At 40.7% G+C, this 57,227-nt stretch carries 67 protein-coding genes and 1 pseudogene (1 of these 68 only partly in view); 15 read left to right on the top strand and 53 right to left on the bottom strand.

Features of this window, described 5'->3' with window-relative positions; genetic code table 11:
• The 7 genes from M3204_RS17545 to M3204_RS17575 form a co-directional block, all read right to left on the bottom strand.
• A protein-coding gene (locus tag M3204_RS17545) for an ABC transporter ATP-binding protein (RefSeq protein ID WP_251484910.1) crosses the window boundary here: on the bottom strand, positions 1–741 show its 5' portion. The gene continues 255 nt to the left of window position 1, outside the view; the window shows 741 of its 996 coding nt (coding positions 1–741); its start codon is at positions 739–741; the stop codon falls past the left edge of the window.
• Positions 695–1,711: an ABC transporter ATP-binding protein gene (locus M3204_RS17550; protein WP_251484913.1), complete on the bottom strand. Its 1,017-nt coding sequence runs from the start codon at positions 1,709–1,711 to the stop codon at positions 695–697. The genes M3204_RS17545 and M3204_RS17550 overlap by 47 nt, the downstream gene beginning before the upstream one ends.
• Before the next feature lie 13 nt (positions 1,712–1,724).
• Complete coding sequence (locus M3204_RS17555) at positions 1,725–2,384, bottom strand: GntR family transcriptional regulator (RefSeq protein ID WP_251484916.1); 660 nt, start codon at positions 2,382–2,384, stop codon at positions 1,725–1,727.
• On the bottom strand, positions 2,368–3,420 hold the full coding sequence (locus tag M3204_RS17560) for a ketopantoate reductase family protein (RefSeq protein ID WP_251484932.1): 1,053 nt from the start codon (positions 3,418–3,420) through the stop codon (positions 2,368–2,370). Before M3204_RS17560 ends, M3204_RS17555 begins: the two co-directional genes overlap by 17 nt.
• A gap of 10 nt (positions 3,421–3,430) precedes the next feature.
• Complete coding sequence (locus M3204_RS17565; RefSeq protein WP_251484935.1) at positions 3,431–4,249, bottom strand: SDR family NAD(P)-dependent oxidoreductase; 819 nt, start codon at positions 4,247–4,249, stop codon at positions 3,431–3,433.
• Positions 4,250–4,704: 455 nt separating this feature from the next.
• Positions 4,705–5,364 carry a hypothetical protein gene (locus M3204_RS17570; protein WP_251484938.1) on the bottom strand — a complete coding sequence of 220 codons (660 nt, stop codon included), beginning with the start codon at positions 5,362–5,364 and terminating at the stop codon, positions 4,705–4,707.
• 101 nt (positions 5,365–5,465) lie between these two features.
• Complete coding sequence (locus tag M3204_RS17575) at positions 5,466–5,876, bottom strand: DUF4181 domain-containing protein (protein ID WP_251484941.1); 411 nt, start codon at positions 5,874–5,876, stop codon at positions 5,466–5,468.
• A gap of 160 nt (positions 5,877–6,036) precedes the next feature.
• On the opposite strand from M3204_RS17575, the gene M3204_RS17580 reads away from it, so the two are divergent.
• On the top strand, positions 6,037–6,972 hold the full coding sequence (locus tag M3204_RS17580) for a DMT family transporter (protein ID WP_251484943.1): 936 nt from the start codon (positions 6,037–6,039) through the stop codon (positions 6,970–6,972).
• Between the two features lie 12 nt (positions 6,973–6,984).
• On the top strand, positions 6,985–7,920 hold the full coding sequence (locus tag M3204_RS17585; RefSeq protein WP_251484944.1) for an acetamidase/formamidase family protein: 936 nt from the start codon (positions 6,985–6,987) through the stop codon (positions 7,918–7,920).
• Between the two features lie 288 nt (positions 7,921–8,208).
• Here the strand turns inward: M3204_RS17585 and M3204_RS17590 are convergent, their stop codons facing one another.
• The 13 genes from M3204_RS17590 to M3204_RS17650 form a co-directional block, all read right to left on the bottom strand.
• Positions 8,209–8,610 (bottom strand): DUF3139 domain-containing protein, encoded by a 402-nt coding sequence (locus tag M3204_RS17590; protein ID WP_251484945.1) that lies wholly within the window; start codon positions 8,608–8,610, stop codon positions 8,209–8,211.
• A 146-nt stretch (positions 8,611–8,756) separates the two neighbouring features.
• Entirely contained in the window at positions 8,757–9,206 is a 450-nt protein-coding gene (locus M3204_RS17595) for a hypothetical protein (RefSeq protein ID WP_251484946.1), read from the bottom strand.
• 147 nt (positions 9,207–9,353) lie between these two features.
• Positions 9,354–9,641: a hypothetical protein gene (locus M3204_RS17600; RefSeq protein ID WP_251484947.1), complete on the bottom strand. Its 288-nt coding sequence runs from the start codon at positions 9,639–9,641 to the stop codon at positions 9,354–9,356.
• A gap of 120 nt (positions 9,642–9,761) precedes the next feature.
• The gene (locus M3204_RS17605; protein ID WP_251484948.1) at positions 9,762–10,445 is read right to left on the bottom strand and encodes a hypothetical protein; all 684 of its coding nucleotides are present in this window, start codon (positions 10,443–10,445) and stop codon (positions 9,762–9,764) included.
• A 150-nt stretch (positions 10,446–10,595) separates the two neighbouring features.
• Complete coding sequence (locus M3204_RS17610; RefSeq protein ID WP_251484950.1) at positions 10,596–10,982, bottom strand: hypothetical protein; 387 nt, start codon at positions 10,980–10,982, stop codon at positions 10,596–10,598.
• 149 nt (positions 10,983–11,131) lie between these two features.
• Positions 11,132–11,560, bottom strand: coding sequence for a GNAT family N-acetyltransferase (locus tag M3204_RS17615; protein ID WP_251484952.1), 429 nt, complete (start codon positions 11,558–11,560; stop codon positions 11,132–11,134).
• 86 nt (positions 11,561–11,646) lie between these two features.
• Positions 11,647–12,060 carry a DUF4304 domain-containing protein gene (locus M3204_RS17620; protein ID WP_251484954.1) on the bottom strand — a complete coding sequence of 138 codons (414 nt, stop codon included), beginning with the start codon at positions 12,058–12,060 and terminating at the stop codon, positions 11,647–11,649.
• A 123-nt stretch (positions 12,061–12,183) separates the two neighbouring features.
• On the bottom strand, positions 12,184–12,807 hold the full coding sequence (locus M3204_RS17625) for a DUF3885 domain-containing protein (protein WP_251484955.1): 624 nt from the start codon (positions 12,805–12,807) through the stop codon (positions 12,184–12,186).
• Between the two features lie 83 nt (positions 12,808–12,890).
• Positions 12,891–13,349, bottom strand: a complete 459-nt coding sequence (locus M3204_RS17630; protein ID WP_251484956.1) for a hypothetical protein — start codon at positions 13,347–13,349, stop codon at positions 12,891–12,893.
• Between the two features lie 82 nt (positions 13,350–13,431).
• Positions 13,432–13,863 (bottom strand): DUF4279 domain-containing protein, encoded by a 432-nt coding sequence (locus tag M3204_RS17635; protein WP_251484957.1) that lies wholly within the window; start codon positions 13,861–13,863, stop codon positions 13,432–13,434.
• A gap of 112 nt (positions 13,864–13,975) precedes the next feature.
• On the bottom strand, positions 13,976–14,398 hold the full coding sequence (locus M3204_RS17640; RefSeq protein WP_251484959.1) for a hypothetical protein: 423 nt from the start codon (positions 14,396–14,398) through the stop codon (positions 13,976–13,978).
• A 153-nt stretch (positions 14,399–14,551) separates the two neighbouring features.
• Positions 14,552–14,716 carry a MafI family immunity protein gene (locus tag M3204_RS17645; protein WP_251484961.1) on the bottom strand — a complete coding sequence of 55 codons (165 nt, stop codon included), beginning with the start codon at positions 14,714–14,716 and terminating at the stop codon, positions 14,552–14,554.
• Between the two features lie 160 nt (positions 14,717–14,876).
• On the bottom strand, positions 14,877–15,323 hold the full coding sequence (locus M3204_RS17650) for a hypothetical protein (protein WP_251484968.1): 447 nt from the start codon (positions 15,321–15,323) through the stop codon (positions 14,877–14,879).
• A 469-nt stretch (positions 15,324–15,792) separates the two neighbouring features.
• Here M3204_RS17650 and M3204_RS17655 point away from each other — a divergent pair, with 469 nt between their 5' ends.
• Positions 15,793–16,809, top strand: a complete 1,017-nt coding sequence (locus tag M3204_RS17655; protein WP_251484971.1) for an NADP-dependent oxidoreductase — start codon at positions 15,793–15,795, stop codon at positions 16,807–16,809.
• Between the two features lie 134 nt (positions 16,810–16,943).
• Here the strand turns inward: M3204_RS17655 and M3204_RS17660 are convergent, their stop codons facing one another.
• From M3204_RS17660 to M3204_RS17670, 3 genes are all read right to left on the bottom strand, one after another.
• Positions 16,944–18,302: an IS1182 family transposase gene (locus M3204_RS17660; protein WP_251484973.1), complete on the bottom strand. Its 1,359-nt coding sequence runs from the start codon at positions 18,300–18,302 to the stop codon at positions 16,944–16,946.
• Between the two features lie 467 nt (positions 18,303–18,769).
• Entirely contained in the window at positions 18,770–19,426 is a 657-nt protein-coding gene (locus tag M3204_RS17665) for an HAD family hydrolase (protein ID WP_251485141.1), read from the bottom strand.
• An 87-nt stretch (positions 19,427–19,513) separates the two neighbouring features.
• Positions 19,514–20,038, bottom strand: coding sequence for a DinB family protein (locus tag M3204_RS17670; protein ID WP_251484976.1), 525 nt, complete (start codon positions 20,036–20,038; stop codon positions 19,514–19,516).
• Positions 20,039–20,381: 343 nt separating this feature from the next.
• On the opposite strand from M3204_RS17670, the gene M3204_RS17675 reads away from it, so the two are divergent.
• Complete coding sequence (locus M3204_RS17675; RefSeq protein ID WP_251484978.1) at positions 20,382–20,879, top strand: J domain-containing protein; 498 nt, start codon at positions 20,382–20,384, stop codon at positions 20,877–20,879.
• Between the two features lie 95 nt (positions 20,880–20,974).
• Here M3204_RS17675 and M3204_RS17680 read toward each other — a convergent pair whose 3' ends face one another.
• The gene (locus M3204_RS17680) at positions 20,975–21,865 is read right to left on the bottom strand and encodes an acyl-ACP desaturase (RefSeq protein WP_251484981.1); all 891 of its coding nucleotides are present in this window, start codon (positions 21,863–21,865) and stop codon (positions 20,975–20,977) included.
• Positions 21,866–22,106: 241 nt separating this feature from the next.
• Between M3204_RS17680 and M3204_RS17685 the strand changes: the two genes are divergently transcribed.
• On the top strand, positions 22,107–22,289 hold the full coding sequence (locus M3204_RS17685) for a hypothetical protein (RefSeq protein ID WP_251484984.1): 183 nt from the start codon (positions 22,107–22,109) through the stop codon (positions 22,287–22,289).
• Positions 22,290–22,304: 15 nt separating this feature from the next.
• A pseudogene (locus M3204_RS17690) lies at positions 22,305–22,634 on the top strand (redoxin domain-containing protein); the annotation flags it as partial.
• A gap of 248 nt (positions 22,635–22,882) precedes the next feature.
• On the opposite strand, the gene M3204_RS17695 reads toward M3204_RS17690, so the two are convergent.
• Genes M3204_RS17695 through M3204_RS17710 form a run of 5 tightly spaced genes read right to left on the bottom strand, consistent with a single transcriptional unit; the run spans position 22,883 to position 28,008 of the window.
• Positions 22,883–24,232 carry an MmgE/PrpD family protein gene (locus M3204_RS17695; protein ID WP_251485159.1) on the bottom strand — a complete coding sequence of 450 codons (1,350 nt, stop codon included), beginning with the start codon at positions 24,230–24,232 and terminating at the stop codon, positions 22,883–22,885.
• Position 24,233: 1 nt separating this feature from the next.
• On the bottom strand, positions 24,234–24,974 hold the full coding sequence (locus tag M3204_RS17700) for a GntR family transcriptional regulator (protein ID WP_251484987.1): 741 nt from the start codon (positions 24,972–24,974) through the stop codon (positions 24,234–24,236).
• Complete coding sequence (locus M3204_RS17705) at positions 24,971–26,479, bottom strand: tripartite tricarboxylate transporter permease (RefSeq protein ID WP_251484990.1); 1,509 nt, start codon at positions 26,477–26,479, stop codon at positions 24,971–24,973. Before M3204_RS17705 ends, M3204_RS17700 begins: the two co-directional genes overlap by 4 nt.
• 32 nt (positions 26,480–26,511) lie before the next feature.
• Positions 26,512–27,003 carry a tripartite tricarboxylate transporter TctB family protein gene (locus M3204_RS23910; protein WP_353056052.1) on the bottom strand — a complete coding sequence of 164 codons (492 nt, stop codon included), beginning with the start codon at positions 27,001–27,003 and terminating at the stop codon, positions 26,512–26,514.
• Between the two features lie 9 nt (positions 27,004–27,012).
• Positions 27,013–28,008, bottom strand: a complete 996-nt coding sequence (locus tag M3204_RS17710; RefSeq protein WP_251484993.1) for a Bug family tripartite tricarboxylate transporter substrate binding protein — start codon at positions 28,006–28,008, stop codon at positions 27,013–27,015.
• A 582-nt stretch (positions 28,009–28,590) separates the two neighbouring features.
• Here M3204_RS17710 and M3204_RS17715 point away from each other — a divergent pair.
• The 5 genes from M3204_RS17715 (at position 28,591) to M3204_RS17735 (ending at position 32,905) form a co-directional block, all read left to right on the top strand.
• The gene (locus M3204_RS17715) at positions 28,591–29,508 is read left to right on the top strand and encodes a dihydrodipicolinate synthase family protein (RefSeq protein ID WP_251484994.1); all 918 of its coding nucleotides are present in this window, start codon (positions 28,591–28,593) and stop codon (positions 29,506–29,508) included.
• Between the two features lie 14 nt (positions 29,509–29,522).
• Complete coding sequence (locus M3204_RS17720; protein WP_251484996.1) at positions 29,523–30,311, top strand: SDR family oxidoreductase; 789 nt, start codon at positions 29,523–29,525, stop codon at positions 30,309–30,311.
• Positions 30,312–30,381: 70 nt separating this feature from the next.
• Positions 30,382–31,428, top strand: a complete 1,047-nt coding sequence (locus M3204_RS17725) for a YeiH family protein (protein ID WP_251484997.1) — start codon at positions 30,382–30,384, stop codon at positions 31,426–31,428.
• Positions 31,429–31,468: 40 nt separating this feature from the next.
• Complete coding sequence (locus M3204_RS17730; protein WP_251485009.1) at positions 31,469–32,509, top strand: AbrB family transcriptional regulator; 1,041 nt, start codon at positions 31,469–31,471, stop codon at positions 32,507–32,509.
• A 9-nt stretch (positions 32,510–32,518) separates the two neighbouring features.
• Positions 32,519–32,905, top strand: a complete 387-nt coding sequence (locus M3204_RS17735; protein WP_251485012.1) for a VOC family protein — start codon at positions 32,519–32,521, stop codon at positions 32,903–32,905.
• 99 nt (positions 32,906–33,004) lie between these two features.
• Here M3204_RS17735 and M3204_RS17740 read toward each other — a convergent pair whose 3' ends face one another.
• The 15 genes from M3204_RS17740 to M3204_RS17810 all read right to left on the bottom strand — a co-directional run bounded on the left by M3204_RS17740 (position 33,005) and on the right by M3204_RS17810 (position 46,534).
• Complete coding sequence (locus M3204_RS17740) at positions 33,005–33,205, bottom strand: tautomerase family protein (protein WP_251485027.1); 201 nt, start codon at positions 33,203–33,205, stop codon at positions 33,005–33,007.
• Positions 33,206–33,258: 53 nt separating this feature from the next.
• A complete protein-coding gene (locus tag M3204_RS17745; RefSeq protein WP_251485029.1) occupies positions 33,259–34,539 on the bottom strand; it encodes a TRAP transporter large permease in 1,281 nt (426 codons plus the stop codon).
• A complete protein-coding gene (locus tag M3204_RS17750; protein ID WP_251485033.1) occupies positions 34,536–35,066 on the bottom strand; it encodes a TRAP transporter small permease in 531 nt (176 codons plus the stop codon). The genes M3204_RS17745 and M3204_RS17750 overlap by 4 nt, the downstream gene beginning before the upstream one ends.
• 18 nt (positions 35,067–35,084) lie before the next feature.
• Complete coding sequence (locus tag M3204_RS17755; RefSeq protein ID WP_251485038.1) at positions 35,085–36,098, bottom strand: TRAP transporter substrate-binding protein; 1,014 nt, start codon at positions 36,096–36,098, stop codon at positions 35,085–35,087.
• A gap of 178 nt (positions 36,099–36,276) precedes the next feature.
• Positions 36,277–37,074, bottom strand: coding sequence for a 2-keto-4-pentenoate hydratase (locus M3204_RS17760; protein ID WP_251485059.1), 798 nt, complete (start codon positions 37,072–37,074; stop codon positions 36,277–36,279).
• Between the two features lie 3 nt (positions 37,075–37,077).
• Positions 37,078–38,106, bottom strand: coding sequence for a 4-hydroxy-2-oxovalerate aldolase (dmpG, locus tag M3204_RS17765; protein ID WP_251485067.1), 1,029 nt, complete (start codon positions 38,104–38,106; stop codon positions 37,078–37,080).
• 9 nt (positions 38,107–38,115) lie between these two features.
• Positions 38,116–39,006, bottom strand: coding sequence for an acetaldehyde dehydrogenase (acetylating) (locus M3204_RS17770; RefSeq protein WP_251485070.1), 891 nt, complete (start codon positions 39,004–39,006; stop codon positions 38,116–38,118).
• Positions 39,007–39,018: 12 nt separating this feature from the next.
• A complete protein-coding gene (locus M3204_RS17775) occupies positions 39,019–39,798 on the bottom strand; it encodes a 2-keto-4-pentenoate hydratase (protein ID WP_251485072.1) in 780 nt (259 codons plus the stop codon).
• 442 nt (positions 39,799–40,240) lie between these two features.
• Positions 40,241–41,701 (bottom strand): aldehyde dehydrogenase, encoded by a 1,461-nt coding sequence (locus tag M3204_RS17780; protein WP_251485074.1) that lies wholly within the window; start codon positions 41,699–41,701, stop codon positions 40,241–40,243.
• Positions 41,698–42,177, bottom strand: a complete 480-nt coding sequence (locus M3204_RS17785; protein ID WP_251485076.1) for a RidA family protein — start codon at positions 42,175–42,177, stop codon at positions 41,698–41,700. The genes M3204_RS17780 and M3204_RS17785 overlap by 4 nt, the downstream gene beginning before the upstream one ends.
• 4 nt (positions 42,178–42,181) lie before the next feature.
• Positions 42,182–43,192 (bottom strand): amidohydrolase family protein, encoded by a 1,011-nt coding sequence (locus M3204_RS17790; RefSeq protein ID WP_251485078.1) that lies wholly within the window; start codon positions 43,190–43,192, stop codon positions 42,182–42,184.
• On the bottom strand, positions 43,177–43,716 hold the full coding sequence (locus M3204_RS17795; protein ID WP_251485085.1) for a 3-hydroxyanthranilate 3,4-dioxygenase: 540 nt from the start codon (positions 43,714–43,716) through the stop codon (positions 43,177–43,179). Before M3204_RS17795 ends, M3204_RS17790 begins: the two co-directional genes overlap by 16 nt.
• A gap of 165 nt (positions 43,717–43,881) precedes the next feature.
• A complete protein-coding gene (locus M3204_RS17800; RefSeq protein WP_251485087.1) occupies positions 43,882–44,439 on the bottom strand; it encodes an NADPH-dependent FMN reductase in 558 nt (185 codons plus the stop codon).
• A 43-nt stretch (positions 44,440–44,482) separates the two neighbouring features.
• Positions 44,483–45,025, bottom strand: coding sequence for an FAD synthetase (locus M3204_RS17805; RefSeq protein ID WP_251485089.1), 543 nt, complete (start codon positions 45,023–45,025; stop codon positions 44,483–44,485).
• 27 nt (positions 45,026–45,052) lie between these two features.
• Entirely contained in the window at positions 45,053–46,534 is a 1,482-nt protein-coding gene (locus M3204_RS17810; RefSeq protein WP_251485091.1) for a 4-hydroxyphenylacetate 3-hydroxylase family protein, read from the bottom strand.
• 199 nt (positions 46,535–46,733) lie between these two features.
• On the opposite strand from M3204_RS17810, the gene M3204_RS17815 reads away from it, so the two are divergent.
• The gene (locus M3204_RS17815; RefSeq protein WP_251485093.1) at positions 46,734–47,357 is read left to right on the top strand and encodes a Crp/Fnr family transcriptional regulator; all 624 of its coding nucleotides are present in this window, start codon (positions 46,734–46,736) and stop codon (positions 47,355–47,357) included.
• Here M3204_RS17815 and M3204_RS17820 read toward each other — a convergent pair.
• Positions 47,354–47,977 (bottom strand): Crp/Fnr family transcriptional regulator, encoded by a 624-nt coding sequence (locus M3204_RS17820; protein WP_251485095.1) that lies wholly within the window; start codon positions 47,975–47,977, stop codon positions 47,354–47,356. The genes M3204_RS17815 and M3204_RS17820 overlap by 4 nt on opposite strands.
• A 203-nt stretch (positions 47,978–48,180) precedes the next feature.
• Between M3204_RS17820 and M3204_RS17825 the strand changes: the two genes are divergently transcribed.
• Positions 48,181–48,366: a hypothetical protein gene (locus M3204_RS17825; RefSeq protein WP_251485162.1), complete on the top strand. Its 186-nt coding sequence runs from the start codon at positions 48,181–48,183 to the stop codon at positions 48,364–48,366.
• Positions 48,367–48,436: 70 nt separating this feature from the next.
• On the opposite strand, the gene M3204_RS17830 is transcribed toward M3204_RS17825, so the two are convergent.
• From M3204_RS17830 to M3204_RS17840, 3 genes are all read right to left on the bottom strand, one after another.
• Entirely contained in the window at positions 48,437–48,790 is a 354-nt protein-coding gene (locus M3204_RS17830; protein WP_251485097.1) for a hypothetical protein, read from the bottom strand.
• 463 nt (positions 48,791–49,253) lie between these two features.
• Complete coding sequence (locus M3204_RS17835; RefSeq protein ID WP_251485099.1) at positions 49,254–49,973, bottom strand: sulfite exporter TauE/SafE family protein; 720 nt, start codon at positions 49,971–49,973, stop codon at positions 49,254–49,256.
• A 166-nt stretch (positions 49,974–50,139) separates the two neighbouring features.
• A complete protein-coding gene (locus M3204_RS17840) occupies positions 50,140–50,631 on the bottom strand; it encodes a CPBP family intramembrane glutamic endopeptidase (RefSeq protein ID WP_251485101.1) in 492 nt (163 codons plus the stop codon).
• A gap of 542 nt (positions 50,632–51,173) precedes the next feature.
• On the opposite strand from M3204_RS17840, the gene M3204_RS17845 reads away from it, so the two are divergent.
• Entirely contained in the window at positions 51,174–51,899 is a 726-nt protein-coding gene (locus M3204_RS17845; RefSeq protein ID WP_251485103.1) for a hypothetical protein, read from the top strand.
• A gap of 27 nt (positions 51,900–51,926) precedes the next feature.
• Here the strand turns inward: M3204_RS17845 and M3204_RS17850 are convergent, their stop codons facing one another.
• Positions 51,927–52,319: a hypothetical protein gene (locus M3204_RS17850; protein ID WP_251485105.1), complete on the bottom strand. Its 393-nt coding sequence runs from the start codon at positions 52,317–52,319 to the stop codon at positions 51,927–51,929.
• 164 nt (positions 52,320–52,483) lie between these two features.
• On the opposite strand from M3204_RS17850, the gene M3204_RS17855 reads away from it, so the two are divergent.
• A complete protein-coding gene (locus M3204_RS17855) occupies positions 52,484–52,660 on the top strand; it encodes a DUF7244 family protein (protein ID WP_251485107.1) in 177 nt (58 codons plus the stop codon).
• A gap of 206 nt (positions 52,661–52,866) precedes the next feature.
• Here M3204_RS17855 and M3204_RS17860 read toward each other — a convergent pair whose 3' ends face one another.
• The 4 genes from M3204_RS17860 to M3204_RS17875 form a co-directional block, all read right to left on the bottom strand.
• Complete coding sequence (locus tag M3204_RS17860) at positions 52,867–53,550, bottom strand: type 1 glutamine amidotransferase domain-containing protein (RefSeq protein WP_251485109.1); 684 nt, start codon at positions 53,548–53,550, stop codon at positions 52,867–52,869.
• 139 nt (positions 53,551–53,689) lie between these two features.
• On the bottom strand, positions 53,690–55,495 hold the full coding sequence (locus tag M3204_RS17865) for a S9 family peptidase (RefSeq protein WP_251485111.1): 1,806 nt from the start codon (positions 55,493–55,495) through the stop codon (positions 53,690–53,692).
• Positions 55,496–55,837: 342 nt separating this feature from the next.
• Positions 55,838–56,035 carry a hypothetical protein gene (locus M3204_RS17870; RefSeq protein WP_251485114.1) on the bottom strand — a complete coding sequence of 66 codons (198 nt, stop codon included), beginning with the start codon at positions 56,033–56,035 and terminating at the stop codon, positions 55,838–55,840.
• Positions 56,036–56,216: 181 nt separating this feature from the next.
• Positions 56,217–57,041, bottom strand: a complete 825-nt coding sequence (locus M3204_RS17875) for an SAM-dependent methyltransferase (RefSeq protein ID WP_251485131.1) — start codon at positions 57,039–57,041, stop codon at positions 56,217–56,219.
• Positions 57,042–57,227: the final 186 nt, after the last annotated feature.

Raw genomic sequence — 57,227 nt, forward strand, 5'->3', positions numbered from 1 at the left:
AGGGTGCAGCGGGTTCCTGTACAATTCATCAACATCAGCGATCTCAACTATTTTTCCTAAATACATTACAGCTACCCTGTCGGAAATATGCTGTACTACCGAAAGATCATGAGAGATGAACATATAACTCAAGTTAAATTCCTTCTGCAAATCCACCATAAGATTCAGAACCTGGGACTGAACCGATACATCAAGCGCTGATACTGGTTCATCAGCTATGATCAATTTCGGATTCAATGTGAGGGCGCGGGCTATCCCGATCCTTTGCCTCTGTCCCCCTGAAAATTCGTGCGGATATCGGTCAAGCTGGTCTTTGCGAATGCCGATTTTATCAATCAGGCCTTCAACAACTTTCATCCTTTCCTGTCTGTTTCCTGCACCATGAACGATCAGCGGGGTTTCAAGGATCGTACGAACTGTACTCCTGGGGTTTAAGGAAGCATAAGGGTCTTGGAAGACAATTTGCATATCCTTCCGCAATTCCTTCATTTCCTTCCTCGGAAGATGGGTAATATTTTTTCCACCGAAAAAGATATCTCCGGAAGTTGGCTTTATTAACTTGAGGATTGTACGGCCCAAACTTGACTTTCCACAGCCAGATTCACCAACAATCCCTAACGTTTCCCCTTGCTCAATATGAAAGCTTACTCCATCCACTGCTTTTACTTTTTTCTTTTCACCCAGGAATCCCTTTTTAATTGTGAAGTGTTGCTTCAAGTCCTTCACTTCCAGAAGAGCCATTCATTTCTCCCCCCTTTTCTTCGTATAGCCAGCAAGCTGCTGTATGATCTTCTCCTACACTGCTCATTGGAGGAGTTTTACCTTTACAAATTTCCATTGCGGAACTGCAGCGATCAAAGAAGCGGCAGCCCTGTGGCATTTTATCTGGTGATGGAACCATTCCAGGAATGGATCCAAGCTTTGCTTTTTTAACTCCTAATTTCGGAATGGATTCAAGAAGGCCTTTTGTATAAGGGTGCTTAGGATTAAGAAATAACTCCTTAACATTGGCCTGCTCTACAATTTTGCCAGCATACATAACAACAACACGGTCACATACCTCAGCAACTACACCGAGATCATGGGTGATCATGATAATCCCCATCTCGTTAACCTCTTTAAGGTGGTTCATTAAATCGAGGATTTGTGCTTGAACGGTTACATCCAAGGCAGTTGTTGGTTCATCACAAATCAATAGACTCGGGTTGCATGCCATGGCAACAGCAATCATGATTCTCTGCCTCATCCCGCCAGATAATTGATGTGGATATTCCGAAGCTATTTCCTCTGCTCTCGGTAACCCAACTTCATTCAAAAGCTCTATGACCCGCTGTTTCCGCTGCTCCTTATTTAAATCTGTATGAAGAATAAGCGTCTCTTCAATTTGCCTTCCCACAGTATGAAGAGGATTCAATGACGTCAACGGATCCTGGAAAATCATCGCCATTTTATTGCCTCTAATTTTCTCCATTTTTCTTTTAGAGTAGGAGGTTACATCTTCATGATCGAGATTGATAACACCCTCAAGCTTTGCTTTTTCAGGTAAAAGGCGCATTACCGATAGTGCGGTCATGCTTTTGCCGCAGCCTGACTCACCGACAATACCTACTGTCTCGCCTTTATTTACCTGGAGAGAGATCTCATCTAAAATTTTCACGTATTTCCCATCTCTCTTAAGAGATAGTGATACATCATTCAGTTCAAGCAACATAAAAACACCACCCTTATATAGTCAGAAGGCCCTTGACCTCTTTTAGTTCATTCAGTGCGTGAACATAATGATCGGAAAACTCCCTGCTGACTCTATCTGTGTCCTTTGACTTCAAAGCATCAAGCAGTTTTCTATGGTTTTCTACAACAAGCGCTGCTCTCGCAGGAAGCTTGTTAGCAACTGTCAAAAACATGGCCCCAACCTGGGTATCCAACTGCTGATGCATGTGGATCAATCTTTTATGCCTAGAAGCACTGACAATCACGCTATGAAAATCTATATCACACTTTGCCTCTGTTTCTAAGTCCTTCTCATCCATAGCATGCTGGAACTCTTCCAATAACGATTCCAGCCTGCTAAAATCTTTATCTATTAAATGAGGGATTGCAAGGCTTGCTGCCTTTGCTTCCAGCAGAGCCCTGAGAGTATAAATCTCATATGCATCCTGAGAAGAAAGTGTCGTAACATGTGTTCCCTTATTAGTTTCATGTTTGATCAACCCTTCATTTTGCAGTAACATCAGAGCCTCTCTTATCGGCCCGCGTGATATATTAAGACTTTCTGCAAGCTGGGCTTGGTTCACTTTTTCGCCAGGCTTCAATGACCCATTCAGTATCATTTTCCTGATGATTTTAGCTACATGATCGGAAAGATTTTCATGGTTTAAATGCATATTTTTCTCCGCTTTCATACTGTTCTTTTAATTTATATAAGTGATCCCAATCCATTTGAATCGTACCGGTTTCAATCTCTTTGATGAGAGACACGAGCAATCCTGTCAGTGGCATTGGAATACGATGGTGAGCTCCTATTTCTAAAATGGGGACCAATTGCGAATCAATTTCTGTCTTTCTTTTTCTGACAGCCAAGTCTCTCCAAATGCCGCTTTTAGTTTTCTTGTTTGCCGCCATTCTTTGTGCGAGCTTTTCCAGCTGCTGATCGAGAATTGACTGATTACGCGTCACTCTAGGGTATACAAGCTCAGGGACCCAATCATCAAAACCGATTGGCTTAACACCTTCCTTATCCGCAACCTCCAGTATTTCTGAGCAAAGTTCCATCAGTGTTTCCCTAAGTTCCATTTTTCTGACAACAGCTGCCATTGTTTCATCAACTAATGCCGTAGCGTATAAAAGTCCAGCGTATGACATCTTCCCCCACAAGTAGCCCCAAATGTTATCAGTAACCTGAGCTGGCCCCCAGCATTGGAGGATTTTCTGCAAATCCTTAACCCGCTGACTGATTTGCCCATCCAACTCCCCCAGATAGAGTGCTGCGACTCCGCCATAAAGAATCCTGCCCGGCTCCAAGTAGTCCGCGGAAAAATTAACAAAGCAGCCAATCGTTTTATCTCTTCCTATCAGACTGGCAATCTCGTTTTCGCAAAGCCCATTTTGGAAAGATACTACTTTGGTTTCTTCCTCAATAAGATGTAAAAATGGCTTCAGTGCTTCTTTTGTATGCTGTGCCTTAACACTTAGGAACACCGCATCCAGAGCTGGCTTTTTTTTAACTAGCTGTTCCGGTGTATAAGCGTCACATTCAACGGTAAAGGTTTCATCAGGGCCCTCAATTCTAAGACCGCGGCTATTCATGGCATGCACATGTTCCTGATCTTTATCGCAAAAGGTTACTTTGTTGCCCGCTCTCACAAGATGAGCTCCTAGTACACCGCCAATCGCGCCTGCACCAATCACTGTAATTTCCATTAGACTCCTCCTAAAAAAGTTGTTGTCCGCCATCCGCAGAAATGGTTTGGCCGCTCACATAGCTTGCAAAGTCTGAGGCAAAAAACAGAACTGGATGAGCAATATCTTCAGGTTCTCCGAGTCGCTTAACCGAGATGGATTTGACCAGATTTGCTTGCTCCTCCATCGTCATTCTTTCCCACTGCTTCTTTGTTGACGGATTCGATATCACAAATCCAGGCGCTACGTTATTGACCGTTATTCCATAGGGACCAAGTTCTTGAGCCATTTGCCTTGTGAAACCAATCTGTCCAGCCTTAGCACTGGCATATGCCTGGATTCCAGTCAGACTTGTGCTGCGCCCTGCTCCACTTGAGATATTAATGATCCGTCCATAATTCTGCTTTTTCATGTAAGGAGCAACTTCCTTTGTTGTATAAAAAGCGGCATCCAGATTAACAGCAAATATCTTTCTCCATTGATCAGGGGTTACTTCTTCTACTGGTTGATGGATTTGTCCACATACACCTCCAGCATTGTTAACCAATATATCGATCTTGTTAAATTTTTGGATTGTGTAATCCACTAACTGTTTCACACTTTCCACTTCTGTGATATCGCATGTATATGTATCAAAACGGTTAGATTTTTTATTCATGTCAAGCCACTCATTAAGTTCCGTTTTCACTTCCGCAAGTTCTTGATCCAATATGTCTGTACCAATTACTGTTGCTCCGTGCCTGAGAAATGCTTCGCAGATTCCTTTGCCAATTCCATGCGCTGCACCAGTAACCAGAACAACTTTTTCTGTAAAAAATGTCGATTGTAAACTGTTAACACTTTGAATCAAAATACCACCCCTTCGCTTTGTCCTGGATATTGGTAAAACTATATAACAGGCTAAAAAGATTGTAAAGTTTATTTTTAGAATATTTTTAATATTTAAAATATAAAACTATTGTCATATAAAATTATCATTGGTAATGAATAAACTTCGAATTATCTTAAAATACTTTTGATATTCCTTGGTTCCGATGAGATCAATATCTTCTTAATTAAATTGTTATTATTAATTAAGTTTTTCTATCACAAAACAAAAGTTTTTGGAAAAACAAAATCCCAATAATTTTTTTGTGGGTCCTCTCGATATTAATGTAAATAGAGGTTGAATTTCTGTTGCAGCTTTTTACCTTAGCCTTGATTCTATAGTTTAAAGGCGTGCCAGCAAACGACAATTTCATTCTTTTTTTGCATAATAAAAAAGCACACATTCATTAATTCAATGTGTGCTTCAAACTTTTTATTTCACAGCTTCCTAACTTTATCCCCATCAACGATTTTCAAGTTAATCCCCCAGGACTCTCCACTCATTGAATCTACTCCTAATTTGGATAGATCTATATCAGTTTCAATCGTGACTATTTCTCTTTCTTTTTCATGCATGATTACTTCGTATGGGCCGCCTTGGTTCAATAAGGAGAGAAGTGGAGTTTCATCTTCGAATAGGTATTTTTCATAGAATTCGATGTTGAAGTGGACGGTTTGGTTGCTGTGATTCTTAAACGGGAATTGGCATGTAGCGTATAGTTTTTTTTCACCTTTCATCTCGTACCGGCACGAACTTCCCCTTCTCTCGTACTCGATAGCGTTAATACCTGTCGCAAGCGTTTTTTGGTAAGCACTTACTAGTTCCATCGGCAGGAATACCACCAAAAATATGGCGATTAAGACCATACGGAGATGGAATTTTTCAAGCGATTTTACCAGGAAATACAAACTGATGACAAACAAAATCAAGCCTGTGACACCAATATAGCTAACTCCATTCATAGTTCTGATTGGAAAATTTAATGCTGACGATATTTCCTGACCAATAGGATATTCATGAGGGAATGGAAAGTTGAGTGCAATCGAGAGAAAGAAAAAAATAATGGCAGCAATCAAAAATCTTTTGTACTTCAGCATAATGGACTTCCAACTCCTACTCTTCTATTATTCAACCTCCACTCACTCGCGTCTCTTGTGGAAGATCAAGTTCACTAAAAGTATAGATTCTGTCCAACCGCTCATTGTACTAATAAATTCAAAACATCAAACTGAATGATCCCCAACACTATCGTAATGAGGATGACTCCTTCCGCAATTGACAGGATCGATTGCTTGGGATCTGCAGAAAATTTCCATTCAAAGTATGCGCGCACAAAGTTTTCGGATGTAAATATCAACGTCATGAAGAATAAAAAAAGATTAATAGATAAGTCATGGTAGAATAATTGATACATTAAGATCAAATAAACGGCTAATGCAGTAAGCCGGACCGCCCAATCTACTTTCCGATGGGTGCTATTAATATGATGATAGGAAAAAGCCTTCTTTTTCACTTTATTAATATTAAAAACTTTCCTTAAAATGAACTTGGATGCGGCAATTATTAGTATGATTACGATAAAAAGCATTATGAATTTGAAACCTGACATATACTCCCTCCTCATGATGTTATTTTATCATTAAGTTCCAGTTATTGGTACATTTTCTAGGCGGAAATTCTTTTTAAACGTATTTTCAAAAAACTATTTCGCTTATCGAAAAAGATGCTACAATACTATTTATATAATTTAAAAGAATGAAGGGAATACAATGAACAAAAAGTTATGGATTACATATGGAATGTTGACCTTCGCTACGGCAACATGGGGCAGTGCGTTTATCGCAGGGAAAATTGCGGTTGAAAGCTTTGATCCGGCAACGGTCGCTTTTTTTAGGTTTTTTGGGGCAGTGATTCTGCTGGTTCCTCTCATGTTTGTGATGGAGAAAAAACGTCAAAAACCAAACTTAAAGGATTATGGCTTATTTGCAGTTCTTGGCCTGACCGGTATCGCCTTTTACAATATCTTCTTTTTCCTGGCCAGCAAGCATGCGCCGGTCATCAAAAGCTCGCTGTTCATCGCCTCTAACCCGGTGTTGATCGTGCTTTTGTCGGCTTTGTTTTTAAAGGAAACAATTACACGCAACAACGTCATTGGATTGGCCATCGCACTATCTGGAGCATTTTTCATCATAACTGATGGACATCTGCTAAACTTGTTCGAGCTTGGGTTCGAACCGATCGATTTTGTGCTTATGGGCGCAGTCGTAAGCTGGGCGTTATACAGTGTCGTTGGTAAAGTGGTGTTGAAAAAGTTCAGCTCGGTTGAGTCTACCACCTATGCCGTCGCTTTCGGCACACTCTTCCTGCTGCCGTTTGCACTCGCAGAAACATCATGGCAGGACGTCCAGCAGGCAACAGGTACAACCTGGATTGCGATCATCCATATGAGCGTTTTGGTTACGGTTGTATCGTTCGTCATGTACTACAACGGAATCAAAGAAGTTGGCGCCGCTAAGGCATCGATTTTCATCAATGTGATGCCTGTATCTGCAGTTATAATGGCTACTTTGTTTTTGGGAGAAGATTTCACAGCGGCTCAAGCAATCGGAGCAGCCCTCGTGCTATCCGGTGTTTATATTGGAACAAACCCGCGGCTTTTTAAAAAGAAGCAAACCAGGAATATAGTGAAAAATGAAATCGCATAAGGAGTTGCAGCCATGATCCATAAACTTGAATTGAAGTCGGAAAACCTGCACGGTTCTTTTAGTAATGAATATAAGCCTATCCTCACAGTGAATTCTGGGGACAGCATTCGCATGCAAACACCCGACATTGAATGGGGATATTCGGAATCAAAAGGCATAGAGAGACAATTTTTTAAGTCTGCGGTAAAAGAAGAGACTCCTCTCCACCCAATGATTGGACCGATTGAAGTAAACGGGGCAAAAGCTGGTATGGTTCTTGAAGTAAAAATGAATGACGTCATTCCAGGCTGGTATGGAACAAATTGGGCAGGCGGCAAGAACAGCTGGCAAAATGATGCAGTCGGTTTGACGGGATCTGAGAGGATTCGGTTTGACTGGGAATTAGATCGCGATACAATGGCTGCTAAGACTGAAGTCAGCTCCCGCCAGGTGAATGTTGCGCTTAATCCATTCATCGGTTTGATGGGAGTTGCACCAGCAGAACCAGGCGTGCACCATACATCCCCTCCCCGCTATTGCGGCGGGAATATTGACTGCAAAGAACTAGAAAAAGGCAGCACGTTGTACCTGCCAATTTCTGTTGATGGTGCTTTGTTCTCAATTGGCGATGGTCACGCTGCACAAGGGGACGGCGAAGTTTCCGGCACGGCAATCGAATGCCCGATGGATCTAGTCGATATTACTTTGACTGTGAGAGACGATATTAAGCTAACTATGCCGAGAGCAAAGACACCAGCTGGATGGATTACATTCGGATTTAATGAAGATTTAAATCAAGCAGCTGCTCAGGCACTTGACGAAATGGTTGAATTGATCACCGAGCTTCATCAGATTGAACGAGCAGAAGCTCTTGCGCTTGCAAGTGTTGTAGTCGATCTGAGAATCACCCAGGTCGTAAATGGGGTCAAAGGAGTCCATGCCGTTTTACCCCATGGTGCAATTCAGTAATTAGAACCCCTGTACCCTCTCCATAAACCGTTGCGTTTTAGAGTGCAATACCCTATAAATGATAATGAAAATGGCGTGTTAACTGACATCAGTTTTGACACGCCATTTTTCTGATTTATTGTGTTTTCGCATCTGAAATATAAACAATCTTATTCAACATAAGCACCCTTTAGTTTAAGTGCATTGATTCACAATCCAGCTTATAAAATAAGCTCCGCTAAATGAAACAAGGACCCAATTAAGGTCCTTATTTCTGAAAGCACAGTAGTAAATTAGATAGTAAACTCATCAGTCAGATTTTAAAATCAAATTCCCTTTAGAATCGAATTTAGACCAGCCATCCTCTAGACTTGGATAATGCATACCTTTTTCAATTGAACTCCCACCATTCATAGTGGGTGATTCAAATACGATAAGCAAAACACTATTAGTATTTCTATCGTACTCGTATTCATATATCAGATTTGGTTCCTCAGCAAATTTATAAACAATCATCCATCTTCCTGTTTTAAAGTCCCTTGATGACCTTTTTTGGTATCCTTGCTCCAAATCTACTTTCTGAGCTTCCATATATGTATCAATTCTATCTTCTGCGATATTCTTATAACCAGGAAAATTCACATACCAAACAATAAAACAGACTAAAAAAAGGACAATTGCAGTAATCCCAACAAACACTTTTTTCTTCACAAGAATCACCCTTAGTGTAATATTACACTAATTGTAACATAAGGAGGAATTATACACTACCATAAAAATCCTTTTTTTAATCATCCTGCTTCGTTTGTTCAAAAAGACCTTAAAAAAAGGGCGTAAGGGCTCAATCTTGTAGGAATTTATAAACTTGCATAACCTACTGCTTGTAGAATAGATTCTGCCAACTGACCTGGCTTGTAATCTCTAACTACATCGATAATTTTATCCTCCAGTATGGTATAGCCCCGTTTCTCTTTTTGGAAAGGTTCGACTGAATAACCTTTTTCAAAATCCCAATATATGGATATATACTTCAAAGTTTTTGTGGCTTTTGAATATCCTTTTAATCCCATTACCTTTTCGATAACCGACTCTTTACTCTCATCATCAGGTTTTATTACGCCAAATAAATCGAGAGCCACGTTCACCTTTTGCTCCAATTCTTCATAGGTATATGGAGCTGCCAATTTGAAAACTTTCTCAACTTGAGACAAAGAGCCTTCATATTTCTTGGAAGGGCTGTTTGGGATAATATATAGATTACCTAAGCTATCAATAAAAATTGAAACTATTCCATAATTAGCTCTCAAAGACATCACCTTTTCATTTAAAATAATCCTCTTGTTCTTGAACTATCCTGCTTCGTTTGTTCAATAACATATTGAATAAAAAGTGAGGAATCCGGTTTGAAATCATTAATCCTGTTTGTTGAATAAGAAATAACCAATTTAATATATTTACGCCTCCATAAAACCACTAAACGCCAATCCTACAAATATCGCCCCTACAATAAAAGCAGCTATATGTAATAATACCTTGTATCGTAATTTAGTTGTTTTTAAAGCAAAATATAATTTAAAGACAAAAAACAGTAAAGCCAAATTTATTGATGTCTCAATTAAAACTGGAATTAATCTATTATAAGTGAACTCTAGCTTATATATAAATTCTCTAAAAAGAATGTCATTCGCAATTCCCATAAAAGATAGTAAGACTTGATAAGCAAAAAACTTTAGGTTATTCATTTAATCAACCTTTCCTTCTGATTTCATCTACCATATGTTTTCTTGAACTCTTCTGCTTCCTTGGCTTAATAAGGATTTCAACAAAGGTGCCTATTTCATCCTGGGTATACACCTGGGTATTTAAGATTCTAAGTCAAAACTCCCCGTTTCAATAAGGATCCCTTCTTTATGAAGCCTTTTATGATTATATGGAATTCGGCTTAATTCCTCACACTTTTCATCCCATATAATATTTATAAACCGAGATGCTTCTTGAAGGAAACAGTCCGGATTCACATTCTCGTAACAATAACATTCGTTAGGATATGTTTCCCCGCATCCGAATAACTCAAGAACATCTTCTTCGATTGCAATTGCACCAATCCTAAACTCATAAAGGAAATACAACTCGATAAGGAAATTAGTAAAGTCTTTTATTTCCTCTTTTTTTATTCCGATTTGGTCCCATTCAAAGGCATCGAAGATAGACCCATAAAACCAGAAATTTACCATAATTGAATTTGAAGAAACCATTTCAATTTGTAAAATCGCTTTTCGTTTCCTTGGTAAGTGAACGAATACTCTTAATCTTAATGAATGTATAAAATTTGCTTCTGAATCTTCCTCATCATATGGATAGCCTCTATCAAAAAAATCAATAATTTCATCAACGTTTTCGTCAATTATTTCAACCTTAGTCGTTAGCTTTGGCAACTTATTTATAATATCCTGGATTGCTTTCGATTTCATTTCCATTTCTTTAAGTTCCAATAAGAAGCTAACTTCAAGAAAAGATCCGCCATGTAACCATTGTGACCAATCCATTATGATTCCTCCTAAATCCGGCAAAATCTCTCTATAATTGATATGCTTCTTAAGCTAACCTGCTTCGTTTGTTTAATAAGGAATTCAATAAAAAAGGCGTAAAATCCTTCTGGATCTACGCCCGCTTAGTTAAATAAGACATAATCTCTCTTATTTTCTTAGATAATCAATCTCAATTCCATTCACTTTTTTATCCATTTCGTACGTTTTAGAGGATTTATCATAAATAACTTTTAAGCTCTTTTCATCAAGCCATTCAATAGAAAAGTCTTTATCGGACCTAAAAGTATTTCCCGATTCATTTTGAAAATCATCATCTTTATCTAAAATGGATAATTGGGGTGAAAACCCAGTGGTTGCACCACAACTTCTTTCGAAAACATAAGCCACATTATCCCCACCAGGAGAAGGGACTTTTTGCAGAATATCATTTCCACACATATCTCCAAACAATGTATCCAATACATATTTGCCAACGATAAATATGGCTAGTATTAAGATTATTGTTAACAAAATAGACTTCACTATATTTTTCATTAAAATCACCTTGATTGAAAGTGTATATTAAATGTTTTCTTTAGAAATCCCTAAAGTCCTTCTTGTACTATCCTGCATGGTTTGTTCAATAACAACGCTGCCTGTTCTTATGCTATAAAGATCACTTGCCCTCTGAGTGTATATATGATTTATCTATAAGTTAATGTCTTTTTAAGGTAATACTGATGATTTTCTTTGTTTGGATGTCCTTCAATTACACCGACTATCTCATAACCATTTTTTTGATAGAAGTCCGGTGCTTGAAAGCTAAACGTATCAAGTTGAATTAGTTGACACCTGTTTTCTCTAGCTATTTTTTCTATATGATTTAATAACTCTTTCCCATAACCGCTACCCCTAATTGATTCATCAACCCATAGGAAATCAATATGTAAGTTATACCAAAAAATTGTTCCTGTTATGCCACCTAATATTTCTCCTCCTTCATCCCTAAGAATAAAGCTAATATTCTTAACAGGATGTTTTACATTATCAGGTAGCTTAGAAAAATTATGTTCAATCACTTTCTTTCGAATGTATTCACTATCTTCTTGGTTCCATTGTTGAGTTATTATCATAATTGCCCCTCCCTAGAAGTCGCTGAATAAACATTCCATCACTTTTGCTTGTTCAACATTCCAGCATCGTTAGTACAATAAGGTTTTCATTTGAATAAATTCGAAATCCACAAAGGATCCGATGTGTTAAGTAAATTCAAAACCCTTATTGCAACCTGGTTATAGTCACCCTCTGAATTTGCCTTTTCAAACTTAAACCATATTCCATCTTCTTCTTCGGATTTTGCTCCTAATCTATGTCTTTTGTTAATATGGTGAGCCGTTATTTTGTTAGGTGAAATGTGTTCTCCCCAAGGCTCTGTAATACCTTCCAACGGGGAGACAGCTAACTCAACTATAAAAGACCCGCCCCATTTGTTAAATTGGAAAGTTACTAAATCTATATAATCGTTATTCTTTCTAAAATGGGGGAAGGAACCTTTAAATCCTTGATCCCATAGTATAGGGATAACTATTTTTTTCAACGCAGTGTCCATCATTTTTCTGTCGTCTGATGACATTTTCCTCACCCTTTTTGATATTGTTTGTTGAACTAACCTGCTCCGTTTGTTCAATAAGGAATTCAACAAAAAGATAGTTCAAGCATTCCTGGATCAACACACTCGTATAACAATGATTAATTGTTATCTAAACACTTTTTCTATTTCGTCCTTGTCGTAATCTAATATCCAATCATTGTATGTATTATAAATGTCTCGTATAGATTCAGGTGAGATAGCAAGCAAATCACATCCTCTATCATCGTACACATGAAAAATGGTTTTCCTTTTGAAATTTAAAAAATATATCCTATGAAAAATACTTGGTTGGATTCCCAAATCCTGATTGCATACTGCTTTTAATAATGGAATGTATTTCATATCAGATACTTTGCATTCAAGGGTAAACCTATGTGTTTTATTTTTTCCGTCTTCATCATCTTTTGGGAAAATATAAGGCATTTCTGTATGCCTCAATTTATATAGGACTGATTTTTCATAGATATATGGAGAAAATATCCTCGCTTTATGCCTGTAGGATTTTCCATCTCCAAAATCATTTACATCTACTACCACAAGAATTTTCTCGTCTTGTAAATGTAAGGATTCAAACAACGTGACAGCTCTCTTATAAACCCCTTGTACAAAAGGACTGTTTTCGTAATGATACTCTCTATCCCACTCTACTCCTAACTCAAACCGTATGCCGATTTCCCAGTTATAAAACAAGGGTGGTCTAAGAATTAAGTTGGGGAAATATTCATTCATATAGTCATTAAAAAAATTCTGTACCCCCATTTTTTCTTTAATTTTGCCATTACTTCTTAAACTAAACTGCCCCGTTAGTCTAATTACCGCGAAACGCCACGTTCGAGTGACAATGTTAAGTCTCTAAGTTCATTTATCTCTTCGCTGCTCCAATTATTTCTTTCAACAGCCCTTAGGACCTTTTTAGAAGCTGTAAGCAGACTGTTCCCCATCTCCTCTAATTTGCAAATTGCCGTGAATTCCATTTCCCTTTTTTCCTTATCAAATTCGAATGACAATTCAATACGGGATGGACCTATTTTTTTTCCAAGTATAATAGGAGTTCCATCCATAAAGTCAAACTTGAATGTTTGCCCCATAGTAGAAACTAGCAATCCTTTAAATGATTTAATCCACCAAGATAAAATAATTACTACAAAATCAGACCATTTTTCATCGGGAAAATAACGATAGTAATCAACAACAAAAGAAATGTTCCCAATAATATGTTGGTTGTATTCTAGTGAATCTATTTCTACCTCTATAGAAATGGTTTGTTCCATTATTATCATTCCCTTATCATAAGGATACCGATTAATATTCGACTCCTTACGATGTCAATCCTTCTTCAACATTCCTACCCCGTTAGTTTAAATAATCACTTTCATAAGGATTAGCATATAAGTCAATGTCAAATTCAGCTTTAATGATTGAAGCAAACTTAATTATATCCTTAGATAGATACAAAGCGGGTGCTAATCCATCTTCAATTTTAATTACAATAAAGAACTTACACTCTAAGGAGTACGCCTTTTTCAGTTCATTGATAATAGAAGACTTATTTTGTAGTTGCTGCAAAATTTTTTGGAGCTGCTCATTTACGTCAAATGATTCTTCGTACTCTGTACCCAGGTCCCAACTCGTTTCTTTTCTGTAAACCGCAGTTGGGCGATTAGGTATTAAATCACCTTTTCTATATGAACGAGTGGGTTCTATCTTTAGTTTATTCGATACATAATCGAGTGGAAATTCATCGCCATACAAGCTGAAATAAACCATTACTCGTGTATTATCCAATTCCATTCTCCTTAAAATTTTCTTAAACTAACCTCCCGTTTGATCAATAAGAGATTCAACAAAAAAGACGTTAATCCTCCTTGGATCAACGCACTCGGTAGTGAAGAAAGGTCTAAACTTCTTCCTGATATATTTCTAATTTTATCGGCTTTAAATTCGAAACTATTTTAAATTCCTGAAGGTCTTCTATATGATTAAAAAAATCATCTACTTCATCATAATCCATTGACCATTCTTCTGTTTCTAACTTACTCAGTTCATCTGATGGTCTAAATAAAAATTCACAGTTGAGTTGTTCCATTCGAGAATATTCATCTTCTTCATAAACAGTAAACTGACGGACAAAATCAAGGTGAAATAGTTCTTCTCCTGTAAAATCATAAACACCACATTGAAATAGGATTTCTTTATCTTCTTCTCCCTCAACTGGCTCTTTGCAAAAAGTCTTAAATGTTTCCCAAACCTTTTTAATATCATCGGTATCTTCACCAATCTTATTTTTAAGATAACTTTCGGTTTGCTTAACCGTAATCATCCCAACACCTCCGATATTATTATGCGGTTATCCTTGTTCAGCTAAACTGCACCTATAATTGAAGAAGTCTTATTGAAATAAATCAATCAATTGTTCTCTAATCTCTTTTCAAATCCCCATTTGAATTGATACGTCCTTAATCCGTTGAAGGCATTACTCTTTTAGGTGGATTTTCTCTTCATATACGGCTGCACAAAGGTGTTCCAATGCAACTCCCCACTCACGGTGTTCTAAATATTCTAATACAATAACTTGGTCGTTTTTTGGCAATCCATCCACTTGTTGAACTATATCTTTTATTTTCATTTCGATGTCCAATTAAAACCACACCTTATTCTGATTTAAACGCCAACCTCTAATAGCTTATCATTTCCTTGTTAAACATAACTGCTTCGTTACTTCAATAAGGAATTCAATAAAAAAGGCCGTTAATCATCTTGAATCAACGCACCCGGTAGTTGACGAAGAATGCTTTTTTCTACTGAAATGACTCTGCTATGTCAACCATTTTTTCTTTGGTCCCATTTTCGTCTGTATAGGATGTCAAGATGTAATGATAATCGCCATCAGTCCAATGAATCGAGGATCCAGGTCCCTCTATAAAGAAACCATTGTTTCCGTTAACCGTAACATCCTCTTCCTCATAATTGATGTATTCAACCGGGGGTGGTTGAATAGTCAATGAAAACTGCATTCCTCCTTCTTCCCCTTTGAATATTACCTCGTTTATATTTGTTTCGTGAGGAGGAATAACTCGTTCGTACCCTACTATGGTCATTGGAAATTTCGTCGGAAGCTTTGGGGCAATCCCTTCCTCTTTTAGTTCTTCTTTAAGTTCTGTATGGTCAAACCTTTCCTCTTTTTGACTGCACCCTAATATGATTAATGGAACTAATAAAAATAACATAGACAATACTCTTTTCATGAACATCCCTCCCTTTAAATTACCTACGTTTTATTTGAAAAAACGTTTCAGTTTAATTCAAAAACGTTAAGAGTTTTCTACTTTACTAAACTAATCTGCTGGGTTAGCACAATAAGGAATTCAACAAAACAGCTGTCAATCCTTCCTGAATCAACGCACCGAGAAGTTGTGAAAAGGAACTATTTTAAAACAGCACTTTCTAAAATTTTTCGAATTTAAACATAATCAATTTATGTGAAAGCTGAATTTCTTTTGTATTCTCTGCTAGCTATTCAGGTGTTTCATAAGCGGCATTGGTCTCATAGTCTTTTGATAATTTTACAAATCCTCCTGAAATGAAGCCTTTTGTATAGAAAGTATGGTTTTGAGTTACTGTAAGTTAATCCATAAATGAAAACTAAAACAAATCAAATGAATTTGAATGAACCTTTCTTTCCTGTATATTAAGGCTAGAAAACAATTTGGAAGGATGATTACTATTCAAAAGCAAATACAGCTTAAAAAGAGACCAACTGGACTTCCTGCATATGAACATTTTGAATTTGTGGAAGTACCTGTAGAGAAACCGGCAAAAGGAGAAATACTTTTGCAAACTATTTATATTTCGGTTGATCCTTATTTACGAGGGCGTATGAATGACACCAAATCCTATATCCCACCGTTCAAATTGAACGAGCCGATTTCAAGTGGTGTGATCGGGAAAGTGGTTGAGTCACAGTCTGACCTTTTTGAGGTAGGCGATTTCGTAATCGGCTCATTAGGCTGGCAGGAATTCTCCGTCGCAAAAGAAAATGCTGTACGCAAAATTGACCCGAATCTGGCACCAGTCTCCGCTTACTTGAGTGTATTGGGCATGACCGGTCTTACGGCATACTTTGGCTTACTGGATATTGGCAAGCCAAAAGCAGGTGAAACAGTTGTTGTATCCGGAGCTGCGGGAGCTGTCGGTTCCATCGTGGGTCAAATCGCAAAAATCAAAGGTACGAGGGTCATCGGTATTGCAGGTTCCGATGAGAAGGTTCGTTATCTTCTAGATGACCTTGGATTTGATGCAGCAATCAACTACAAAACACAGGATGTAGGCTCCGCCCTAAAAGAGGCATGTCCTGATGGAATCGATGTCTATTTTGAAAACGTAGGCGGAGAGATTTCAGATACAATTTTCCCGCTCTTGAACAACTTCGCAAGAATTCCTGTCTGCGGAGCGATCTCAGCTTATAACAAGTCTGAGCCAGATGTAGGGCCCCGGGTGCAAGGGTACTTAATCAAGACAAGTTCGTTGATGCAAGGTTTCACTGTCGGCAATTACTCCTCCCGTTTTGGCGAGGGAGCGAAAGAATTGGCCGGCTGGCTTTTAGAAGGGAAATTGAAGTATGAAGAAACGGTTACAGAAGGCTTTGAGAATACAATTGACGCATTTTTGGATTTGTTCAAAGGCGCGAATCTCGGAAAAGCGATCGTGAAAGTTGCAGATTCTGAAAAATAATCAAAAGCCGTTCCGGAGGTATTTCCGGAACGGCTCAGTTTGTAGACAAAAGGGGTTCGGAATGCTCTCATTCCGAACCCCTTTTTGGATTTCATCGGATTTTCCAAAGGAAATAGACTCTCTTTGCTTTACTTTTAGGCCATTACTGGACTTCTCCATGTCCAGTTGGCCATCTTCTTCAAGTTCAAGGCAGCGAAAGTAAGCATCGCCTGCATCGACAATTTTTTAAGTCCCCTCAGGGTTGTCCAACGCATGCCATGCTTTTCTTTTGCATCTGCGAATACACGCTCAATGGTTTCTTTGCGCTTCGCATAGATTTGTTTTACTTCTGGTTTGTGCCTCAAGTGGTCTGCCTCTTCCACATACTCCTGCCAGATATGGCGCGTTACCACCTTTTGGTGGTCTTTGCTTTCTGTGCATTGTGCTAAAAACGGGCAGTTGGCGCAGATCTGTTTAGGGGATTTATATTCACGATACCCCTCTTTAGTTGTGGTCGAATACTTCAGGACCTCACCGGCAGGACACAAGTAACAGTCGTAAAATTCGTCATACACATAGTCATATTTGCGGAAAAAGCCATCCTTCGTTCGTGGTCGAGTATAAGGCAAAGCCGGGGTCATTTCGTTTTCCAACAGAAACTTCGTAATAGCTGGAGTTTTATAGGCTGCGTCGGCCGCAACGGCATCAGGCTTTCCGACTTTCTCTATCACTTGTTCTACCAGTGGCTCAAGGATCAGGCTGTCATGCGTATTGCCAGGTGTCACAATGGTTCCCAGGACAAATCCGTTACGGTCTGATGCCGCATGGAAGGAGTAGGCAAACTGTTTTGTTCGCTCGTCCTTGACGTAGTATCCACTCTCCGAGTCGGTAGTGCTTTCCTTGATTTCCTTCGTTTCTTCCTTATCGAATTTATCAGGAGGAAAAGGTTTCTTCCCATGGTCTTCCCGATCCTGATTGATTTCTTCCTGGAGTTTCTCTTGATACGCGCGTGTCTCCTTTCGCACCACTTTCTTTACGAATTTATGCTTATTCGCACTTGCTTTTACGTGGGTCGAATCAATGAAGACGTGTTCTGCACTGATGAGTTTCTTATCAGCTGCGGTCTTAAGAATTCGATAGAAAATCTGTTCAAACAAATCGGTGTCTTTAAAACGGCGTTCGTAATTCTTCCCGAAGGTGGAGAAGTGGGGCACTTTATCATGGAAACCATAACCCAAAAACCAGCGGTAGGCCATGTTCGTTTCAAATTCGGCAATGGTCTGGCGCATGGAACGGATGCCAAAGGTATATTGAATGAATGAGAGTTTAACCAGAATTACAGGGTCAATGCTTGGGCGCCCTACTTCCGAATACACATCTTTCACCAAGTCATAAATGAAAGAAAAATCAAGGGCTGCTTCCATCTTGCGGACTAAATGTTCCTGAGGAACAAGCTGGTCTAAAGCGACCATCTCTAATTGATCTCGTTGGATTGGATTATTTTTCGAAAGCATCTTTATCACCTCAAGCGTTATATGTATCTATTTTAAAATAGACTTTAGTTTAGTTCCACGCTAAGTTTGTAAGTCCTGTTGATTGGAGTGGAAGGCGCGTAGACTCCTGCGGGATCAGACGGACAGGTGAGACCCCGCAGGCGCCAGCGGCGACGAGGAGGCTCAGCGCCGGCCCCGCGGAAAGCGAAGCGCCTGGAACGGAAATCAACAGCCCCGTTCCAGCACCAACCAAAAAAAGACTGTAAACAAACACGATTTTCATCGAGTTTGTCTACAGTCTGAGCCGTTCCGGAGGTATTTCCGGAACGGCTTTTTGTTTAAAATCAAAATCCCTGCTGCCTTAGTTGCATAAGCAGGTGTGTTGTAATCTAAAATGTCAGCGGAACTCACTTCTAAATTGAATCGCTTTTTGCTATTTAACGTTTAATCTAAAATAACCCTAAAAAATAATTTACTGAGTCATTTTTTCACTTAACGTTTTCAATATGTTTAATCACTTCAGCCAGGCTTTTTTCTGCCATCGATTTCAGCCTGAGGTCATGTTTCTCAAAAGTTAATGATTCAGTTACTGAATTCGGCACAATCACGCACTTCAAACCGGCAGCCACTGCTGCATTCAAACCATTCAGGGAATCTTCAAAGGCAATTGCTTCTGCTGGAGAAATGTGTAGACGCTTGATCGCTTTCAAATATAAGTCAGGTGCCGGCTTCACTTTTTCCACATCATCGCGTGTAGTGATCGACTCAAAGTATTGTAACAGTCCAAGTTCACCCAGGAAATGGGTTACCCACTCCCGTGAAGAACTTGAAGCCAGCGCAATCCGGTATCCTGAGCTTTTTGCTTCCTCTAAGTATTCCTTCACACCTTCACGCGCCTGAACAGTTGCCATTTTCACCCTATGTATATCGCTTGCCCTGCTTTCGATCTCTTGAACATTGCAGCTTTCACCCAGTTGAGATTTAAAATATTCAAAGAGCACGGTATCATGAGTACCAATGCATTTGGCAAACTCATCAAGCGGCAAGTCTGCATTATAAAAACCCAGCGCTTCTTTATAGGCATCATACCAGGCTGTCTCAGTATCAATGATCAAACCGTCGAAATCAAAGATGATTGCTTTAATCAAAGTGTCCCCTCCTTCTTCCTAAAAGTTAAAGACGATATAAGAAGCAAAAACGTTTCAGGATATACTATCAGGAGTAAATCATTATTAATTTTTCAGTATTCCCAGATACGATTTCCATGGTCCAACATCAGCTCGATATCTATTTGCCATGACTCTAGTGATTTGAGTAATGTGCGTCAAGTCATGAACTGCCCAGGTGGAAATCAATTCCCTAACCTTCACTTCGCCGTATTCAGGATGTACTCCCGTTAACTCGAAGTGCCTCTCGTCCGTAATCAGAGCCTTTAGCTTATCAATATTGGCTTTCCTTAATGATTTAAATTCGATTAGCTTTTCATCAATGGATTTATCGGGTGCATCCTTTAAATGGGAAAAACGGTCAAAGGCCGGAAATGCCTTATTCTCACTCTCCTTCAACATCAGCTCCAACCTCGGAATCCAGTTATATTTTTCTCCATCAATCAGGTGCCCGATTACTTCAGAAACATTCCAGGTTCCTTCCCCTTCATTGCAATGCAGCCAAGCATCTGAAAGACCTGACAAGAAACTATCCATTAATTTTGGAGTTCGCTCCAATACCTCAATTGCTTCGTCCATTTTAAAAAACAATTTGTTCCACTCCTTATTAAAATTAGTTCCATAGAATTACTTCAAAATCCTAATCATTACTAATATATTGGCTCTGTTAAAGCTCAATGCTGTTAATAAACGCTGTTGATTGTAGTGGAAGGCGCGAAGACTCCTGCGGGCTCAGCGCCAGCCCCGCGGAAAGCGAAGCGCCTGGAACGAAAATCAACAGTCTAATTAAACGGAGCCAAAATATTAGCTAGCCTGCTGTTTAATTAACATAAATGTCTGTAACACAATGTCACACTCCTGTTCTTTTTCTGCAAAAAATCAATGGTATGATAGATTTGTCTGAATTATAAAGATACATATAAAGAGAGTGATTATGATGCTGAACATAAAAGAAGCTGCTGACCAAATGACATCCATGGGAATAGCCGCAAGTGAACAAGATATACTGCAATGGATTGAAGAAGGACAATTAAAGGCTGAATTAAACCAAAGAAGATATACTTCATATAAAATTAGCATTCATGACTTAGCAGAGTTCGTCGTTCAGAAGCATACTGAAGTATCAGCTGATAAAATCGAACAATCCAAACGTGAAATCAGACAGCTTAACGACCAGATCCAACTCTTACATACACGTTTACATATTGAACAATCAAAGGTACGAACATTGAAAAAGATGCTCAATGCCCAAATTGAAGCAGTTGGATCGAACACTTCCCAATACGAAGAGCTATTAGGTTTGAATCAAAAATCTAATACTCAGGCCCTGAAAAAGGAATTTAAGAAATTGCTGAAAGCCCTCCACCCCGACCGCGGCGGAGATGAAAGGCTTTTTAAAGTGTTCAACGATCATTATGAAAACCTGAAGTAGAAGACAGTTACCATTGCTTCTTACTTATAACAATTCTATTACTTTCTATATTTCTCCTCTAATGAAATAATCAGCGGGCTGCCCCGCTGATTATTTTATTTATTTTTATTAAATCGATCCCTGACTCTCTTCAGTCGGGCATGATAGTTTAAAATATCCAGCCTTGCTTTTTCTGCCTCCGGCGCGATTGGCCTTAAATTTTCGATATCCCAGTAATCGATAATCACATCCAGAACCTGATCGAAATATTCAAGCGGTCCATAGTTCGCTTCTTTGGCAATGATTGACATGCGATTTTCGAAATCAGGCATCACGGCTCCCGGCATCTTGAAATTCATGATGACATTCCCCAGGTAGTAGCAATAATTCGGCTCAAGTTCCAGGTGGTATTTAATGACCTCTCGGTAGAACGCATAATGCAATGTTTCATCCTTTGCGAGTCTGCGCAGCAATGTCGCCAATTCCTTGTCATGTGCCCCTGCCACTTTTGCGACATTATTGTAAAACACCATCGTGGCAAGCTCCTGCATCGATGTGTAAACCATCGTTTCGAATGGGGTATGAAAATCCGGATCCCAGCCATTCTCAAGTGTCATTTTATGTAATTGATGAAGCCTCATCGGCTCAACATTCCTCGTAATCAAAAGATACGTTTCTAGCAAATTGGAATGCTGATCCTCCTCAGCCGTCCACGTATGGACAAATTCCTTGATGACCGATAATGACCCTTTAAATGTCTGATCAAGATATGAAGTAAACCATGGCAAATTCACCTCAGTCAACAGCGCTGTCTCAATCGCAGTAATAACCGATGCCGGCAGCGTAACCTGGCTTTCATCCCAGGGAACTCGCTTAAAGTCCATAGCCTTGTCCCACGGTAAAAATTCATGATAGCCCCAGTCTATTTTTTCCGCCCGCATTTTGTGTTCTTCATACAGTTCCCTAATCCTTGGTTCAAGTCTAAAATCCAAATGATTTGTTAACATTTAGTCCCTCCGCAATTCTTCTAATACTATTTTTTGCTATTTAATTACTTGATATTATGACCTGTTACTAATTTGATTTTAACATATTTTCTGAATTTTACCTAAATGGAACCTTTATAAATGGATAAATAGTTCCTTTGGAGTACAACTCTTCAATTCGAAATAAAATCTCCACAAATGGTATAATTAGATTTCAATTAAATGCTATATACTTAAGTAAATGAAAAGGAGGGCCACTAACATGCGAAAGTATTTTTTCATCATCATGTTCCTAATGGTCAGTGCTTTTATAAGCGGCTGTTCTGGGGATAAATCAGAATCCGGATCGAATGCTCTAACACTTCCAGATGAAAATGGAAAAGAAGTCTCTTTTGAAAATATGGAAGAGCCAGCGTTAGTCTTCTTCTTTACCGGAGTTGGCTGAGACTTCTGCAAATCGCAGCTGGTCGAGCTGCAAAACCGTAAAGAATTATTCAGTCAGTTCCCTGGCAATGTATACGCTGTTAGCAATTCATCTGTTGATGAACATAAAGCCTTGAAGGAAGAGCTGGGCCTAGAATACCCTGTCATATCAGATAAAGATATGAAACTGATCCGCAAGGTGAAAATGCTTGACCCAGAAGCTCCAAAAGCAGTCCGCGGCTTCGCTGTCCTCGATAAAGACGGCAAAGTCCTCCACTCACAGGAACTGGACCCTTTTGGTTTGGAAGCAGAAGGAATCATTCCTTATGCAGCTGACATAGCTGCTGGCAAGCAGCCAACTGAATAAAAAACGAAGAACCACCCATAGCATTGATCGCTGAGGGTGGTTCCTCCATTTAGTTAATCTGGCTGGCAGCTTAAATAGCCTTTACCTGTTTCCATGGCATTCTTAAAACTCTTAAATACAACAGACAAGGCAATTTATGCCACTTCTAAAAAAGCCTCCTTTTATCTAGAACAAACAATTAAGTTTTCCTTGCGTTCCTTATGGTAATACAAAACACCCCTGTTTCCGACGGAAACAAGGATGTATTGTTAAATTTTATTTAATTTAATCATTAAGGAAACTAAAATTCCCTGTCGATCCATTGTTTCTATACAACCTAATAAACTTTTTGCAATTTCCTTTTTACCTATGGATTCCAATGCACTTTTTAATTTCCCTGCAATTTCATCAATAGAATAGGGATTATCGGGAGTACCTTTTGGAAGTTCAACATGGCCATGCAATACATCCTTATTTTTTAAAAATACATTCACACATGTCCTTCGTTTTTCTGGAAAACCAAAGGTATACTCATCTTTCTCATAAACATGAATTTTATCTGAAAATCGATAAATAGATTCGAGTATTTCTTTATCTTTAAAACAATCTTCAATCCCCTTAAAATGTGAAAGAGAACTAATACAGTAAGGGATACTAAACTTTGCTTCAGCAAAATTAGCAGGTCTTTTATTCTTTAAAACTGAAGCAGCCTTATAAGTGTAAACTTCAATCTTTTCGATTTTGTCTGGCTCTTGTAAATAAATATTTGCGGGGAGTGCTTCTATAGATGGAAATATGTGACCGCAAATAAAATATCTTTTTCTAAAGATATCCAAGATTTCAAAGGATTCTCCTAGGCCTTCGAGTATTAATTTTAAATTAAATTCACTTGCATAGGCCTGCGCAAATCCCTCAGGGTGTTCTAAGAAATTTGTTGGTCCAGTAAATCCCAACTCTGCAAAAATTGTGCTTTGGATACCATTTTTCGAGGAATTACCAGCGTGCAAATATTTTACACCGACACCTCCAGTCAAAAAAGCAAACGTACCTCCTGCTTGGGATGCAGCGAGAGACAAGGCATGAGTAAATTTTTCTGGTGTTAACTTTTTCAAAAAAGCAGCAGCTGCTGCTGAACCAAAAACCCCAATTGTGCCTGTTGCATGAAAACCTCGATATCTATGCGATGGGCTTAACGCTTTCCCAATCCTGCCCGCAACCTCATAACCAACAACAATTGCCTTTAAAATGTCCTTCCCCGAAGTGCCAAGTTCTTCCGCTATCGCAATAACACTTGGTATAATCGTAACTCCCGGATGCAAACCAGCTGTCCCCAAATGAATATCGTCAATTTCCATTGAATGCGAAACTACACTATTAATAAAAGCTGCCTCGGTTGCTGATGTCTTAAAGTCCACTCCAATAATGGAGCTATTTCCTACTGGCACTGATTTAGCATATTGAAGCAGATTGGCATAATATTCGCTGGTTGTACCCCATACTAGGGCTGAAAAATAATCTACTAAACTCACCTTCGCCTCTTTAATAACCTCCGCAGGAAACTCCTCGTCGTAATATTGGCAACAGAACTCCACAAGGGTTTGTATAATAGCTGGTTCCACCTTAATCAAATTGACCTCCAACTTCCACAACAAATTTAGCCATATCTCCTCTAATGATCGATCTGGTTAATAACACAGCTTTTTCATTTGACCAACTGATTCGGTCTATTAACAATCCCAAAGATTGAGCGGCGATACCCAGCTTTTCTGCTTCATAGTCACCAATAATAATAGGTTCAATTGTTTGTCTCACTTTAGTTATAGGTAAATTGTATTTTGTTGAAAGTATTTCAGATAACCACTTCTGGGATAATTCATTGATTGCCAACTCAGGAGCATGGTCACATGGCAAGAAAAGCCTTTCGAAAATCATCGGTGTCCCTTCATCTAATTTCAGCCTTTCAATTCTGTAAATACAGGAATCCACTTCCACATCAAGGCTTCTTGATAGAAAATTATTACATGCAATAACAGAGTTATTTTCAATCACGAAACTGGGTTTTCTCCCCACTCTATTTAAATTCTTAGCAAAATCATGAATGCCGGTTAGGCTCTGTTCAATTGATTTATTAGTAACAAAAGTACCTTTTCCCTGAAATCTAGTGATAAGGCCTTCATTTTCCAACAGCTGCATAGCTTGTCTGATGGTGATTCTCGAAGCATTAAATTCTGATGTGAGTTGGCTTTCAGATGGCAGCTTTTGACCCCCATCCCATTTTCCATCAAGGATTTGCTGCCTAAGGATCATTGCACAGTTTTTATATAAAGGCATTGATGATGAGGAAATCAATTTTTTTCTCATACATTTATCTCCTTGCCTTCGGTATCTTTTCTGGTTAACTTTTTAATAAATGGGATAATGATCACTAATACACCAATAGCTAATAAAGAAATTGAAACAGGACTTTGGAAGAAAGCGATATAGGAACCTTCAGAAATTGAAAGAGCTCTTCGCCAATTTTGTTCCAATAGCCCACCTAATACAAGGGTTAAGACCAATGGGGCAAGCGGATAATCATTTTTCTTTAGAAAGTATCCGAGGCATCCAAATGTTCCCATTAAAAACACCTCAAACATACTTCTGTTCACACTGAATGCACCCAGAAATGCGAGGATTATGATGGAAACAGCTAATATTGAATATGGCACTCTAAGGATTTGCAAAAATCCCTTCAATAAAAGAGTATTCATTAGAAAAAGGATAATTACACCTATAAACATACTGACAATAACAGTCCATGCGATGTCGGGGTACTTTGTAAAGAACATAGGGCCAGGCTGTAGTCCAAGAATCATCATCCCCCCTAATAATACTGCAGTAGAATTTGACCCAGGAATTCCTAAAGTTAGCATAGGCACCATCGCACCACCAACAGATCCATTATTTGCTGATTCGGCAGCCGCAACTCCTTCGATATTCCCTTTGCCAAATGTTTCTGGGGACTTAGATGATTTTTTAGCAATACTATAAGATAAGAAAGAGGAAATAGTGGCTCCTGCTCCGGGAAGTAGTCCTACTACAAAGCCAATCAAAGTACCATTTCTGATAGGACCTAGAATCTGTTTAAATTCTTTTTTATTTGGAAAGATTTTAGATACCTTCCCAACCTTTTGATCTTTTAATTCCTTATAATTTTCCAAACTGCTGATAATCTCACCAATCGCAAAAAGTCCTAACGCCACAATGACAAAATCGATTCCCTGCAACAATTCGAGATGGCCAAATGTATATCTTGGAGTCCCCGTAATCGGGTCTTGACCAATTAGAGCCAGCAATAGCCCTAAAAGAGCTGAGATGCCCGATTTAACTTTTGATTTTGATGCAAGACCGATGATTAACAGGAAGCTTAGAGCGATAAGTATTGTATATTCAGCTGGGCCAAATGCTAATGCTAATCTAGCTACAAGGGGCGCCAACAGGACAATAAGAAGCGTACTGACCAGTCCTCCTATTGTCGAACCAATCGTCGCAGTCCCAATCGCAAGCCCTGCTTTACCCTGTTTTGTTAATGGATACCCATCAAAGGTAGTTACAACTGCTGCTGCATCACCGGGGGTGTTGAACATGATGGATGTTAATGCTCCGCCAAACATTGCCCCATAATAAACGCCAGTCAACATGACTAGTGCAGGTATTGGGTCCATACCGAAGGTCATAGGAATAAGCAGGGCAAGTCCTGTAACTGGTCCTAATCCTGGCAAAATACCGACAATCTGCCCCACAAGAACTCCAATAATTAAATAGAACATTGTTTGAAATGTAAAGATATTCGCTAAACCACCCAATATATACTGGACTGTATCCATAAACAAGCCTCCTTTATCAAGTGAAAATAGAATTATTGAATGAATCCTGCAGAGAACATTCCTTTTGGCAGATTAATGTTCAGGAAGCTCTGGAAAACAAAATACGTCCCGAAACTTATTATTAGTGTTATGCATACTGATTGGAACAGCTTATGCTTGAAAATGAAATGAACAGAGATAAACACTGCTATAAGTGTGCTAATCAAGAAACCCAAAAATATAACCACGGTGAAGTATAAGAATATACCTACAATCAATAAAAAGCTTTTATTCTGTAAGAAGCCCTTCAAATTAAATTGTTCTGCCACCATATCTTGTTCTTTAGCTCCCTTATATCCCTGTAAGGCTAAGATCAGCGAACATAAAAGCAATCCTAATGAAATGAACAAAGGAAAAACCCCAGGTTGTAAAACTCCCATTTTGGTTATGCCCTGAGGAAGACTCAGAGCATAGCCAATGGACACAATACTAATGGCTGCCAAAATAAGGCCAGATTTAAGATCAGTCCTACCCACAATAATCACCCCACAAATTTACTTACCTATGCCTACCTTTTCTACAATTTCCTTTGTTGCTTCGTATTCTTTTTGAATTGATTCCATAAACTCCTCAGGAGACATATAGCCATCATATTGATTGGAAGTCTTCATGTATTCAATAAATTCTGGATCCTCAATCGTTTTCTTAAACGCATCATGTAAAACATTAACAATTTCCTCTTGAGTACCACCTTTTACGAAAAGGCCCCTCCATTGTGAATCAACAAAATCTACACCTTGTTCTTTATACGTACCTACGTCTGGAAAGTCTGCTAATCTTTCTTCGGATGCAACTGATAGAATCTTTATATCTCCTGATTCAACGAATTGTTTCATTGTTGATGGATTTGAATGGGCAACATCAATGTGGCCTCCCATTACATTGGTGATACCATCGGATCCAGCGTCAAATGGAATCCATGTCATTTCAACACCAGCCTTATCCATCAACTCATAGGCAGCAAATGTATGCGCGGAAGTAGAACCAAAACCGCCTATTTTTACCTTGCCAGGGTTCTTCTTGGCATGATTAATCAAATCTTCCAGGGTATTGAATGGGCTATCCTTAGAAACCCCCAAAGCAAAAGGATCATCTTGAATCCTTATGACAGGTTGGAAAGAATCGACTTTATAATGGGATAAAGTTGTGTTTAGCGCTCCTACCAAGGTTTTTGTACCAGCCCAAATTGTATATCCGTCGTCCTTCTGGTTTAAGACATAACCCATGGCCACAGCGCCATCTCCACCTGGCTTATTTTCTACCACGATTGGCTGACCTAAATGTTTTTCTCCTATACTGGCAATTTTCCGGGCCATCACATCTACAGAGGATCCAGGATTTGTATTAACAATAATCGTTACAGGCTTAGTAGGGAAATTGAATTTACCATTTTTGGCTGATTTACCATTTACGTCACTACTACACCCGCTGAATACCAGACACAATAACACCATCAAAATTACTGAAGATAGTCTTTTCTTTCTTTTCACCTTTATTCCCCCTTTAGGTTATTGATACCGCTTACATTTAATCTGGGTTGTCATAACATTATGATATTTAATACGATATATCATTTTCAGAAATTATCAAATATTCAAAAAGTACTGTTATTTACTATTCTATCTTATAAATCAGGATAATTTATTAATTTACTTCTATTTCCTTAATATTTTGACCTCAACGATTTTTAATACAAGTTGCTGTGCCCAGAATAAGAAAGGAATCGAAAAAAATGTTTCAAATATTTTTCTACGAGATTAGCAAGAATTGAATTAATTCAGTAAATGTTGGAAATTGCATTTATTTATTGTACTAAACATTGAAACTATTTTTTTTCCTATTTAACTTATGTAATAACCCAACTTGTATTAAAAATATCCACCATCAAAATAATAAGGAAATTTGAGAAATTGGTATTTTAAGTGGCTTTTTATTGAGTTTTTAATTAGTAACACCCAATTCTGAAAGTTTTATATTTTCGGAATATAGATTATGGTTTTCTTAGGAACAAAACATCATAACGTTATAACAACTTAAAAAAACAATTATATTTTAATTAGGAGGAGATTTTTTTGAGCAGGAAGTTATCTTACATGAAGGGCATCCATTCGATTTTGACGACACCTTTAAATGAAGATCACACAGTTGATTATGAAGGTCTAAGAAGAAACGTAGAATTTGGAGCTGCTTCAAATGTGGAAGCTTTAATCATCCTTGGAACACAAGGAGAATTTTATGCTTTTGATACAGAGGAAAAAAAAGAAATCATACGAGTAGCGGTCGAAGCGGCAGCTGGTAAAAAACCTGTGATTGCAGGTACTTCTGATAGTGGAACTTTCACTGCAGTCAAGCTTACACAATTCGCTAAGGATGTTGGTGCAGATGCCGTCATAGTCACTCCGCCCTATTATGCCGCAGTTTCTTTAGATAATGTGTATGCGCACTTCGAAAAGTTAAACCAGGTCGGTATCCCTATCGTCCTTTACAATGCACCTCCGCGCCAGGGTTACAACATTCCACCAGAATTTTTAGTAAAGCTTACTGAATTAGAAAATATAGTAGCCATTAAACAGGCAACACAAAATATCGTAGAACAAGAAAAGACACTTGCACTATTAGGTGAGGAAGTCTCTGTATTCGGAGGTTCAGAAGCGTTTATGTATCCAGTATTATCAATTGGCCATTGTGGAACGTCGACCACAGCTGCAACATGCTTCCCTCAATATTTCGTGGATATGTATGAGGCTGTAGGGGCTGGGGATCACAAAAAAGCTAAGGCAATGTTTGATGATTTAGAGCCATTTAGAAGAGTATGTGAAAAGTTAGGTCATGCTGCAGTCGTAAAGTACATTTCGGAGAAATACTTTGGTTTAGCAGGTGGTCCAATGAGACTGCCATTAAAAACACCTAGCTTAGAAGAACTCTCAATAGTAGATGATGTCGTGAAAAAATTAGGAATTGTAAAAGAAGACACTCCGCTAAATGCATAAAGGAGATAAAAGCTATGGACTTAGGTTTGAATGGTAAGGGAGTAATTGTACTTGCATCAAGTTCTGGACTTGGAAAAGCGGCTGCTCTCGAGTTTGCCCGCGAAGGTGCCAATGTGATGCTTTTTAGTTCAAATGAAGATAAACTGGCAAATGCAGCTGAAGAGATAAGAAGTGAAACAACCAAAGATGTCTTTTACACTGTGGGTGATATTAAAGATCCTCATGATATAAAAAGAGTTGTAAAAAATGCTATAGATCAATTTGGTAGAGTAGATGTTCTTGTAAATAATACTGGCGGCCCACCAGCAGGTACATTCCTTAATTTTGATGACGAAGCCTGGCAAAATGCATATAACCTTACATTATTAAGTTTTATTAGAGCGATCAGAGAAGTCATTCCGCATATGCAATCACAAGGTGGAGGAAGAATAATCAATTGTACATCTTCTTCTGTTAAAAGAGTTTTGGATAATCTGATACTATCTAATACATTCAGAATGGGTGTAGTAGGTTTGACTAAAACATTATCCCAAGAATTAGCCAAAGATAATATTTTAGTAAACGTAATTGCCCCCGGAAGAATTGCAACGGATCGTACCAAGTATTTGGATAATGTAAAAGCAGAGAAATCTGGAGTTACAACTGAAGAAGTTGAAAAACAAAGTGCTGCGAGTATTCCTTTAGGCCGGTATGGTGATCCGAGTGAATTTGCTAAAACGCTTGTTTTCCTGTGCTCAGAAGCTAATACTTATGTAACCGGACAAACTGTTTTAGTAGATGGTGGTTTAGTTAAAGCCTTTTAGATTATTTGGGTAGAGGAAATTTCCTCTACCCTTCTTACACTATTTATAAATTAATTGGAGGTCTCTTCTGATGAAAAGCTTAACAGAGTTGCAACAACCTGCCAGTACCATTCCTCTACTATCTAAAATCCTCAATTCAAAGAATGTTCCTGGTGTCCTGCTTTTAGTGGCAATTGGCATATTATCTAATTCTCTTGGAAAAGATTATCCTCTAATTGGAGGAGCAGTAATTGCGATAGTTATAGGGATTTTAATCAGACAGTTCTTAGGAGTACCAGTAATTTTTGCGGATGGAATTAGTTATACCCTAAAGAAGCTGTTAAAACTTGCTATTATTCTTCTTGGCTTTAGTTTCAGTTTTGCACAAATTTTCCAAGTGGGCTTAAACTCTCTTATAATCGTATTCGTGGCCGTAGTTGCTGGGATTACCCTTACGTTTTTCGTTGGAAGATTGTTTGGTTTAAAAGGAAATATCCCTCTCCTGATAAGCCTTGGGACTGGAATTTGTGGCGCAACAGCAATCGCCACGACAGGACCAATCATTAAAGCAAAGGATGAGGATATCGTTTATGCAGTTAATACAATTTTCGCTTTCAACGTCCTTGCTGTTTTAATCTACCCATTGATTGGGCATTTATTATCGCTTCCTGATAACCAATTCGGTGTTTGGGCGGGTACCGCCATCCATGATACTTCCTCTGTTGTTGCTGCTGGATATAGTTATAGTAATTCCGCTGGAGATGCATCCGTTGTTGTAAAATTAATCAGGACCTTAATGCTTATACCGGTTGCAGTCCTTTTATCGATTTATATCTCTGTTAAAAACACTAAGTTGGACAACGATAATAAAGTGAAAATTAGTAAGATATTCCCTTACTTCATATTAATTTTTGCTGGTGCAGCAGCTCTAAACACTGTCGTTCCCCTTCCGCAAACCTTTGTCGATACTTCTTCAGATGTTGCCAAATTTGTAATACTTATGGTCATGGCGAGTGTTGGACTTGGAACTGATTTTAAAAAGATTAAATCTGTCGGAATCCGCCCTTTAATAGTAGGTCTGCTTTCATCATTTATAATGGGAACAATAAGCTTGATTCTTGTAAAACTTTTATTTTAACTTTGAGCGTAACAGATTTCTGTAAGAAAGGAATCTATGTATGTTTTTAAATAAGGTGGTATTTTTAGCAGCTTCATTATTAACCGGGGGGATCTTCACTTTGCTGAAAATCCCTGCAGGTTGGCTACTTGGTGCTTTGTGGTGTGGAATCCTAGTGAGGATGTTCCTTAAAGATTTGCCGTTTAGTTCAAGATTAATAAAAGTGTCTCAAGTATTAATCGGCATTGGAATCGGTTTAATGATAAAGGTTGAGTTCTTTTCTTCCCTTCTTCAATATTTCTTTCCATTTTTACTAAGCATTTCGTTAATGATCATTAGCGGTTTGCTACTGGGGATGATCTTTAATAAATTATCTGGCCTGGATACAATTACTGCCTTTTTTTGCTGCATACCAGGGGGAGCAACAGAAGTAATAGCAGTGAGCAATGATTATGGAGCAAATGAGAAAATCGTTGCAGCCTTTCACAGTACTCGGATTATATTAATCGTTTCAATTGTTCCATTTCTATTATCCTTCTTTGTCAAAAGTAATTACAAGACTGAGTTCACAACATCTACTATTTCTATACTATCCCAGGACTTGATATTCATACTGGCAGGAATCAGTGTATCCGTTTCTTTAGCCTTTAAGTTCAAGATGCCTGCGGGAGCTTTAGTCTTCTCTATTTTAACTGGCTTTATAATAAGTGTTTTTACTGGAGGTGATATACAGTCTCCGAGGATCATTTCAGGAATTGGCCAAGCTTGGATTGGGGGAATTATTGGATTACGATTTGATAAGGAAACTTTCATGTTAATTGCTAGGATTGGATGGAGTGCTGTTCTTGTGTTGTTTCTTTATTTAATAATAGGAATCGGCATTGCATTACTCTTCTATGTAATTACTCCTTTGGACATCGGCAGCAGCATTTTGAGTATCATCCCTGCAGGGGCAGTCGAAATGACCTCTATTGCATTGTTTCTTCACCTGGATGCTACTTTAGTAGCTTTTATGCAAGTCAGCAGACTAATTATTATGTTTTTAACTATGCCGAAATTAATTCACCTGCTTATAAAGCACAATAACCTAAAAAATATATGAGGTGTGAAAATGATTAAAAAAATTGAGCATATTGCAATCATGGCTACAAACCTTGATCATTCCATAAATTTTTACACTAAAATAATGGGGTTTAATTTACGCTCAAGAGGAACTAAAGGTAACAGAAGAGAAATAGCATTTTTGTATCTAGAACAGGATCAATCAGTTGAAATTGAATTAATGAACGACTTGATGCCCAACGGAGATTACTCAGAAAAAGGAATTGTAAATCACCTTGCATTCACTGTGGAAAACATGGATCAGGCTATCACCCACTACAAAGAAAGAGGTGTAGTATTTGCAACAGATGAACCAACAGTATCCATAGATGGCACAAAGACAATATTTTTATATGGGCCTAATCAGGAATTACTTCAATTTGTTAGTAAGCATTAGGGTCATACCTTTAAAAATTAAAAATTTAATTGAAATAGAAAAAGTCCTAACTATAGTGCAAATGAGTTGGGACTTTTTTACTTTATAGATAAATTTCACTTAATACCTCTCAGATTCTATCTCATCCTTCGTAACCCCGCCAACTCCCCAATATTTATGAGGAACCGTCTGGACAATCACACGAACTTGTTCAGGCTTCACCTCAAGCGTCTTAACTGTTGTCTCGGTGATTCCTGAAATCAATTCTTTTATCTTTTCATCGCTTCTGCCTTCAAGGACCTGAACTTGAATGACCGGCATAATAGACCTCCTCTTCGACAAATTTCGGGTGGTGACAGGCACCACCCGAACTCTTAGAATCCTAGCAATCTTGGAATGAATAGTGTTGTTTGTTCCCAGTAGGTTACGAGGAATAGCATTGCGATTCCTAACAGCAGCATCGGCATGACTGCTTTGATTAAGCGTTCGAATTTTACTTCTGCAATGGATGAAACGATGAATAGTCCTGTTCCGACCGGCGGCGTCAAAAGCCCGATTGTAAGGTTGATACAAATGATTACGCCAAAGTGGATCGGGTCAATTTGAAACCCTGTTACTAGAGGCATGAAAACCGGTACAAGGATAATCAATGCGGCAATACCGTCAAGAAGTGTGCCGACGATCAATAAGAAAATATTCACTAATAACAAGAAGACGAAAGGATTATCAGAAATTGACAACATCGAATTTGCAATCAGCTGTGGGATTTGTTCAAATGCGATCAGCCAGCCGAACAGGTTCGCCATGGCAATCAGGAATGTAACAGTTGCTGTGCCAATCACGGTGTTGACCAAGATTGAAGGTAAGCTCTTCCACTTCAATTCCCTGTAGAAAAACATGCCAACAATAAATGCAATCATACTTGCCACTGCTGCGGATTCAGTGGCAGTAAATGCACCACTAAGGATTCCGACAGTAATAACAAAAGGCACAAGCATGGCAGGCAATACTTTTATAAAAGAATCCCAGATTGCCGAAAAGCTTGCTCTCTCACTCCGCGGAAAGTTGTGCTTGTAGCCTAAATAAGCGATTAACGCGACAAATCCAATTCCAAAAATTGTTCCAGGAATGATTCCAGCCATGAATAGTCCGCCTATCGACGTTCCAGACAGTGTTCCATAAATGATAAAAATCATGCTTGGCGGAATGATCGGCGCAACTATTGAGGAAGCGAGGGTTAACGCTGAAGAGAATTCTCGGCTGTACCCTTCCTTTTCCATCTCAGGGACCATGACTTTACTCATCATCGCAGCCTGGGCATTCGCCGAACCAAGGATCGAAGCCAAAAACATATTGGCAATGACGGTAACATAAGCAAGTCCGCCACGGACATGGCCGACCAGCATTCTCGCAAATACAACCAATCGATTCGTGATTCCGCCGCTGTTCATCAATTCCCCTGTCAGCATGAACAATGGAATTGCCAGCAATCCAAAATTCTCCATACCGGAATAAAGCCGTTGTGGCGTCGATTCCAGCAGCATCGAATTACCAGTAACCAAAAAATAAACAATTGTCGTCATCCCGAGAACCAATGAGATCGGGATACCCATCAATAAAAATAGGATAAAGGCCAAAATTACAAGTACCATCATTCTTCTTCACTCTCCTTTGCTGCTGCGTGGAGATTAGTGATTATTTCACTATCAATCGTGTGGTTATTCATGATTTCGATCAGATTGTTTAGTAAGTGAATGGTTGCAAACAGCAAGCCAATCGGCAGGATGGCATAAGGAATCCACATTGGCAGCAGGATGGCACTAGATTTCTGAATGGCAACCGTCGGTGAGCTAATCCATGTAAAACAATAGAATAATAGGATTCCCATGAACAACAGCATAAATACATGGGCCATAGCCCCAACCCATTTTTGAGTCTGCTTTGGAAGCATATCAGTAACGAGCGTCACCGATGCCTGTGTTTTATATTTCAAGCCAAGGCTGCCGCCAATAAAGGTTATGTATATGAGTAAAAATATAGATACTTCCCCTGCCCAGAATAGAGGCTCCTTGAACACATAGCGGAAAACAACCGCAGCGGTCACAATCACGGCCATGGCAAACATGAGGATAATAGCCAGTTTCTTTTCGAAACTGGCTACCATATTGCTAACGTATTTCACGCATTTCCCTCCAATAGGTTATTTGCGGAATGTGTCGATGAATTCCTGGATCAGCGGATCAGTCGGTCCATACTTTTCATCGAATTGCTTGATATAAGGTTCAAACAGCTTTTGGTCGATTTCATAGATTTTCATCCCAGCATCGCTAAGTGTCTTTTTGAACTCTTCTTCCTGGGAAGCACGTGTCTCAGCTGAGTAATCTGCTGCAGCCTTGATCGCTTCGTCGATGATTTTCTTATCAGCATCAGACATTTTGTCGTACTTGCCCTTGTTCATCATCGCCACAGCAGGCCATACCATGTGGTTCGTTACAGCGCCGTACTTGGCAACTTCATGGTATTTATTCGTGATCGTTGCATCGAGGTCCATATCCATGCCATCGATAACTCCAGTTTGAATCGCTGCGTATACTTCAGGAAGCGGCAATGACTCAGGAGAAGCTCCAAGTGATTTGTAGAAGTCTTGAAGCGGAGGGCTTGGAGTGACACGGAATGCCAGTCCCTTCATATCTTCAGGCTTCTTCACTTCTTTATCCTTGAACAGCATGACGCGGTTTCCGGCAAACACGTAATCAAGCCCTTTAATACCCTGGCCATCGAGTGTGCCGAGAATCTTTTTCGCGATTTCAGTATCGCGTGCAGCGTTTGTTTCTTTTAAATCTTCAAACGCATATGGCGCGAACCATGCAGTGAATGCCGGTGCACGTGAACTCATATAGGCAGCGGTGATGAAGCCGAAATCGACTGATCCGGATGAGATTTGCTGAACCATATCCGCTTCCGTCCCCAGCTGGCTAGCAGGGTAGATTTCCACCTGCATTCTTCCATCAGAACGCTTATCCAATTCTTCTTTGAATTTCTCTGCGGCCTTATGCCACATATGATCTGTTGGGGTAATGTGCGCTAGCTTGAATGTGTACTTCTCACCAGATTCACTTGCTGGCTTCGCATCCGTATCGCTGCTGCAAGCCGCAGTTGTCAAAATCAGTACAAAGATTAATAGTGTAAGTCCATACTTCCTTAACCCTTTCATTTTCCGCACCCCTTTTATCTTCTTTGTAAACGCTCTCATAAATGTTCCCAAGCTGTCTCTTACTGTGATTATAATCACTTTCATTCCGTGAAAGTGTAAAGTGGTTAACATAGAATGTAATTTTATCTTTATATTTTGAATATTCCAACACTCAAAAGAAGACACTTAGTCATGAAAACTAAGTGCTGGATTTGCATGTAAAAGACACACTGCCAAGCTCGGCGAATTGGACAAGGACGTTATCGTTCGGCTCGAAGGAAATGGCCTCAGAAACCGCACCGCTCAAGATGACGTCTCCCTTTTTAATCCCTTTGCCAACCTCTCCTAGCTTGTTAACCGCCCAGGCTACAGATGTTGCCGGGTGCCCAAGTACTGCAGCACTTGAACCGGTTTGGACAACCTGTCCGTTTTTCGACATCACCATGCCTAGCTGCCCTAACTCCAGCTCCTTTGGTGACATCCACTTGCTGCCGATCAGGAATTTCGAGGAGGAGCAATTATCAGCGATGACATCTGCCAGCGTAAACTTAAAGTTCAGGTAGCGGCTATCAATGATTTCGATGGCAGGCGCTACGAACTTCGTGACCCCTAGTACATCCTTAGCGGTTACGTCCGTTCCCTGTAAATCTTCTTGGATAAAAAAAGCAATCTCCGGCTCTGCTTTTGGGTGGATGAAATCCGTAAAATCAAGCGGTTCCCACTCTAAAGCGAGCATGTCATCAGTCAGGTATCCGTAAATTGCTTCATGGACTCCCATCATCTGCTGCTTCGCCTTGCTCGTCAATCCCAGCTTCAACCCGATTTTCCGAGCACCGTCCTTCTCTCGTCTCTCTATTAATTTTTCTTGGATCGAATAAGCATCAGCAAAGCTTAACTCCGGATAACGGTCCGTTACTTTTACGACCTCACGACGCTCTTTTTCGGCAGAATACAAGTATTCTACGATTTCAAGATCAACACCTTTTGTAATCGTCATTCCCTACACCTCCAGCTTCCGTGCTTTTGCCAGTTCAGCAGCGACGTCAAGGATCATATCCTCCTGGCCGCCAACCACCTTCTTCTTGCCCAGCTCTATTAAAATATCTCTTGAATCGATTCCAAATCTTTGGCCGGCGCGCTCTGCATGCAGCAGGAAACTGGAATAGACGCCAGCATAGCCTAACACAAGGCTGCCTCTATTAATCTCCTGCGGCCTAGGAATCATCGGGCCGACTGTATGTTCAGCCAGATCCATCATTTTATAAATATCAATTCCCAAGTCGACGCCCATCCGGTTTAATACGGATAAAAGCACCTCCGTCTGTGCATTCCCGGCACCGGCACCGAGACAGCGGATACTGCCATCGATTCTCGTCGCTCCCTCTTCAATCGCAGCCAAAGAGTTCGCAACTGCTAGTGAGAGATTGTTATGAGCATGGAATCCAACTTCAATAGAAATTGAGTCTCGTAAAGCGGCGATTCTTTCTTTTACTTCATGTGGTAAAAGCGCTCCGGCAGAATCGGTCACATAGACAGCCTGTGCCCCGTAACTCTCCATCAGCTTCGCCTGCTCCACCAATTTTTCCGGCGGTGCCATATGCGCCATCATCAGGAAGCCTAGAGTCTCCATTCCAAGTTCTCGCGCCATGCTGATATGCTGTGCGGAAACATCCGCTTCCGTTACATGCGTCGCCACCCGGACAAGACTTGCACCTAATTCATGCGCCTGCTTCAGTTCATGTACCGTTCCGATTCCGGGGATAAGCAGCACCGCAACCTTAGAGTTTTGACACTCATCAACCGCCGCTTCAATTAATTTCATCTCATCCACCAACGATTTTCCATACTGAAGCGTCGAGCCGCCCAATCCATCCCCATGGCTCACTTCGATATAATGCATTCCTGCGTCATCAAGCTCCCTGGCGACACGGCGGACCTGCTCTTCTGTATATTGATGCAGCATGACATGGCTGCCGTCACGCAGGCAGACTTCCGTAATTTTGATCGGCTTATCACTTTTGCGCTTCAACCCATTCACCTAGCCTTTCGATTCGACGCTCTGTTTTTCAAGCATATGGACGGCAAAATCCTCTGCTACCCGAGTTGCCGCTGCGGTCATGATGTCAAGATTCCCCGCGTAAATCGGGAAGTAGTCCCCCGCACCCTCGACTTCGATGAAGACAGTCACTTTGTTTCCATCAAACAACGGCTCCTGCTTCAGGCGGTAGCCTGGGACATATTGTTTTACTGTTTCGACCATCTGCTCAATCGATTTTGTGATCGAAGCTTCGTCCATATTTTTCACTTCACAATATATCGTGTCGCGCATCAAAATCGGCGGCTCAGCCGGATTCAGGATAATCAGAGCCTTCCCTTGATCGGCCCCGCCCACTTCCTCAATCCCACGGCGAGTCGTGAGCGTGAACTCATCAATATTTGCACGCGTTCCCGGACCAGCACTCTTGGAAGAAATCGTCGCGACAATTTCCGCATAGCTGACATCCGCTGCCGAGTTGATCGCATGGACAATCGGAATCGTCGCTTGCCCGCCGCACGTAATCATATTCAAATTCTTCTCATCCAGATAAGTATCTGTTTTTACAGCCGGAGAAACGAATGGTCCCCTTGCCGCAGGAGTCAAATCAATCGCAAGCTTACCCATTTCAGCGAGTACCTTTGCATGCCTTACATGAGTCTTCGCCGATGTCGCATCGAACACGATGTCTGCGATATCAGGATTGTCCATCAATGCCTGGATTCCATTATCAAAGGCAAGATAGCCACGTTCCTTCGCACGCTTCAAGCCATCCGACTCCGGATCGATCCCGATCATCGCCGTAAGCTCGATGACTTCGCTCCGTTCAAGCTTATACATTAAATCGGTACCGATATTGCCGGAACCAATGATCGCTGCTTTGATTTTTGCCAACTTTTACACCTCCTACTCAAAAGTGACGGATACGGATCCCACAGGACCGAACTGCGCCGTAATCGTATCGCCTTCTTGGACGGTGACAGCCGCAGAGAGCGCTCCTGGTAAAATCAATTCACCAGCCTTAAGCGAAATTCCGAACTCATGAAGCTTATTTGCCAGCCACGCAATCGCATGTGCTGGATGTCCAAGAGCCGCTGCACCCGAACCAGTAGCTACCATTTCATTGTTTTTGAAAAAAGTCATTCCTACACTTCGCAGGTCAATTCCATCTATCTCAGTCATTTGCTCTCCGACCACGACCATGGCAGAACTGCCATTATCAGCAACGGTGTCGACTAGTCCGATCTTCCAATCCGCAATCCGGCTGTCGATAATTTCCAAAGTTGGCACAACATATTTTGTTGCCATCAGAACTTCAAGGAAAGTGACATTAGGCCCCTTGAGGTCCTCCCCAAGCACGAAGCCAATTTCCGCTTCGATTTTCGGGCTCAGAAAGTTGGACATCTTCACTTTACCGCCGTTCGGCACTTTCATATCATCAAGCAAATGGCCGTAATCAGGCTCATCGACACCTAGCATCTTTTGCATTGCCACGCTTGTAAGGCCGACCTTTTTGCCGATAACCGTACGACCTTGTTCTAGCTTTCTTTTTAAAACTTCCAGCTGGACATTGTAGGCATCCGTTACATTAAGGTTTTCGTATTGTGCAGTCAGCGGAGGTACCGCATTCTTGCTTTTTTCCGCTTCAAGCAACGTTTCAGCAATATTTTCAATTGTTGCGCTCATGAAATCACCCTCCTTTTCTATTAAAATCTGCAATTAAGCAGGTGAACTCGCTATTAAAATCGCGATATTACAAGTTGAGATACCAGTTGTCCTGGATTTAATGCCAGATGGAGAACTTTTAATTCCAGTTGGACAGCCATTTCACTGTTTGGAGCAAAAATATTCCCCTTGGAACAAGATATAATCCCCGTTAGGATTGATATAATCCCCGTTAGGACTGATATAATCCCCGTGGAACTGCTTTTATTCCCCATTTAACTGCTTTTTCCTAGTACCGGCTTATATATTTTTGCTTAATCAGACTTAATATCCTGTTGAAGCAATTTATCGACGGTTGGACAGCTTTTTTAGATGGTAGGAGCAAATATATCTCCGGTTGGACAACTTTTATTTCCGGTTTCAGTAAATGTATCACTGGTTGGAATCTAAAAAAGACATATTTTTAAAGCTTCATCGTAATCGTCTTCGCTTCGGTATAAAATTCGAAGCTGTGCCTGCCTCCTTCGCGTCCGATGCCGCTCGCTTTTGAGCCGCCAAACGGTGTGCGCAGGTCGCGGTAATACCAGCAGTTGATCCAGAACAAGCCGGAATTCACTTTTGCCGCAACACGGTGTGCTCGGCGCAAGTCATTCGTCCAGACGACACCAGCCAGTCCGTACATAGAATCATTCGCAATCCGTATTGCATCTTCTTCGGTTTTAAAAGGAATCACAACCAGTACCGGCCCGAAAATCTCTTCTTGGGCTACACGCATTTTATTATCGACATCATATAAAACAGTAGGTTCATAGAAATTGCCTTCTCCAAGCCCCACTACACGCTTGCCGCCGGTTGCAAGCTTCGCGCCTTCTGCCAGGCCAATCTGGACATACTCATCAACCGTCTCCAGGTGACCCTTTGATACGAGAGCGCCCATGTCGGTATTCTCATCAAGCGGGTTGCCGACCTTGATCGCACGGGCCGCTTCCACAAACTTCTCCATGAACACGTCATAAATGCTTTCCTGCAAAAGCAGCCTGGACCCAGCCAGGCAGATCTCGCCCTGGTTCCTGAAAACCGCTTCGATCGATCCAGCAATCGCCTCATCCAGATCTGCATCCTCGAAAACGATATTCGCAGATTTGCCGCCAAGCTCCAAAGAAACAGGGATCAGCTGGGACGCGGCGTTCTGCATCACTGTGCGGCCAGTTGTGCTGTCGCCGACAAATGAAATCCTCCGTACAGAAGGATTACGCGTCATTTCTGTACCGACCGAGCCTCCAGGGCCCGTAATGATATTCAGCACACCAGGTGGCAGTCCGGCTTCATTTGCGATTTCACCAAGCATCACAGCGCTCAATGTAGTATAGGAAGCCGGTTTCACTACAACCGTATTGCCCGCAGCCATCGCAGCCGAAGCTTTCCAGGTCATCTGCATGAAAGGCAAGTTCCACGGAATGATCAAGCTTGTCACACCAGCCGGAGCGTATTTGGAATAAGACATATATCGAGCCTGGTCATAATGCTCATGGTTGATGTAGTTCGCCATCTCGGCAAAAAAGCGCAAATTCGCAGCAGCTCGCGGTATATCAAATCCACGGCTCTCCTTGATCGGCTTCCCAACATCAAGCGACTCAACAAGCGCTAGCTCATCGACCTTTTCCATCACCAGGTCAGACATCCTGCAGAGAATCTTTGACCTCTCGGCAACTGGCATCTCACTCCAGACACCACTTTCAAAGGTCTTCTGCGCGACATCAATCGCGTGCTTCGCGTCCTCGACGCCAGCCTTCGAAACGGATGCTAGCTTCTTATTCGTCGAAGGATCGATCGTATCGAACGTTTCGCCAGAAATCGCATCACGATATTCACCATTAATAAACAGCTTGGCGTCTTTTATTGCCTGAGGTTGAGTCAGATTCATGATAATCCAGCCTCCTCATCCTCTACTTCGACGATCATTTCGACCTCGACCGCATTGTTCAAAGGGAGCTGCGCCATGCCAACGGCTGAACGGCCATGCTTCCCGCGCTCGCCGAACACTTGCACAAGCAAGTCAGAAGCACCATTCATCACCTTAGGCTGGTCAGTAAAATCAGGCGTGCTATTCACGAAGCCCAGCACCTTCACTACTCGTTTCACTTTACTTAATTCGCCGAGCTCCTCCTTCAGGACAGTCAACAAATTCAGCATGCACTGTCTCGCCGCATCATAGCCAATCTCGATCGAGACATCCTCGCCAAGCCGGCCGCGGTATTCATTCGTTCCCTGCCCGGAAGTGAAAATCAGATTGCCAGTCTTTACGCAGCTGACGTAATTCCCTGCCGCAGGACGGGGAGCCGGCAGGCTCAGGCCTAATTCTTTCAGGCGTTCTTCCGGTGTTACCTGTAACTTTTCCATAAAATCAACTCCCCACCTTAACAGGAATATTTAAGAATCTGAGCGCATTTTTACCGAGCATCGCTTCCGTTTGTTCCTTAGACAGTCCAAGAGTATCGTCAATCACCTTTCCAGGCGGAACTTCCCTCAGCAGGAACGGATAATCAGAACCCATGATAATACGCTCATGGCCAAAATTCTGGAGAAGATAATTCAGGTTCACCGGCTCATTCACGAGCGAATCATAGTAAAACTGCTTCGCGTAATGACTTGGCGGCTTATCCAGCAAACGAAGATGCGGCCAAACCTTCCAGCCCTGGTCAAGGCGAGGCAGAAGGTAAGGCAGCGCGCCTCCGCCATGCGCCAAACAAATTTTCAGCTTTGGGAACTTATCCATGATGCCGCCAAGGATCAAGCTAGCTCCTGCCAGAGCGGTTTCACTTGGCATTCCCACTGTGTACATGAGGTTGTGGCGCGGCATCCGCTCCTTGCCAAGCGTCTCCCATGGATGGATGAACAATGGTACTTCCCACTTCTCCGCCATCTCAAAGAATTCGATGAAACGAGGATCATCGAGATTAACACCATTCACATTCGTGCCAATCTCGATCCCGGCCAAGCCCAGTTCATGCTTGCAGCGATCCATTTCGCGGATTGCCACATCCACATTCTGTAACGGCACTGCACCCAAACCGATGAATTTAGTCGGATACTGGCTGACAGTTTCAGCAATATAATCATTTTGGACGCGCGCCAGAATTTCCGCCTCCTCAGCAGGAGCCCAGTAAGAGAACGTCACAGGAATCGGCGAAAGAACCTGCATATCAACGCCTTCGCGCTCCATATCCTTGATCCGCTTCTCGGCACTCCACACCTGGTCGGTCACTTCACGGAATACCTTGCCAGCAACCATGATGTTGGCTCCGCATGCACAGGTCCGCTCAAGCGTCGGCCATTTTTCCCCGCCGAAACGCTTCGTCAGTTCACTGAAATTTTCCGGAATGATATGTGTATGGAAGTCTACTCGCATTTCCATTCACTCGCTTCTGGCGGCATCATATGACCGCAATTTTTGCACTTGCGAAGCTCTTCGTTGCCGTTAAAGCTTGCGATTGCTTCCTTCACCTGCAATTCGATATTCGTCAGCTGAATGGTCGCGCGGTGCATCTCGTGGTCGCACTCATCACAGAACCAGACGAAGTCCTCAAGCTCGCCCTCTGCGCGGTTGCGCTCGATCACAAGTCCAATCGTGTTCGCCACGCGGTGCGGGGAATGCGGTACGTTCGCTGGAAGATGGAACATTTCGCCTTCCTTCACTTCCACGACCTCACGCTTTCCTTCCGCATTGATGACCTCAACATAGCAGCTTCCCTGGATCTGATAGAAAATTTCTTCAGACGGATCAACGTGGAAATCGCGTCTCTTGTTTGGCCCGCCCAACAGCATGACCATCAGCTCGGCATCCTTCCAGATCACCTTGTTGTTTACCGGCGGCTTAAGCTGGTCTCTGTTTTCCTCAATAAATTTCAGCAGATTGATCGGAACAAATTGGCTTTTCATTTTTCCTCGTCTCCCTTCGATTCTTGTAAAATAAATCTTTAACTCTGCACATAGAGTCTATTTATTGAAAGCAGGCCACAACCCTGGTTCCATTCATGAAAAAACCAGTCAAAAAACTACGATTGCCTCTTCTCATTTGCAATAATCACTACGTTTCTCTAAAACTCACTCGACAATTTGGGCATGGCTGCCTTTTAACGACTTTTGCATATGGACGACTTCATCTGCTAATAGTGAAATTCGCTGTAAAAGATCCTCATCAACGATTTCATTTTCAGAGTTGAAATGGTCATAATTCGCGTACACATAACTAGGTGCTACAAACGCCCGGAAGTAGCCGGCAATCGGCTTCAGCTGGTTTTCGATGACCAGGAAATGCTGGTATGTCCCGCCATTGGCGACAAACCCCATCACCTTGCTCCTGAATGCATCAGGATGGATTAAATCAAACAGATTTTTCAATACTCCAGGAATCGATCCCTGAAAAATCGGTGTTCCAATCACGTAAAAATCGGCAGATGAAACCTTTTCAATAACAGCTCTTGTATCATCTGAATATTTCTCAGTTGGGCGACCATCGCAAAATTGGACATCGTAATCCATCATATCGAGCATTTCCACCTCGATGTCCGGGTACTTCTTTTTGACATCATCCAGCACTTTACGGACGACAATCCCCGTCTTCGCACCGATGATTGTGCCTGAAATCCCAAGCAGCTTCATCTTGGTCCCTCCTATTCTTGTAAACTATTTTTTTGCCTAATGACTACTCCTGCTTCCCTGCCGGCCAGCCAAGCAGAGCTTTCGAAAGATGAATTTCACCTTCCGAAATCAGCTGGCGGATTCTCGTCGAAGAAATCACGCTTCCTTTGGAACAGCAGACTGGCTTCGTGACTCGTACTTTGAAATATTTACTAAGAAGGTCAATGTCCCCCAGCCGGTCCTTTCCAAAACGGAAATCACCGCCAACCATGATTTCAACCGGATTCAGCTTAGCAAGACTGTCGATGAATTCAAACGCACTCTTTTTCGCATAAACATCATCAAATCTGGCAACCACTGCATGCCGGGCATCAAGCTTCTCGATTTTTGCAAGCTTCTCGTTCACGCTGGTCAGCATCCTTGCTCCTTGAAAAAACACACGGGGCGGAGGATCGAATGTGTACACCACACCTGGAAGCTTCAGTTTCCTGCCTTTTTGCACGGCCTGCCGGATTACGGCTTGATGTCCGCGATGGACTCCGTCAAATGCACCAATCGCGACAATGGATTGTGGCAGTTCCAATGAAGAATAAATATGTGCTTCCATCCATCCTTCTCCTCCTAAAATCACAATCTAGTTTGTAAGCGCTTCCTTATTGTCCATCTGTGCGCCCTTTAACGCTTCGTCCACCATGGTAAGCGGAGTTTGCCGTTTATAGTTGTTATAGAAAATCCCTCTCTTGCGGATCGGGTCGCCAGTATAATACCGCTCATATTGCAGCAAGCGTTGTCCGAATGCCTCGCCGCACAAATCCCATGCAAGCTTGAAAATGCTTACGCGCTCCAGTGATGACACGCCTTCACGGCCGACATAATAGTTATCGATGGAGTCTCTCAATTCGGCACTCTCAAAGTCCGCTCCTGTTGGTGACATCAGCAAGCCGCCTGCTCCGACGATTTGAATGACTTCGATCGCACGCGGATACATTTTTGGCAGCAATCCACGGATTGTTTCAAGTGGGACATAAGCTGGCATTGCTTCACCATGCTCAGTCATCGTATGTTCATATTCAGCAACCTTCAGCAATGCCCGGATGGATTCAAGCGATTGTGCCAGCTCGCCAAGCTGGTCCTGGACATTCAAGTAGCCGTCTACGCCGATCGTATCAGCGACTTTCATCGCTACATGTGTTGCGAACTCCAATTTCACAAGACCTCTGACACCCGATTGATGTGCCGGCTGCTGTCCTGCTCCAGTCATTGGATAAAGCTTGTTGGCTGCCTCGACGTTGTTGTACAAGAAAACACGGTCCCAAGGGACGACAACATCATCAAACACAAGCAGTGCATCCATTTCTTCAAAACGAGAAGCAAGTGGATGATCGAAGAATGAACGTGTTCCATCCTGCATCGGCTCTCGGCAGATGATCCGCAATCCTGGAGTGTCAATTGGAATCGCGAAAGCAAGTGCATACTTCTCATCACCAGGCGCAAAACCAGGGAATGAGTAGATGATGACTTCATCGGTCACAGGCGCTAGGGTCGCCAGCATTTTCGCTCCCCTTACAACCAATCCGTCTGGAGTTTCCTTCACCGCGCCAAGGTGTGTGTATGTATCCTTTTGCTCATGTGAGGTTTTGCTGCGGTCATTCTGCGGGTTGATGATCGCATGCGTCAAGAAGATATCATTGTCACGAAGATATTTATAATAATTGCGGACATTCTCAGCCCAGTTTTTGTTGTATTTTTCGAAGAACCAAGAATTGTAGTACATGGATGTCACGACAACGTTCAAGAAATCTGGAGTTCTTCCCATCAAACCAAAAGTGGCCCTTGCATAAGCTTCGAACACATTGCGGCGCTTCACCAGATCCTCATAGCTCTTAGGAACAAGGAACGCATTGTTTACGCGCTCGCCTGTCTCCTCACAGACATGAGTGATTTTTTCCTGGAATTCTGGATCATGCTGCATATCATACAGCTTCGCGATTTCAAGAATTGGCTGCTTGAACACCGGCTCCTCAAATAAATTCTCGACTTTTTTCCCAGACAGCCAAACCTCAGGTTTACGTGCTTTAACCGCTTCGATATATTGAGCTCCAGTCCTAATTCCCATATACACCCTCCTGAAAAATTTAATTGAAAATTCATAATGAATTGTAATACTAAATTTTCGATGTAACTGTAGCCTATTTAACATTTTTCCAGAAATAGTTTTCTTAAAAGTCTAAATTATCTAACTAATTATAGAAAATTAATCTTGTTTCCCCTATGATTATGTTAGATATCAACTTCACTTTTGGGGAGGTCATGGTATGGTTACGGTATATGAGGAAGTATTTCATTGGGAGGATTATTTGAAATACGGCACGCGGCAATTTTTTAGAAAGAAGGAATACATTTACCAGCAGGGTAACTGTGGGGAAGGCTTTTATTATTTGCACAAAGGACTTGTGCGTATCGTGACAGAAACAGCCACCGGCAAGGAAAACATGCTGAACATCGTCATACCAAATCAGCTGTTAGGTGTTCAATCATTGGACCAAAAAACTCACTTCACCACCGCAATCGCAGTTAAAGATTCAGTCGTCTATCACTTTTCAGCAGACGAATTCCGTAAACTGATGATCGCCCACCCAGAACTCTTCAAACTCTTTTCAAAAAGCGTCATCCATAAAATGAAGATCCTTTTAGACCGGATTAATTTGAATGCGCTTACATCCGAGCAGAAGCTCGCGGTTTTACTCCACAACATCTGTGATGAATTCAAAAGTTACGAGATTCCGCTTTCCCAGCACGACCTCGCCTGCTGCACCGGCCTAACCAGAATCACGGTTTACAAGGTGCTGAAAGAATGGCAGGATGCCGGGATCATCGAGATCGACAAACGAAAATACTTCATAAAAAAACCAGATTTCCTAAGAAACCTGGTTGGTTAGTCCTCGTGAGGATGATGGGCAAGCGCCCTTATTTTATCAAAATCCTTAATGACAATTTCACGCTTATGAAGCTCTATGTACCCTCTCTGCTTCCATTTCTGAATAATCTTGTTCACTGTGATCCGGGAAGTGCCGATATACTTCGAAAAAGCAGTCTGGTTCATCGAGGCATTCCCGTTTTCCTGAACAAGCTTCAGCAGGTAGAAGGCCATTTGCTGCTCAACCGGGCTGTCCAGGTGCGTGATGATCTCGGCAAGTGTCCGGAATTTATAGATGAGCGAGTCCGTATAGATTCCAGCAGCATGCGGATGGTCCTTGCATATTGCAGCAATCGCCTCATCAGAAAAATAATAGATGGCAGATGGACAATTCGTCGTCCCGCTAGTCAAGTAAGGCTCCCCATGGACACCATGCTCACCGAACAACATCCCGGGCGGCACAATATTAATGATCCGCTCATCCCCGTGATCCGACAACAGCGTAATCTTTATTTCCCCGCTCTTCAAATAATAGATTCCACGCCCAGCTTCCCCCTGATGATACACAACCTTATTCTTCTCGACTTCAAACAGCTGGCCATATGACAAAAATGGCTCCCATAGAAAACGAAGATGCTGCATCCTATCACCTTTTCTATTAATTTTGGTGATTTATTTAATTATTATGATAATTATATCATTTGTGAAGTCCATGAAGGGGAAAAAATAAAAGATGCTTTTTTAAAATTCGAGTCTCTAATCTATAAGAATTATGAAGGTTTTGTTAACATCGAACTTTTAATTGGATATGAATGGTAAAATCAATGTAAGGAGGAGGAAGGTTTATGTTCGCACCGTCTGCAATGGGGTTAATGTCTTTATTCATCGGTTTAGCTGCGCCGATTTCATTTATTGTTTTATTAATTTGGGTCTTTCGGATAAATAAAAATTCCGAGGTCCAAGTAGAACAAAACAAGAGGATCATCGAGTTGCTTGAGAAGGTAAGCGGGGATCGGTCAGAAGGGAAATAGCCGCTCGCTGGTAAACGAAAAACTAGCCAAGCTTGCTGGATGCCGGTGAGCTTGGCAGCAACATGGAAAATTAAGATTCAGACGATCTTTTGATAATCTCAAGTTCTCTTTCGTTCCTGGCTGCCTTTTCCCAAATGAAGTCCTGGTCTTTTTCTATTCTTTTAATTTGATTAATCACTTCATTATGTCTAACTTCATTCTTTATTTCCGTCTTTTCCATTCTTGTTTCCATCTTTTCCATTCTTGTTTCCATCCTGTCGAAACTTTCTTCAATGGATTCAAACTTCTGCCCGTGTTCCTTTTGTACGTTTTGCATTTCATTCATGCTTTTTTGGAAATCGTTCATACTCTTTTGAATATTTCCGACCATCGTGATCAGTTGGGATATCATCCCTTCCATTCGATCTAATCTTTCTTCCGACATTTTTCTCACCTCCTTTTTACATATTATAAAATAAATCTGTCGTTTTTAATAGTAGGCTGTTTCAGTATTGATTGTTGCTACCATCACCGTCTCTAGCAATTACGGGTGCCTTTCACTATCTAAATAAGGTGTTGTTTTACTCTCCAAAACATCCCGGTCCATGGGAATGACCCTTTTCTTTCTTTCTAATAAATCAACCGTCGTGTATCAGTATTCGCATAATCCCCGCCGAAAAGTACCGCTATTCCTTTAGGTTTCCTATACAAGCGCTTTGCATATCGTTTCCTGAAAAACCTCTAGCGCATCACCTTCATTTTTCATATATACATACGCTATTTTATAAAGCTTGACCTTTAACATGAATTCCTGTTGATTTAACCATAAAAAAGGGCAAGACTGAAAAATCAATTTGCCCTGCAAAAAAAGTAAACCATATCTATCCAATTTAAAAGTTTAATCTTCACTAAACCAAACTTTCAAACAACAGATAAATCCCTGTACCACTCAAAAGGAAATAGCTTAAAACCCTGAAGATTCGCTGCGGAATCCATTTGAATATGATTTGACCTGCCAATAAACCAATAAATACAATCGGGATGGCATATAGACTCGAACTCCAGATTGTTTTATTCGTACCAACAAAAATCACTTGAGTTAATAAGCTGATGAAATAGATAAACAGGTAAAAGGCCAAAGTGGTTGCCCTTAACTTCGCTTTCCCGGTGCCGCTGCCGGTAAAATAAAGCAATAATGGAGGTCCAGGCATGCCGATACTTGTCGTTAATAGACCTGATAACCCGCCAACTATATAATCACGGACTGGCGTTGCTTTTACTGTGAAATTCAAGATCAATAACAATGTCAAAAGTAAAAGAAGGATGCTGACTGCTAATTTAAAAGCGGTAATGTCAATCGATAAAAACACGGAAATCCCAAGAGGGACACCAGCCATACTTCCTAAAGTTAACCGTTTAAGCAGTATGGTATCAATATCGCACTTGATTTTCCATATTAATGAGATCGAAATAACCAAGGATAAAATGATGTTAATTTGAATCGCCTCATGCGGCAGAAATAGCATCAGCAAAAAAGGTGTGGCCATAATCGAAAATCCGAAACCAGTGCTTGTTTGCAGGATTGATGCTACTAATATGATCGTTATGAAAAGGAATATAGAACCCAAAATAGACCTCCATGTGTACAAAAACTGTCATTATTTATGATAACACATCACACGAAACTCCTATTCCTATGAATGAACGCAAAAGAAAAGCATCCACATTGAATGCTTTTCTTCAATCACAACAAAGGGATATTCCTCTTCATGTTACTGACATAAGCGAGGTGTCCTATGCATTTTTATTAAGGAATCCTGCTCTATTGTCTGTTTCCGAAGATACACTGGTTAAGACCGGAAGAAATCGATAAACCATCAGGAACATGATACAAGCGATAATAATTGAAAGATACGACGAGAAAAACCCATTTGCCTTTTCATTCACATCAAATAAAAAAACGCCGTCACCAACTTTTCCAGATACCCCGTAAAACAAACCATACACCACATTCAGTCCAACATGAATCCCTGTATTGGCCCATATAGAGTTAGTAGTATAAAAAGCATATGTCAAACTCAAACCTAGCACAATGGAGAAAATGGTGTTGTTTATGCTGAATCCTTCTAACCAAATGTCGTCCAGGGCATAAAGTAATATTGCGATCACCATCAATTTCACCAATGGTACACGATCCTTGAAAAAGTTGAATACTAGCCCTCTGACAATGATATCATTGATCAACGAACCCAATCCAAAACCAACGAATACTACAATAAGTGTCATAATACTTCCCCATACTGGCCTTAGTCCAATAAACTCATAGCTGCCTAGTATAAACCGGAATAAATATAGAAATGAAAACGAAATAAAACCTATTGCGAAGCCGATGAACAAATTCCGTTTCCAGCCGGTGAAGTATACCAATCCATAACTCTTCAACCCGCCTTTTTTCCGCGCCAATAAAAAAGCGATAGGAAAAAACAACACCAAATGAAAAAACCGCAAGATATCATTCATCAGGTATACCAAAGGAATTAGATAAAAATATAAAGACAGTATTAAGTATGAGAATATAAAAAATAAGATGTTCTTGCTCAATTACGCCCCCCCTTATTCCGGTGCTTCCACCTCAATTGTAAGCAAACTATATTGCTCTCATGGTTGTCACAACCCTCGAGAATAAATTACTCTCCTCTATCCATCTAGTAAAATATTACCATGTTTTTCTCAACAGCAATATCCTATTTTCTCTATGCAGGTGTGAATTATATAGAGACTGGGTAATCTGTGGGTATGAATTTAATGTTGAAGAGGTGTGTTTTTGGATGAATAAACGATATTACTCAGAGACTGTAGTTCCTATTGAGTCTCCTTTCGGCTTTATTCCTGGAAAAGAGACTGCGAGGGATTTTACTTTTGATAAAGAAAATCGTTTTAAAGATTATCTATTGGAAAAGGACGGGAATTCCTACGACATCAGTTTGGATGACAATGGCCAGTGGTACTTCTTCACGTCTTTTGAATGCGATACGCTTGATGAGGTAAAGCTGTCGAGACAGATTTTCCGGCCGCCATATTTAAAAGGCGAGAAGCTGGAGCTTGTTGATTTACTGGAAAAGCTGAACATTTCTCCTTTATATGAAGGCCATGATAAAGCCTATGGCCATATCCTTTCTCTAGTACACGAAATGGATTCAATTCCTGCCTTCGAACAAGCGCGGCTGGCAAATTACGATGGGAACGACGACCCAACCATCATCAAAAAAATCCATTTTATCGAAAACGAGTACAAAGGTGAGAAAACCAGATTTATTTCTGGTTTTGAAACCCGTTCATTCGCAACAGTGACAGAGAATGAATTTTACGCAAAAGAAATACATTTGCCAGGAAACGCCCGGACTTATTTGAAGCTGTTCATCTATTTCTCAAGATACGGCACCCTGCCTTCACAGCAGATGATGCCGAGATTCCTGGGAAACCTTTGGGCATCGACTCAAAGCTTGAACACTGCAGCCAATCCAGCTCTTTATAAGGAAGAGATTATAGAATGAAAGCACCTGAAAAGGTGTTTTCTTTAGTTAGTCTAAGTATCCATATCCGATAATTTTTTGGTTGTGCAAATCCGCAAAAATAAGCATATTATTAAGGCTTGTCGTACTTTTTATTGGGAAATCAATTATGTATATTTCTCTGCCAAAATAACTGCTGTCTTTGACAATGCCCATACCTTCATTAAGTACCCTTTTCATAATTGCCCCATCAGACCATGTTCCGTTTATGCGATCCTGGTCTGTTTTACTTAATTGCTCCCACACCTTTTCCCTTATATCCTTCTGTTCCGTTTGTTTCTCTTCAAATGGTGCCTTTGCTTCTACTGCTATCACCCTGGGGGAACTTTCACTTAACTCCACCACCTCGTCCGAGCAAGCCACTAATCCTAATACAAGAATGAAAAATGAAAATTTCTTCATAGCCTTCTCCTTATGTCTTTTGATGAATTAGACGGAAACTTGTTTCATTAGTTACAGAAATTAACAATAATACTCCACGCTTCGCATCCGCATTTAGATGAGGACATAAAACTTACCCTTCAGGCGAATAATATATAAAGAGTAACATTGTTAGGGGGATTATCATGAAAAAAGTCATTTGCACAAATAATGAAAGTTATGATTTGGAATTTAACGTGGGAGACGAATACCAGGTCGAGAGAGAACTGGAAACCACCTACATTGTCATAAATAAACTAGGAAATAAGCATTCCGTATTTAAGACTCATTTTATGCCAGTTGAGGATAGCGAATCCAAGTAGTAAAAAAACTAGGAGTATCTACACAGGAATCGGGTTGACCATTTTAATCATAATTCTTTTCACCCTTGTTACAGCAGGATGTTTTTGATATAGACATATAATTCTGCTGAACTTTTAAAATAGTAACTAATCATTAAGTTCTTATATAAAAGAATATCCTCCGTTAAATTAAAAAAAGCACCCAATCGGGTGCTTTAAAAAAATCCTTATTTATTCCTCTTTTCCAGCGCTTTAACCAACTCTTCTCCCATCAATTCGGAAGAAAACGGGTCACGGCTTGTTACTAGCTGTTCGTCAGCCCATACAGCATGTCCTGTTTTTTCAAGGTCTCCCCTTTCATAGTTGGCAATTTTGCTAAGTTCCTGCTCCAGGCTGAACGGAAGGATGTCCAATAAGCCCTCTGGTTCCATCGCATCAGGGTATCCTGTTACTGTTTTTCCAGCACTAAAGCTTTCGCCGTTCGGTCGCTTGGCATATACGAGTGGGGCCGGACCATGACATTCCGCTGCGACAATCCCGCCTCGGTCTGAAATAGCATTCATGATTCGATGCAAGTCCTCATTCTTAGCCAAATCATACATTGCACCATGACCGCCAACAATCAGGACAACATCATAATCTCCAGGATTCACATCGGAAAGCTTTTGAGTTTCATCCGCTTTTCCTGATTCATAAAGCTCTTTATAAGTCCCTTTTGGGTCATATTCTTCACTAATACTAATTTTATCGATTTCCGGCTTGCCTCCTAGTGGCGAAGCCAAATCAACCTGATGGCCCGCCTGTTCAAGGATCTGCATAGGTGCGAACAATTCCTCTCCCCACCAGCCTGTCTCATAATTATTTTCTTCATCTTTATATCCACTTGATAATACTGCCAGAACTTTTGCCATTAATATAGCCTCCTTTGTTGATAACAGATTCTATTTTCCCTATCAAACTAACTGTTACTCATAAAAATGATTGCCAAAGTTTTCTTAACGGTTTTCACAACAAAAAAGCTGAACGAACATGATCGTCCAGCTTTCCCATTTATTCTGCTAAAACCTTCGCCTCGACGAATTGATCAAAGAATTCAAGGATCGTACGGTTAACGAGAATCTCGTTCTCTTTCTTTGAGAATCCATGGCCTTCATCTTCAAGCACAAGATATTTCACATCACGTCCTTTTTCCTGCAGGGCCTTGAAGATTTGGTCAGATTCTTGCTTCACGACGCGCGGATCCTTCGCACCCTGGATGATCAGCATGGGCTTTGTCATATTTTCCAAATAAGTAATCGGCGAGAACTCAGTCAATTTATCGAAATCCTTCACTGGATCGCCAACCCATTGGTTCATGACTGGTTTCCAATGCTCCGGCACGGATTCAATAAAGGAGAAAAGATTCGATGGTCCAAATATATCAACGACAGCCTTGAAGTATTCCGGATGGCGTCCATGCAACAATAGCGCCATATATCCGCCATAGCTTCCACCCATCAATAAGGTTCTCTTCCTGTCAGCCAAGCCATTCTCGTAAAGGTACTCCAGTCCGGCAATATTATCAAGACGAGGACCTTCACCCCAGTTGCCTTCGACCATCTTCATGAACTCCAGCCCATAACCAGTGGATCCTCGGAAATTTGGCGCAAAAATGCTGTATCCCCTGTTCACAAGGAACTGGAACATTGCACGGAAGTTATTTCGCTCTGCAGCCTGCGGCCCGCCATGCGGCCAGAGGATGACATGGCCGTTGTTGACATCTTCCTTTGCCTTGAAGAATAATGCTTCCATCATCAACCCATCATAGGACGGATAAGTCAGCACTTCCGGTTTTACTAAGTGTTCTTCCTTTACACCAGGGACAGCCAGGTTCGTCAACTGTTTCCATGCGTCATTTCCCGCTTCCTTCACGAAAATGTTAAAAGGCTTCGTAGCTGATCCCGCTAAAATATATAAATTCCCGCTATCGGCAACCGTCCCACCTTGAACGATTGATGCTGGCAGTTCGATCTTTTTATGAGTTCCATCAGCCAGATCATAATGATATAAGTAATCATTTACACCCTTTGCTGTTAAAAGGTAAAGGCTCTTCGTACTCTTATCGTATCGAATAGCGCCAAACTCTTCTTTTTCAATCGAAAGGACTTTGCCAAACTCATGAGAATCAAGATTGAACTTGGCAAGGTAAGCGAAATCCTCTCCGTAAGTTGTCAGAAAGAAGTACTCGTTCTCTACGAAAACTCCATCGCCCACCGTGAATTGCTCTTCTGTTTCTGGAGTCAGCGAGTAAGACTGCCCATTCTGGAAAACGAACCCTGGCGAGTATGTATTCGCATATTGCTTAATATAAACGAAATTAGTCTCGTTTTCATCAACAGCGACCAGGAAGCAGGCTGCCCCATCCCCCTCAACGACTACACTCTCCTCGTCCTTTTCCAGATTGTAACGATAAATATTAAGATAGGTTTCATTGCCCTTAGTTGAAGTATAATAAAGCCTTTTATCATCCTTTGATAAAAATGGAAGCATATGTCGGTGGCCTTCTTCGGTACGAAGCGCAACTAGCTCGCCGCCTGCAGGAGAAAGTGCATATAGCTGCGTGTTTTCATCCCCATCTTGATCAAAACCAACTACCAGAAAACGACCATCATGTGAATAAGTTAAAGCCTGGCAGCTCTGATCAATAAAGGTAAGCGGATATGGATACTGGTTAGGCAAATCCATCGCCCAGAGATTGTATTTCCCTGTCAAATTCGTGCTGAAAACCAATTGACTTTCATCAGGACTTACTGTAAAAGCTTGAATATTAAAGGTGCGATAAAAATTTTCTATATCCGGTTTCTTAAAGGTAACCAAATGCCCCACTCCCATTCATTTAGAAATTTCTGTCTATATCAAAATCTTAAACAAAAATCTTCCAATCTGTCTAGAAATAAGGGCATTTTTCGCTCGACATAAAGTGCAGATTTTAATCAAAAGGGATATCATACGGCTCCTTTGTTTAGGATCATAATGAAAAATAGCCGATTATATTTTTTACCTCCAATAAAATTGGCGATCCAATTTCTCCAATCAACTATACTCTCTAAACACACGATTCTTTCATTCGCTAAGAAATCTCATCTTTTGACAAATAGTAAAAATAAAGTCAAATCCTGCGCTTTCCCGAGAAATAATTCTCGATTTTCAAGCTTATATTTACAACGCATTTGGGTTTTCAATTCTCATTGATGATACTTCCCCACAGTTCGCGCAGCAGGTGATCAGCAGTGAAGTCCCCATTTTAAACGCATTGAAGCCAGGCGGCTTTACCTTATCATAGCCGGAGTTCCCAATCTTCCCAACCTTGCTTTCTGTATGCCCGCATTCTTTACATACGAAATTCTTTTCAGTCATGACGTACCTCCCTGAATAATCGATATACCATATACGAACCACCCAGAAATTGGTTTCAAAAAAGAAGAGCCTCCCTCTGGAAGGCTCCCTCAAACCAATTGAAAATGCATCAAGGTACTCTTGTTTCAGATAATATGATTTTCATTATTATTGGAACAAGTACCCTCTCCATGATCGACTATTATTTAGCACATAAAATAAAACTGTTCAATGACTGCTCCTCTTCATCAGACAAATTCATCAGTTCATAATAGCTGTTCACCAATGTTTGCACCTTCTCTGGAACGATAGCGAATTCTTGGCGAATGGAATTTACATAACTCTTTTCCCACTGTGCGTCCTGTAAATACGTGGCATCGATCGTATCTTGATTTTCGATTTGAAAACCTGCCTTTTCAAGCAATTCTTTAATTTGTGCTTTATAAAACAAGTTTTGTATATTCCCGTCATTATTTACAAAGTTTGAGTACAAGGCGTGAAGAGAAGCGGCAAAAAAATGTGCGCGTTGAGATTTATGAGTAAAGTCAAGATTCCATTCCGCTAGGCAAATGCATTTCGTCATTCCACGCAATTTCTTAAAATAGGAGAATAAATCTTCAGATCTCTTAAAATACCAGGAACTATGAGATAACACTGCGACATCAAACACTTGGTTCGAATCAAAAGAATCAAAGTCCTTTTCAAAATGGAAGGTAATACGTTCACCCAATGCTGACCTTTTGATACGGTCTGTTGCCTGTCCTAATGTTAACGGTGCCCCGTAATCCCGGCTGGCAATATCAATGGCGATTACTTTTCCGTCCTCCCCTACTGCGTCTGCTATTGCTGCCGTTGTGTCTCCCTGACCACAGCCGATTTCCATTACACTCATTCCTTTTTCAATCCCAAATGCGTCAACTAAATCCAATCGGTGCTTCAACTGCATTTGTTGTATTTCATCATTTTCAAATAGCTTATATGTAGTTAAGAACTTTTCTGTTTTTCTGCTAAGTTCAAAAGTGGACATTGAAGCCATCCTTTCTTGGAAAAGTCTATTGTATCTTCTTTCAGATAATTACTTATTAAAACATCTGAATTGTGAAATGTCACTCCAATTTGACGTTCTAACTATATTTTTGGTCAACGATTTATACTTTTTGTCCATTTTCATAGGCAATATCACGGAATCAACTATTAGATAAGCCGAAATTCA

Origin of the sequence: Mesobacillus subterraneus (assembly GCF_023715485.1) — a bacterium.
GTDB classification, from domain to species: Bacteria; Bacillota; Bacilli; order Bacillales; family Cytobacillaceae; genus Mesobacillus; species Mesobacillus subterraneus_B.

Excerpts from the sequence above, each read along its gene's own strand:
- M3204_RS17820 (WP_251485095.1), bottom strand. The coding sequence starts at position 47,977 with ATGCAGCATCTTCGTTTTCTATGGGAGCCATTTTTGTCATATGGCCAG.
- M3204_RS17705 (WP_251484990.1), bottom strand. The coding sequence starts at position 26,479 with ATGGATACAGTCCAGTATATATTGGGTGGTTTAGCGAATATCTTTACA.
- M3204_RS17800 (WP_251485087.1), bottom strand. The coding sequence starts at position 44,439 with ATGAAGCTGCTTGGGATTTCAGGCACAATCATCGGTGCGAAGACGGGG.
- M3204_RS17740 (WP_251485027.1), bottom strand. The coding sequence starts at position 33,205 with ATGCCGGTCATTCAAGTTCAGGTCCTTGAAGGCAGAAGCGATGAAAAG.
- M3204_RS17775 (WP_251485072.1), bottom strand. The coding sequence starts at position 39,798 with ATGAGCGCAACAATTGAAAATATTGCTGAAACGTTGCTTGAAGCGGAA.
- M3204_RS17725 (WP_251484997.1), top strand. The coding sequence starts at position 30,382 with ATGAAAAGCTTAACAGAGTTGCAACAACCTGCCAGTACCATTCCTCTA.
- M3204_RS17720 (WP_251484996.1), top strand. The coding sequence starts at position 29,523 with ATGGACTTAGGTTTGAATGGTAAGGGAGTAATTGTACTTGCATCAAGT.
- M3204_RS17785 (WP_251485076.1), bottom strand. The coding sequence starts at position 42,177 with ATGGAAAAGTTACAGGTAACACCGGAAGAACGCCTGAAAGAATTAGGC.
- M3204_RS17650 (WP_251484968.1), bottom strand. The coding sequence starts at position 15,323 with ATGAAAAGAGTATTGTCTATGTTATTTTTATTAGTTCCATTAATCATA.
- M3204_RS17850 (WP_251485105.1), bottom strand. The coding sequence starts at position 52,319 with ATGAAGAAATTTTCATTTTTCATTCTTGTATTAGGATTAGTGGCTTGC.
- M3204_RS17830 (WP_251485097.1), bottom strand. The coding sequence starts at position 48,790 with ATGTCGGAAGAAAGATTAGATCGAATGGAAGGGATGATATCCCAACTG.
- M3204_RS17845 (WP_251485103.1), top strand. The coding sequence starts at position 51,174 with ATGAATAAACGATATTACTCAGAGACTGTAGTTCCTATTGAGTCTCCT.
- M3204_RS17655 (WP_251484971.1), top strand. The coding sequence starts at position 15,793 with ATGATTACTATTCAAAAGCAAATACAGCTTAAAAAGAGACCAACTGGA.
- M3204_RS17550 (WP_251484913.1), bottom strand. The coding sequence starts at position 1,711 with ATGTTGCTTGAACTGAATGATGTATCACTATCTCTTAAGAGAGATGGG.
- M3204_RS17815 (WP_251485093.1), top strand. The coding sequence starts at position 46,734 with ATGGTTACGGTATATGAGGAAGTATTTCATTGGGAGGATTATTTGAAA.
- M3204_RS17745 (WP_251485029.1), bottom strand. The coding sequence starts at position 34,539 with ATGATGGTACTTGTAATTTTGGCCTTTATCCTATTTTTATTGATGGGT.
- M3204_RS17605 (WP_251484948.1), bottom strand. The coding sequence starts at position 10,445 with ATGGATTGGTCACAATGGTTACATGGCGGATCTTTTCTTGAAGTTAGC.
- M3204_RS17780 (WP_251485074.1), bottom strand. The coding sequence starts at position 41,701 with ATGAATCTGACTCAACCTCAGGCAATAAAAGACGCCAAGCTGTTTATT.
- M3204_RS17795 (WP_251485085.1), bottom strand. The coding sequence starts at position 43,716 with ATGAAAAGCCAATTTGTTCCGATCAATCTGCTGAAATTTATTGAGGAA.
- M3204_RS17760 (WP_251485059.1), bottom strand. The coding sequence starts at position 37,074 with ATGACGATTACAAAAGGTGTTGATCTTGAAATCGTAGAATACTTGTAT.
- M3204_RS17805 (WP_251485089.1), bottom strand. The coding sequence starts at position 45,025 with ATGGAAGCACATATTTATTCTTCATTGGAACTGCCACAATCCATTGTC.
- M3204_RS17570 (WP_251484938.1), bottom strand. The coding sequence starts at position 5,364 with ATGCTGAAGTACAAAAGATTTTTGATTGCTGCCATTATTTTTTTCTTT.
- M3204_RS17600 (WP_251484947.1), bottom strand. The coding sequence starts at position 9,641 with ATGAATAACCTAAAGTTTTTTGCTTATCAAGTCTTACTATCTTTTATG.
- M3204_RS17620 (WP_251484954.1), bottom strand. The coding sequence starts at position 12,060 with ATGTCATCAGACGACAGAAAAATGATGGACACTGCGTTGAAAAAAATA.
- M3204_RS17875 (WP_251485131.1), bottom strand. The coding sequence starts at position 57,041 with ATGTCCACTTTTGAACTTAGCAGAAAAACAGAAAAGTTCTTAACTACA.
- M3204_RS17685 (WP_251484984.1), top strand. The coding sequence starts at position 22,107 with ATGCGAAAGTATTTTTTCATCATCATGTTCCTAATGGTCAGTGCTTTT.
- M3204_RS17630 (WP_251484956.1), bottom strand. The coding sequence starts at position 13,349 with ATGGAACAAACCATTTCTATAGAGGTAGAAATAGATTCACTAGAATAC.
- M3204_RS17560 (WP_251484932.1), bottom strand. The coding sequence starts at position 3,420 with ATGGAAATTACAGTGATTGGTGCAGGCGCGATTGGCGGTGTACTAGGA.
- M3204_RS17580 (WP_251484943.1), top strand. The coding sequence starts at position 6,037 with ATGAACAAAAAGTTATGGATTACATATGGAATGTTGACCTTCGCTACG.
- M3204_RS17790 (WP_251485078.1), bottom strand. The coding sequence starts at position 43,192 with ATGGAAATGCGAGTAGACTTCCATACACATATCATTCCGGAAAATTTC.
- M3204_RS17870 (WP_251485114.1), bottom strand. The coding sequence starts at position 56,035 with ATGACTGAAAAGAATTTCGTATGTAAAGAATGCGGGCATACAGAAAGC.
- M3204_RS17680 (WP_251484981.1), bottom strand. The coding sequence starts at position 21,865 with ATGTTAACAAATCATTTGGATTTTAGACTTGAACCAAGGATTAGGGAA.
- M3204_RS17575 (WP_251484941.1), bottom strand. The coding sequence starts at position 5,876 with ATGTCAGGTTTCAAATTCATAATGCTTTTTATCGTAATCATACTAATA.
- M3204_RS17700 (WP_251484987.1), bottom strand. The coding sequence starts at position 24,974 with ATGAGAAAAAAATTGATTTCCTCATCATCAATGCCTTTATATAAAAAC.
- M3204_RS17840 (WP_251485101.1), bottom strand. The coding sequence starts at position 50,631 with ATGACACTTATTGTAGTATTCGTTGGTTTTGGATTGGGTTCGTTGATC.
- M3204_RS17640 (WP_251484959.1), bottom strand. The coding sequence starts at position 14,398 with ATGATTACGGTTAAGCAAACCGAAAGTTATCTTAAAAATAAGATTGGT.
- M3204_RS17660 (WP_251484973.1), bottom strand. The coding sequence starts at position 18,302 with ATGCTTTCGAAAAATAATCCAATCCAACGAGATCAATTAGAGATGGTC.
- M3204_RS17825 (WP_251485162.1), top strand. The coding sequence starts at position 48,181 with ATGTTCGCACCGTCTGCAATGGGGTTAATGTCTTTATTCATCGGTTTA.
- M3204_RS17615 (WP_251484952.1), bottom strand. The coding sequence starts at position 11,560 with ATGATAATAACTCAACAATGGAACCAAGAAGATAGTGAATACATTCGA.
- M3204_RS17585 (WP_251484944.1), top strand. The coding sequence starts at position 6,985 with ATGATCCATAAACTTGAATTGAAGTCGGAAAACCTGCACGGTTCTTTT.
- M3204_RS17810 (WP_251485091.1), bottom strand. The coding sequence starts at position 46,534 with ATGGGAATTAGGACTGGAGCTCAATATATCGAAGCGGTTAAAGCACGT.
- M3204_RS17855 (WP_251485107.1), top strand. The coding sequence starts at position 52,484 with ATGAAAAAAGTCATTTGCACAAATAATGAAAGTTATGATTTGGAATTT.
- M3204_RS17675 (WP_251484978.1), top strand. The coding sequence starts at position 20,382 with ATGATGCTGAACATAAAAGAAGCTGCTGACCAAATGACATCCATGGGA.
- M3204_RS17735 (WP_251485012.1), top strand. The coding sequence starts at position 32,519 with ATGATTAAAAAAATTGAGCATATTGCAATCATGGCTACAAACCTTGAT.
- M3204_RS17610 (WP_251484950.1), bottom strand. The coding sequence starts at position 10,982 with ATGAAAAATATAGTGAAGTCTATTTTGTTAACAATAATCTTAATACTA.
- M3204_RS17755 (WP_251485038.1), bottom strand. The coding sequence starts at position 36,098 with ATGAAAGGGTTAAGGAAGTATGGACTTACACTATTAATCTTTGTACTG.
- M3204_RS17555 (WP_251484916.1), bottom strand. The coding sequence starts at position 2,384 with ATGCATTTAAACCATGAAAATCTTTCCGATCATGTAGCTAAAATCATC.
- M3204_RS17860 (WP_251485109.1), bottom strand. The coding sequence starts at position 53,550 with ATGGCAAAAGTTCTGGCAGTATTATCAAGTGGATATAAAGATGAAGAA.
- M3204_RS17625 (WP_251484955.1), bottom strand. The coding sequence starts at position 12,807 with ATGAATGAATATTTCCCCAACTTAATTCTTAGACCACCCTTGTTTTAT.
- M3204_RS17730 (WP_251485009.1), top strand. The coding sequence starts at position 31,469 with ATGTTTTTAAATAAGGTGGTATTTTTAGCAGCTTCATTATTAACCGGG.